Here is a 57,671-nt window from a genome sequence, read left to right as displayed (position 1 = left end):
GGTCCCCGCCGGCGGCAAGGCAGAGGTGTTCTTCCGTGTTTCGTCACCGGCCAGGGATGCCGGCGCCGCCCGCGTCGAAGCCGCGGAGTTCTCCAGCCGCCAGAACGAAGTCGCCGCCTACTGGGACAAGGTGGTCAATGCAGGGATGCGGGTGACCACTCCCGAACCGAGGGTGAACAACGCCTGGCGAGCGTGGCTGGCCTATAACTTCATCAACGTGGACAAGATCGGCGACGTCTATCAGCCGCATGACGGGGCCGGGTTCTACGAGGCCATCTTCGGCTACAGCGAGGTGCTCTACGCCCACGCTCTGGACCTGTGGGGCTTCCACGACGAAGCCCGCCGGTACCTCGAGAGCATGTTCGCCTTCCTCAAGCCGGACGGCCTGTTCGCGATCAACTACGGGTTGCCGGACCACGGCGGCCTGCTCTTCGCCTTGGCCGAGCACTACCGGCTCACCGCCGACAAGGAGTGGCTCCACAGCGTGGCCCCGCGCATGCTCAAGATGTGCGACTGGACCATCGCTCGCCGGCGGAACATCACGAACCAAGGAGCCGACAGGCAATCCGTCACCTATGGCCTGATCAAGTTCCGACCCTACTGCGACTACAACGTCGAGACCTACAACTACTACGCCAACGCATACTGCTGTGTCGGCCTCGAGCATGCTGCGGCCGTACTGGCCGACGCCGACCTCGCCGACGACGCCATTCGGATCGCAGACGCGGCGGCCGCCTACCGAAAGGACATTCTCGCATCGATGGACCGGGCAATCATCGAGCGCGACGGGATGAGATTGCTGCCGATGGAACCGGACACCCACCGGCTGCTGAAGGACAGTCATAACGAGTGTGGCGACTACTACGGCCTGGTGGCCTCGATGTTCCTCGAGAGTGAATTCCTGCCGCCGGACGACCCACGAGCCACTCTGGTCGTCAACGGTCTCGAGAAACGCAAGGGCCTGATCCTGGGCATGTGCGAGTTCAACGACGGTGTTGATCACGCCTACACATATGGATACTGGCTCAACTGCTTGCAGCGTGGCGAGGCAAACCGCGTGCTCCTGGGTCTCTACGGTTCCCTCGCCTATGGCATGGGCCGCGAGACATACTGTGGCGTGGAGGTGACGTATCTCAAGAGCGGCGAGCCGACCCCGACCATGCCGCACCTGTACTCCGGCACCCAGCAGCTGCGGATCCTGCGCATGATGCTGCTCCGTGAAGAAGGCGACGGGGTGCTCATCGGCCCCGCGATTCCGAAAGCCTGGTTGACGAACGGCAAGCGGATCGAGGTTCGCCACGCCGAGACCAAGTACGGGCCAGTCTCGTTCGTGATCGAATCCGCAGTCGACACCGGCCGCATCGACGTGGCGATCGCGCCGCCGACCCGCCGGATCCCGGCCCGGATCCAGCTTCACTTGAACCACCCGACCGGTAAGCCGATCACAGAAGCGACCGTCAATGGGCAGCCGGCCGTGAACGTGAGGGGCAGCCTGATCACGATCCGCCCAGAGAAGGAACCCCTGAAGATCCAGGTTGGCTATTAGGCCGGGATGCCGGCCACCCGAAGTCCCTGTGCGCATACGTCCGTGGAGGCGGGACTACCCGCCCTCCAGTCTTGGCGAGTACCGTGATGTATCCCATGAGCAGACTGCTGACGCTTGTGATCCTCCTCGAAGGTCATGCCATGGCGGGGGACGTCGCCCGCCGGAGCAATCCCGTTGCGGAACGCACCATAGCCATTGACGGGAGGTTCGACGATTGGATGAGCATAAGCCCTTTTCTATCCGATCCGGCTGGTGATGTTCCCACGGGCACGCAGGACTGGGTGGAAGTCCGGGTCGCCCACAGCGAAACGACGCTCTTCATCCTCGCCGAGCGGGCCCCCGGCAGCGTGAGTTTCTCCTCGGCTCTCGGCACCAACGGAACCACCGGCGGTTACGGCTATTGGATCATCCTGGACACAGACCTGAAGCGATCGACCGGCCTCAAGACTGCCAGCGGCCGAGCATTCAGCATCGGGGGAGAGTTCAACTTCGGCGGGGCCCTGGCCCTCAATCGGTGGGCGCCGGCCGGCGGCTTTCTGGGCCCGTTGGAGTATCAGCGCATCGAATCAGGGACCACAATGGAGCTCTCCGTGCCTCTGGCCACGCTGGGCAATCCGAACGCCTTCAACCTGATCCTGGTGACGGAAAGCCCCGGCGACTATGACCCGGACGGCGGGGATCAGGCGGACTACTTCCAGTACACCCTTCGAGACGTACCCCCGCCGCAGACCGGAGAAATCGCCGTCGGCTCAAACCCCGTCTCCCGCGAAACCATCAGACTCGATGGACAGCTGGCCGACTGGGCGGGGGTCACGCCTTTCCCCGTCGATGCGGCCGGAGACGTGACCGGCGGGCAGGACTACGTACAGGCCTGGATCGCCCACGACGAGCTCACCTTGTACTTCCGGCTTCAACGAACACCTCCGTCACCCTTTTTCGATGCCACTCCCGGCTACTGGGTGCTTTGCGATACCGACTGCACTTCATCCACCGGCCTGATCTCCGCAAGCGCTCGTGTCTTCTCCCTCGGGGCGGAATACAACCTGGCCGGCGTGAAGGAGTTCAACACCTGGGCCGCGGAAGGCTGCCACCTGGGCACCACTCGTCCTTACCGCTATGCCGTCTCGCCCGACGGCCTGGATCTCGAGATCGCCCTGCCCTGGTCGGCCGTGAAATGGGCCCGGCAGTTTCGGGTGATCTTCGTCGGCGAGGACTCGGGTGACTACTACCCGGACGGCGGCGACGAAGGAGCATGGTTCAAATACACGACGCTGACCTGCCATACGCCGTATGCGGACAGCGATGGCGACAGCGACGTCGATCAGGAGGATTTCGGGGTCTTCCAGACGTGCCTCGGGCCGGCCTCCTCGACGACGCCTCTACCGGACATGTGCGCCTGCTTCGATCGAAACGCAGACAACTCGATCGACCTGCTGGACTTCGCCCCCTTCCAGGTTTGCGTCAGTGGCCCCACCGTGCCCGCGGATCCGAGATGCGAGCAGCCTGACTTGCCGATCGGAGCTTTCTTCAACCACTTCGTGCAGCTCCCCGAAACCCCTGGGATCTTCCCTCAGCCTCTGCCCCCAGGAACCGATCCGGGCTTCGCCATTCGCGGAATCAAGGGCTGGAACTGGACGGCGGATCAGTACCTGAGAGCCGTGCCTTATCTGACCCAGGGAAAGATGAACTTCCTGATGAACTGCTATCTGTCCATCTTCGCTGTGCAGGGCGGCAACAATTGGTGGCTGCCCCTGCCTTCATCCGCGAAGGTCGCCTACCAACAGGTGATCTCCACCTGCCGACAGAATACCATCGAGTTCTGTTTCTGCATCCACCCCCAGTTGGGCTCGTCACGCCCGCTGGATCCGACCAGCGATTCCGATTTCGAGCAACTCTGGTCCCATTACGCCTGGGCCCAATCGGCCGGCGTACGCTGGTTCTGCGTTTCCCTCGACGACATCGGCGGGGTGCCCATCGTCGGGGCCCAGCACGCGGCACTGGTCAACAAGCTGCTTGCACGCCTGCGACTCGCCGACCCCGATGCCCGAATGATCTTCTGTCCAACCTACTACTGGGGCGATGGCTCGGTCGGCCACGACTACCTGACCGAGCTGGGCACCAACCTCAGCACCGACGTGTACCTGTTTTGGACCGGAGACGCCGTCGTGACGCCGAAACTCACCAGGGCCGCAGCCAACGACTACAAGGCGGTGGTCCGACATCGGCTGATTCTCTGGGACAACTACCCGGTCAACGATGGAAACCAGACGCTTCACCTCGGCCCGGTGATCGGACGCGACCCCGGACTCTGCCAAGTCCTCGACGGATACATGAGCAACCCCCTCTGCCCCCAGGATCAGGCAAATCGCATTCCGATGCTCACCTCCGCCGACTACGCCTTCAACCCCACGGCCTATGACCCCTACCGGTCTGTTGGCGAAGTCATCGCCCTCCTGGCCGCGACCCCGGCCGGGCGAGCAGCCCTAAAGGACCTCGTCGAAGCCTACCCGGGCATGGTCGGATTCAAGTGCGGCACCTTCAGCACGGGCTACAATCCAGTTCGGCAGAAGTACACACGTCTGGCCACGAACTTGCCCGTCGCCGGGGCTTACCTTCGGTACTTGCGCGATCTGTCCACACGCCTCGGTCAGGAGTTCCCGAACACCTTCCACGACGCGAAGGCAACGCTCGACCTGGACATTCAGTGGGTGGCTCAGGAGTATGCGGCGGACGGCGGCGAGACTGCTCCCGCGGCACGCGGACTACCGGAATCGCAGTGAATACAGATCCGCGTCCTTCATCACGAACCGCAATCGCACCGGCTCGCCGGCGAGCGAGCTGACATCCGACTTGCCTTTCCAGGTCATGACACGCTCTAGGTCATCGCCGATAATCTCGTCGGCGTCGGTCAGAGAGAATCCAGGCATCGCCTTGCCGGCCTCATTCTGGATTTCGACCCGGATACCACCGACCGCAGAAGTGGACGCGTTCAGGATCAGTTCCTTGCCGGTGAACGTCAGAGGTTTGGTCACCATCTCACCACCGCGGTATGAAGCACTGACCGAGGCAAAGCCATCGGTGCGCAGGGTCATACGTTCGATGCAGGCCGACGGCTGGCCGTAGTGCCGCTGGATGTAGATCGACATCTCGCCCAGGCCGGTGGGAACAACGCCAAGAGCCGGATAGTTGGCTCGCGCCACCCAGTTGCGCAGATCGCGGCCGGGACGAATGAAGCTCTCCAGGAAGGTCCGGTCGTACCACTTGCCACCGCGGCTGGTGAGCAGGACGGCATCGGACGTATCTTCCTTGAGACCGTCATAGTTGCGCTTGTTCTCCAGGTCGAGGCTCCTGACCTGCTGGTCGGTCAGCGCCCGGCGGCCAGGATTGAAGCGAGCAGCCACTGAGACATAGAGGTGGGGAGCCCGAGAATACGGATGCGTTTGATTGGTGTAGAGGTGCTCGGGCGGCGTGTCGCCATAGTCCATGTCTACCGGGGCGGTCCAGTGGAGAAAATCCTTGGAGGTCGTGCGGCTGATCCAGCGCCGCTCACGTCGCCAGGTGCGGTAATAGCACAGGTAGAGCTGCTCGGAAGGCGACCAGAAGGCCACGTTCTGGGAATCGAACTCGCCGCGGGTGATGAGCGCCTTCGGCGCAACCGGCTTCCAGTGGATGCCGTCGCCGGAGACGAAACCAAACAAACCCTCGGAACCCGTGCCGCCGACCGCCTTGAATCGTTCGGTCTCGGGCACACCCGGACGGCTATCGAGGAACGGGCAGAAATTGTGGGTCACGGTCTTCGGCTCAGTGAGGATGACGTTGTTGTGGCGTGTGCCGGCGACCTCAAACAGTCCCAGATCCGGCCGCGTCCAGGTGACACCGTCCCTGCTCTCGGCATAGCAGGCAACCTCCTGGGCTTCGGAACTGGCATCGGCCTGGCTGGTCGTGGGCCGTCCGCGGTAGTACATACGGTACAGGTCAACGTCCTTGATGACCGTCACATACCCGCTGACAATGCCCTCCCAAGGCCTGTCGAAGTGAAACACGACGCCGGCGGATTGAGGATGGTGAAGGCGAAGCTCAGTGCCTTCCAGCCTCTCGATCAGAAAACGATCCACGAACAGTTCCAGACGCGATCCGATGCTGCAGGTGCGGGGCACGGCGTTCGCCTCCATCGGTATCGCGGCACGGGCAGGGCGCACCGGCCGGGTGCCGCTCCGGCTTGCATCCAGGAAAGCCTGTGCACCGTTCCTGGCCAGGGTGCCGATTTCGTTTGAGGTCAGCGCTCGGCGCAGGACGAGCACATCATCGACCGAACCGGTGAATTGCTCGTTGACCACTCCACCCAAATCCTCCCCGATCCGCAGGTTGGTCCCCAGCAGGACCGGACCGGCGGGTACTTCGCCACGCCCGACCTCACTGCCGTCAAGATACAGAACGGTCTCGCCGTCCGAATAGGTCAGCGCAACGTGGTGATAGCGGCCGGCGTCGAACGAGCTCGTTCCAGACTGCACCTCCCCCCCATTGACCACGCCCCGCAGGCCGGCGACGGTCTTGCCGCTGGGATCGATGTCAACAATGAGTTCGCTGGTCCACGGCGGCCCGCTGCCTCGATAGTTGCTGAACAACCTGGCGAATCCGGGAGTCGCAGGCTTGACCATCGCGGCCAGCGTGAAGGACGTACCCAACTGGTTGGTGCTAGGCAGTTCGACGGTGGTCAGCTCGGTGACCGTCTCGGAAATCCGAAAGCCGGCTTCACCAAAGGCCGCCTGCTTCAGGCCGCTGTCTACCCCGGCGGAGCCGCGAACCCGGCCGTCCTGCGATCCGTCGACACACAGATGATCTATGACCGCCTGTCCTTCGTCGCCTTCGAAAGTGTACAGAATGCCATGGTCGGGCCGAGCGACCTGAAGGTCCTCTCCGGCGCAGAAGGAGTATAGCGATGCATTCTGGAGCACGAATCGCAGTTGTATCGCACCCTGCCCATCCGGCAGGTGGTTCGAACCCTTCCACGTGACCTCCTGATCGACACTGTCAGCGGTCAATGGATCGCACTCCCGGCGAGAGTAGCCGGCCAACGGCTGACCCTGGCCGTCGACAATCTCAACCTTCAGAGAACCACGCACGGCACGGTAGTTCACGCGCAGGGGGCCGCGGACACCGGCCAGCGGGTGCGTGGTCACCGTGCCGGCGGTCGCGCCGGCGTCGAGCGACGCGAAGCCATCCTTGCGCAGCACCGCCAGGCCAATCGCTCCTTTGCCGTCGGCGCCATGGGTGACGTCAAAGCCGCCATAATAGAGCCTGACCTTGTCACCCTCGACGAGCGGGTGGTTGGGTGTGAAAACCATGCCGCAATCCCAGGCCCCTTTGGGCCCGGTCGGCAAGATCGGCGTCCGCGGCTCTTCCTGGCGGGTCCAGTTCACGCCGTCGTGGCTGGTGACCATCTCCACGAAGATCGGACCGTCGTTATCGCCGTCGGTAATCGGAAAAACCCAAAGAAAGCCAAGGTACATCGACTCGTAGGCAAACGCACTCAGGCCATAGAAGTCGGTGTGTTGCCCGGGGCTCTTGACCCAGCGATCGTCAAACTCATCGGGCACGAGCACGAGCCGGGCAAGCGGCCAGGACTCGAACAAGTGGGTCTCGGAGAAACCCACGCATCGCCGGCGGTAACCGCGAACCTCGGTGAACTTCTTCGGATACCCGATGTAGCGCCTGTTAAACGGATCCCAGGTGAAATTGCCCACGTCGCCAGGATCGCGCAGGACGGGATACCGCGGCACATCCGTCCAGCGAATTCCATCCGGAGAGCAGGCTCCGAGGTACCCGCTGACCGTGTACTTCGGCGGCGTGCGGCCATACTCGTAGGTCACGAGCTTGTACTGCCGCAGCGGGTCGGGGTCGGCCGGCGTGTGAATGACCTGCGGCGAGTGATCCTCGTGGGAGCGCCTCAGGAACAGGTTGTTCCTGGTCGAGCCCCTGTAGTCCACCAGGCCAAGTTCGGGCTTCTCCCATTTCAGACCGTCGGAGCTGGTCGCATACAGCTTGCGGTATTCCCCCTCCGCCCAGGAATGATACCACATGCGGTAGCCGGGACCCTTCTGCGCAGGCAGAACCGTCCCGTAGAGATAGACGATCGAGCCTTCCCACGGTCGATCGGCGGTCAGGACCGGGTTGGCCGCGTGCTTCTCGAAGGCATGCCAGGTCTTCTGAAGACCGGACTTCTCGGCGACAAGCCAGTCATCGACGAACAACTGCCACGGACCGCTCAGGTCGTTCAGTGAGCGGGAGACCGGCTCTGCGAACGCGCCGCGCGCGCAGAGCAGCATCCCCGCAGCGAAACCGAGCCCGATTCGCCAAATACCTGTCGGATTCATCGCTTGAATCACCTCATCGATCGCAGTTCGGATCGGCGGGGATTCCGTCCCCGCTCATGCACGCCAGGAAGATCGCCAGATCGGCCGCGTCCACGTCGGCATCGTCATCCAGACGCGCCGGGGCGCACGCCGGGTCGGCCTGAGGATTGTCCGCGCCCGTCATACAGGTCTGGCACGCACCGAAGTCGGACTGGTCGACATCGCCATCGCCGTCGAAATCCGGGAAGTGCGAGAAATCATACAGCCGGGCGATACCTTGCGTGGCCACGGTCGCAATCTCGCTCGCCGAAAGGACTCGCTTGATGACAACGACGTCGTCGGCGTTGCCACGAAACTGAGTGGACTGGATCTGGCTCTGGCCCTGGCTCGATCCGCTGCCGCCGGCCTGTACGCTGAAGTTGTCAAGCAGAATGCTCTCGTCGGGCTGGAAGCCCCACGCATAGAACTGGCTGCCACGCAAATCATCTAGAGCAGGTGTGTACCAGCCGGGTTCGGTGACGTAACCGTACTGGAAATGCCGGCCGGTCAACCAACCCCTCGCACCCGCGCCCGAGCCGGTGAGTTGCGTTACGCTCACGTCTACCGTCTGTCTGCTGGGATACAGCGTCGAGCTGATCCGGAACCAGTTGCCAACCAGCTGATCGGCAGGAGCTTTGAACACGCTGACCCAGCCGGCACCGTCCTCGTAGTAGTTGAACCCGGCCGTAAGCGTCGATGTATCCGCGAAGTACAGGTAGAGCAGCACGGGCCAGCCGTACGCCCCGTTCACCGTGCCGCCCCATTCAGCTCGATAGACGAACGGGCTCATGCCCACCCAGTTGCCGCGACTGACCACCTTGAAATCGAATGACACGGTTACCGGACTGACCCCATCCGAGGCGAAACCCCACGGACGAATCAGCTGGCAGTCTGAACCGTCGCCCTGCCAGTTCAAGCCGTTCGGCGTGGACACGGCGTCGGAATTCGCGACCCCGACCGTGCCAGCCGCTGCTCCGAACCACTTGGCCACACTTTGCCAGCCGGCAGCCGATCCCAAGGCATCGCTGTCGAAAGTCTGATCCAAGATCGGAGCACCCTCGGTGTCCTGCCCGAAGTGAAGATTGCGCGTCAGCCACACCGACCCCGCCGGCACCGTGCCGGCGCCCACCGGATTACCGTCGAGATACAGACTCACGGCTCCGTCGTCGTAGGTCATGGCTAGATGGTGATACGCGCCGTCAGCGAAAACCCGTTGCTGGGATCGGATCGACGTTCCCTGGACCGTGCAGCGCAAACCCGGGATATCTGTCCCCGTCGGATCGAAATCGAAGATCAAATCCCTCGACGAGGCGGAGCCACTGCCGAGATAGGAGCTGAACAACCGGGCCAGACGATTGTCGGCCGGTTTGATCATGGCGGCCAATGTGAACTGCCGACCGAGGTCGAATGTGCGCTCGATCTCGATTGTGTCCACCGCTGATCCGTCGCCAGCAAAGGCCACTGAAGAGTTGCCGAACGCGGATCGGGCTCGATCGGTAACCACCAAGACCGCGCCTTGGAACACGGCAGCCTGCACGCCATCGGTACTGAGCTTGTCGGCGGCGGTGGCCCCGCTGTCACCCTCGAAGGTGTAGATGGCGGCCGGTCCGGCATCAGCGGCCTCGATCGCATCACCGGCTCGGAACGAATACAGCGATGCGTTCCTGAAGATGAACCGCAGACGAATCGGTTCAACGACCGGCAATATGCTCACCAGACCCCAGGTCACGGTTCGATCGACGCTGTCAGTCTGAATGAGATTGCAGCTCGCTTGGTTGTAGCCCGAGATCACCTGGCCGTTCTGATCCAGCACTTCGACCGCCAGCCAGCCGCCGGAGGCGTTGCAGTTGACCTGGAGTTGGCCGGAGGCACCGCTGAGCAGGCGCGTTGTGACGGTGCCGGTTGTACTGCCGGCATCGAGTGAGGCGAAGCCGTCCTTGCGGAGCGTCGCCAAGCCGATGGCCCCGGCTCCACCGCCGGCGGCGTGAGTGATGTTCCAGCCGCCGTAGTAGAGCTTGATCTCACCGTTCTCGACCAGTGGGTGGTTGGGCGTGAAGACCATGCCGCAGTCCCAGGTACCCTCCGGGCCGAGCGGAAGAACCGGCGTTCGCGGCGGCTCCTGACGAATCCAGACCACGCCGTCGTGGCTCGTGACCAGTTCGACGAAGATAGGGCCGTCGTTGTCGCCGTCGGCAATGCGGAACACCCACAGGAAACCGATGTACATCGACTCGTAGGCAAAGCCGCTCAGTCCGTAGAAATCCGTGTGCTGACCTCCTTCGGTCACCCAGCGATCGTCGTATTCGTCAGGCACAAGGCACAGCTGCGAGACCGGCCACTGCTCGAACACGGTGGTCGCGGAGCAGCCGACACACCGTCGCCGAAAACCGCGCACATCCGCGAACTTCTTGGGGAACCCCATGTATCGCCGGGTCAGCGGATCCCAGACGAAGTTGCCGACGTCGCCGGGATCCGGCAGTACCGGGTTGGCCGGCGCCGGGGTGAAGTGGATCCCGTCCGGCGACCAGGCCCCCCAGTAGCCGCTGACCGTGTGATCCGGGGGCGTGCGGCCATAGTCGAAGTTGATCATCTTGTAGCGGCGCGCGGCATCGGACTCCCAGGGCGTGTGGATGATCTGCGGGGTGTGGTCCTCGGTCGTGCGGTACAGAAAGATGTTGTTGGCGGTCGAGCCTTTGTAGTCGACCAGGCCGAGGTTCGGCTTCTGCCAGATGAGGCCGTCGGCACTGACCGCGTACAGCATCCGGTACATCCCGGCGTTGTAGTCGTAGCAGTGATACCACATGCGGTAGCCGGAACCGCTCTCGGCGGCAAGAACCGTACCATAGAGGTACACGTTATTCGACTCCCAGGGCCGGTCGGCCACCATGACCGGCACTGGGAGCTTCTGGAAAGCATGGTACGAGCGGGTGACGTTCTGCGTGCGGGCAACGAGGTGATCGTCAGCGAACAACTGCCACGACCCGCTCAGGTCGCCAAGCTGCCGGGCAGCGCGCGCTTCATCCGGCCACGAGATCAGCGACAAGCCCAGAGCCAGACCGAGCCATGCAACCGCCCTGTTGCCCATGTGCCGCACGAACGCCCCCCTGCAAGAGATACCCGAGAGTCCTCACCGGCTCCGCCGCCGGCTGACCAAAGCAAGGCCACTCAGGCCGAGCAGAGCCAGTGAAGCAGGCTCGGGCACGACCACTCTCAGATTGTCGATCAGGAGTTCGCCGCCGAACGAGGCGGACGCCGGGTTAAAGATCACCAGGCCGCGCAGAGCGTCCATGGCATCACCGTAATAGTCGGAAGCCACGCCGTACTGGAAGCTCGCACCCGTGACACTGCCGGTCGCACCGGCCGAGGGACCGGTCAGCAGGGTCACGGTCACGTCAGCCGTGCGAGCGGCCGGATGCACCGTGCCGGACCAGTGAATCCACTGCCCCCGGAGGTCGCCGACGACCGCACTGTCCAGCATCGTGATCGAACCAGCGTTCTCGTCATAGTAGCTGAAGGTGTTCTCGACGGTAAGGTTGGTGTTGACCGGCCAGCCGAAGCCACCAGAACTACCCGAGTCACCGCCCCACACGGAGGGATTGTACGCGAACGGGCTGACGGCGATGTTGTCGCCGTAGTTGTTCACTTTCATATCGAACGACACGGTGATATCCTGAACGCCGTCGGAGGAAAGCCCGCCGTAGTCGCGCCATACGAAGAAACCGGTCCCGTTCGGATCAGTCACACTGAGACTGTTCGACGGGGACACGGAATCCGCGCTGGTCACCGCCGCGACCGCGCCCGGAGTCGGGTCGAACCAACGCTGCCCGCCGCTCCAGCCGGCCGCCGAGCCGACCGCGTCGCTCTCGAAGCTCTGCGAGAAGGTCTGCCCGAAGGCCGCGCCAGCCACGACACCCATTACCCCGCACACCCACACCAGAGTCCGTGTTGCTCTCATGTCTCTCTCCCGCTTTCCGGACCGGCTCGACCGGTCCCTCCTCAACATGCGACAGCCATCTCTCCGCCGGCTACGCGCCGGCAAGCGGTGTCGCTCGACACCATGGATCAGTCTGCACAAGACGGGTCCGCCTGGATCGCCGGACCACTGAAGCACGCGCTGAACTTGTTCAGGTCGGCCCCGCCAATCGCATTGTCCTTGTTCCAGTCCAGACACTTGCACGCGTCAGCAACGCCACCCTCGGCACCAGTGAAACACGCCTGGAAAACGCCAAAGTCCACCTGGTCCACGTCGCTGTCACCATCGGCATCGGCAAACGGCCTCGGGCATCCGCCGAGAACCTCCGCGGTCACGTTATCGACCAATACTTCGCTGATTGCGGCACCGCTCGACTGGAAGATGTCGATGCCATGGTAGTTGGCGATGTCGGCATCGAGCGGATTCTCGCCGGGGGTGGTCTGGAAGCTGCCGACGATGTGCGCCGACAAAGGAGCCGGAGTCATCAGACGAGTGAGGGTCAGGTCGACCGTTCTGGCGCCGACATCGATAATCGCTTCATAGTGGAACCACTGGCCAATGATCTCGGCCGTGTCGGCAACGGGCATGAAGTTCTCCCAGTTCCCGTTGTTCAGGTAGTTCATCCCGATGCTGAGACCGTCGCCGGTGTCGGGATCGAATCGCATGGCAAACAGGTTGAGATTGAGCGCGCCATTCGGTTCCCAGCCGGAGACGATGAACGATAGCCCACTCACCGAGTGCTGCACGATCTTGAAGTCATAGGCCACACGCAGCTTGCCCGTCGCGGCACTGGGCAGCGGCTCCCATCGCCGAACGAGTGCGCTTCGCCCATCCCCTGCCGGCTCAAGCCAATGTAGACTCCTCGATCCGCCGTCATTCGGACTGGCTTCGGTATCGATGACCGTGACCGTCGAGTCACCGCAGGCCGACGAGGTGATGGTCGGATAGCCGGTCTCCCAGCCCCCAGCCGCACCCACCGTGTCGCTCTCGAAGCCCTGGTTCAGCGGCAATGCCGCGAGCCCGCCGCCCGCGACGACGCTGAGATCAAAGTCACCCGACGTGCCATTTTCGCCGGACACGCGGATAATGCACTTGGCCGAAGCGGTCAGCGATAGGACGAGTGAAGCACCGGCTGGGCCGCTGGTGCAGGTCAACTCGTTGCCCAGGGCCGCTGGGCAGCCCGAGTGGATCGAGAGGACCGGCGTGAACGCACTCTTTGGGCAAACGCTGATTGTGTAGGTGCCCGTCGTTGCCGGCGTGAACGCGTAGAAGACATCCGGACTGCTCCCGGAGCTGCCGCACGAGGCGTCGCCATCAACGGCGGCCATGAGCGTGGTGCCGGAAACCATCCCCTCAGCCATCACCGTCGCCGACTCGCAGGTATCGTTCAGAATCGGAGCGAAGCAGAAAATGTCCAGCCCGAAGAAACCCGACTGCCCATCGACGCCCGCCACCCGAATCAGGTAGCTCGTTGACTCGACGACCGGCACGGACAGGCACGGCTGGAACTGGTCACACAAACCGGTGGCACAGCCTTGGGCACAGCCGGAGGCCAACTGGTTGGCAGCTGTCCCCGGACAAGTGTCGGAATGCACCGAAACAACCGTGTCGAAACCAGAGCTGCAGCCTCTGATGATCAGATCACCGGTGCAGGTGGCCGTGTACCGGTACCAGACGTCCGGGCTGCCCGAAGTGTTGCCGCACGACGCGTCGCCATCCGGCGTTGCCCCCAGCGTCCGCCCGTAGATCTTCCCGTTACCGATCGTCAGGGCGTCGGCACACAGGTCGTTCACCGGCAGGGTCGGCGTTGCGGGAGGCCCAACTCGCACATCGTAGTTGTCGATCAGAACCTGATCGTCAGGCCCAAAGGTGGAACCGCCTGGGGTGAAGAACACCGAGCCACGAATCTCGTCCATCGCCTGGCCATAGTAGTCGTTGGCCACGTCCCACTGGAAATCCTTGCCAATCACTCCACCGGAAGTCCCCGCCGCCGGACCAGTCATGACTTCGACGACCACGTCCGCCTTGCGAGTCGCGGGATAAAGCGTTCCTTCCCAGCGGATCCACTGCCCGTTGAGGTCCGCTCGGTCCTTCGCGAACATGGTGATCGAGCCAGCGACCGCATCAATGTAGCTGAAGAGCCCGGTGGGCTCGTAGTTAGTGTTGACCGGCCAACCAAACGCATCGGCGTGCGGCGTGCCCGCTGCGCCCCACAACCCCTTGTTGAAGGCGAACGGACTGAACGCGATGTTGTCCGCGAAGTTGTTGACCTTGAAGTCGAAGGACACACTGATTGGATCGGTACCGTTGGACGACACCGTCTCGTACGCCCGCCAGGCCATCATGGTCGTGCCGCTGCCGGTGACCATCAGGCTGCGCGGAAAGGAGACGAAATCGGTGTCGGTGACCGCCACGGTCGCACCCGGAGTGGGGTCAAACCACCGCTGCCCACCGAACCAGCAGGCCGTCGAACCCACGTCATTGGTGTCGAAATTCTGCGGGAAAGCCGGACATTCCGATTCGCAGACTACGCTCGTATTCAGAGTAAACGCCCCGCTCGCCCCGCCCTTGCCGGCCACACGCACCCGGTATCGCGTCCCGTTGGTCACCGCGATGGTCACACACGACGCCGTCCCGCCGCAGGGCGTGCCCATGCAGTCGTCACTGCAGCCACCGGCCAGCTCGGTGGCGGCCGAAGCCGGGCAGCCGTCGGCGTGAATCGACACGACCGTATCGAAACCCGAGCCGCAGCTATCAATGGTCAGCTGTCCGTTGCAGGTCGCCGTGTAGGCATACCAGACGTCCGGGCTGCCGTTCGAGTTGCCGCAGGAGGCGGTGCCGTCGGGCGTGGCCCCGACAGTTGTGCCGGGCGTTGTGCCGCTGCTGAGAGTAAACGCGTTGCCGCAAGCGTCGTTGGTGCCCTGGCTGACGGCGGCATCGAAGAGGATCGGGTTACTTCCTGCAACGCTGTTGGCAAAGAACTGGATGTAGCCAATGCCCACATCGGAGCTGCGGGCGTTCAAGCCCATGGTCATGGACGCGCCATCGATGGTCGCCGTGAACTGACCCGAGCCGACGGTGTATTCAATCACCCAATGCTGCCAGACACCATAGGCGACCGGGACGCCAGTTGTCGCGTAGGCAGACCCGCCTTCGTAGTAACAGAGTTGGTCACCGATAATCGCGGTGTGGATGGGCGAATTGTCAGCTCCCACAGTCGTCCCCGAGGTGTTATACCAGACCATCTGATACCAGGCTTCCTGACCCTGTGCGGCCGGGGGCAGGAAGACCATGGTGTCGAGGCGAATGACCGTGCCGGTCCCGCTCCCGACGGGGTCCAGTCTATGCATGAGAGGGCTGTTGGCGCTGAACATCGCCAGGAACTGGCTGCCCTGGTAAGCCCCGGGAGGCGCAACTTCCTGCACCGTCCCGCCGCGGACCGTCCACGTGCCGATATTGGCCACCGGCGGCAAGCCCAAGGCATCAGGCACCTCATAGTCGTCAAAGAGGGAAGTGACCCCGTTCACCGTGACCTGCGTGGCCCACGAGGCTGGACCAAGACACAGGATTGCGCCCAGCACCACCCCCATGGAAACAAGGTATCGTCTCATCTTCCAACCTCCAGAACCGCAAGAGAGCCCGAAGCCACATGAGACGGCTCGGTGCTCCTCTAACCCGCCGCCGGCCGCTGGGCGCCCGTGGCCCGCGGCAGCGTCGATTCTCGTTCAACCAGCGTGGACCGGATGATCTCCCGCGGAGCAGCCTTGGGCCGCCCACCCATCGATTGGGCCAGCATCTCCGCGCATCGGCGGCCCAGTTCAACCAGCGAATAGGGCCCGATCGAGGTGATCGCCGGATAGGCGAAGGAGTACATCGGATGATGATGCAACGCGACGACCTGCACCCGCTCAGGGATGGGTATGCGACGCCGGGCGGCGGCCTGCAGAGCCAGCATCGCAAACTCCGGTTGAACCGCCAGGATGCCCAGAGGTGCGTCGCTTTGATCAAGCAGCAGGTCAATGGCCCGGGCATAGTCGGCCATATCGGGCATGAGGTGATAGTAGAACTCGGCGGCGCTGGGAATGTGAGCTCCCATAACCCTGGCCGCCTCCCGAACCCCTTCGACCAGGAAGACCTCAGCTCCAACAAGCTCCTGATGGCAGAGGGCCACCACCCGCCTGCTACGACACAACAGCTCGCCGGCCATCCGGCCGACGTTCACCATGTCCTCATAAACGCACGGCAGACTCACTCCCGGCTCGACGTAGCCGGGCACAACACAGGGCAACTCGTAGGTGGCAAACAGCCGCTTGAAAGCCGGGGGCATCCCCGCCAGAACATAACCTACCTCGCACGGCAACTCCGCATTCTGGCGGATCAGCTGCTCTACCGGACCAAAACCCGCAGACAAATCGACATACAGATAGTGAGGGGAACAACCCGGGAAAACCTGAAAAAGACCTTCCGAGATGGTGTTCACGGCCATCTCCGAACTGAGACGCACACGCGAGGGACTCAGCCAGAAAACCCGGGTCGGCGGCTCCTGGCGAAGCTGGGCCTCGGCCAGACGAATCGCGTCGTGACTGATCCGTAACCGCCGGCCGCCACCCCGATTGGCCCACCCTTCACTTTCGATCCGCTGCAGGGCTCGGTGAGCACTCACCACCCCCGCCCCGCTGGTCCGAGCCAGCTCACGGACCGACGGCAGTGCCTCGCCAACCTTCAGACCGCCACTCAGAACCTGCCGACGAAGCTGACGAACCACCCGCATGGCCACCGGGCCAACGTCCAGAACGTCATTGAGTCCTTCCTCTCGCCTCATCGAAGTCCTCGCACCGGCCTCGAACCGCCACCCGCCCAGCGATAGACCCGCCCACTCGCCCGCCGCATACACGCCTCCTCCCCTGAAAACCGGCCACCTTAGCCCAGGGCGCGTTCCGACTTGCTGTTCTACCAGCCATTACACCAGACCAGGGCCTCACTGTCAAGCCTCTCACCCCCGGCTTCCCAGAAAAAGCATATTCCTTGGAAAAGAAAGACCACATATCGGTCCTTCACCTTCTTGACAGGGCCGGAACAGGTCGATATTCTATCATAAGCGGCATAACATCCCAGCCGATGTCCATGTGGGGTAGAATCACCGCGGAGGATGCCACATGAGCGGGCGACATCTAGACAAGACCACGGCCTTAGCAGGATTCACGCTGATCGAGGTCCTCGTCGTCGTGGCGATCATCGCCCTGCTCATCGCCGTCCTCATTCCTTCCCTGAGCCGTGCTCGCGATCAAACCAAACAAGTCACCTGTGCATCCAACATGCACCAGCACCTCAACGCCTGCATCATGTACGGCCAGGACTACCGGGGAAACCTCCCGAGAAACGCAACCCAGTACGCCAACAACGGGGCTTCCTGGTGGATCGACACCGTCCTGGCATCCTACGATCCCAGCGGTCGCGGCGTCTACGATCTCCGGGCAATCATGAAGCGGTACATCGGAAACCAAATGGAGATCTTCAGCTGTCCCGCCAACGGAGGCCCGCGACTGGACGACCCGGCCAACATCGAGAAGGCTCTGTCTGCCGGCTACATGGGCGCCCAGGTCATGATGCTCTACAATTCGACCTGCGTGTTCCAGGGCACTTCGCTCGACAGACCATGGGCTCCAAAACAGGAATGGACCGCCGGAGGCTCACCCTCCTCGGTCCCCATCGTCCAGGACGAGTACACCGCCAGCGGCCCCGGCGTAACCAATCTCACCAAGTATGTCTTTAACCACGGCCGGTCGTCGGAGCGTACCAACAACGCGGATATCCCCGCCTACACCAACTACTACACCTCGGCCTCCCAGGCCGCCTGCACCGGCGTGAACTTGGGCTACCTCGATGGACACACCAACTGGATCAAGAACACCCAACGAGGCGGCACCGGGGAATGGGTGCTTGGCGTCCACTGGAGCGGGTCCGCCCTGCGAATCGGCGGGAGTTCCTCCACATCCGGCGTGCCACTGACCATCAAGGTCAAACGACTCACCCCGTGACTCCAGCTCCCGGCCCGATTCGCCGAAGCCTCCGGCCTCCCCGCGGTACTCTCACCGCCAACGGCCACTGACTGGCCGCCGCTGACCTCCGGCCCAGGCAACCCGTCCCCCCAGGCCTCGCCGACCTTCATCGGGTACAATCCTCATCTGCAGGCATGCAGGTCCAAAACCACCATCGGCAACCGAACGCCGAAAACCTGCGAGGCGGCCGCCCACCGTTCGCTGACACGCCAGTCGGGATGGGCGACGGCGAAACGGCGGCACGGTTCGTCCGAGCGAGGAGGAAAACGACCCTCATGACCCGTTGCACATCGACTGCTCTCGGAATGACCGTGTCGCTGCTGACCCAAGCCGCCAGCAGCGCGGTGTTTGCTGACACGCCGGCCCCGGCTTCGCTGTGGAACGGACTCACGCGACAATCGTTCTCGATCGCCAACCACGAGTGCTTCGTCACCGAGCCTCGGATAGCCGCGCCCGGCCGGCCGTGGATATGGCGGACGTCGTTCCCGGATTTTCACCCCGAGGTCGACCTGGAGTTGCTGCGAAGCGGCTGGCACGTCGGATTCATCGACTGCGTGAACATGCTGGGTTGCGATTCGTCACTGGACCTCATGGATCGGTTCTACGAGCAGGTCACCAGGCAGCGCGGCTTGAGTGTCCGGCCCGCCTTGGAAGGCGTGAGCCGCGGCGGTTTGCACGCCTATCGCTATGCGGCACGGCGACCCGAACGCATTGCCTGCATCTACGCGGACACGCCGGTGATGGATCTGAAGAGCTGGCCACGCCGGTGGCCGGGATCACGGAAAGAGTGGGAGGAGGCCCACCGCTACTACGGCTTCAAGTCGGAAAGCGAGGCCCTGGCTTTCAGCGGCAACCCGCTGGACCTCCTGCCGAGACTGGCCGCCGCGAAGATCCCCCTGCGTCATGTCATTTCCCTCAATGACCAAGTGGTACCCCCAGAGGAGAATACGCTGGAGGCGCGTCGACGGCTGCGAAAACTCGGGGGGGACGTGGAAGTCGTCGTCGTGCAGGAGGGAACGAAGGAGAGCAACGGACATCATTTCCCCCTGCCCGAGGCTTTCCAGTCGGCACGGTTCGTCATGCGACACAGCGCGGTGTCGCCCAAGGGCGTCGAGTACTTCACCCTGCGCGACGGCTTGAACAACTCGCACCTCAGGTTCGAGCGGGACGGAACCGGCCGGATCGCGTTTCTGGGCGGCTCGATCACCGCCATGTCGGGCTGGCGCGAGGAGACTATCCGCTATCTGCAGAAGCGGTTCCCGCGCACCCGGTTCGACTTCATCAGCGCCGGCGTCCCTTCACTCGGATCCGTGCCGCATGCCTTCCGCCTGGAACGCGATGCGCTCTCGCGCGGGCCAGTGGATCTGCTCCTCGTCGAGGCAGCCGTCAATGACACGACCAACGTCCCGGAGCCCGCTTTGATGCTGCGAGGAATGGAGGGAATCGTCCGCCACGCGCGCATCGCCAACCCACTCATGGACATCGTTCATGTACACTTCGTGATGCCCGAACACATGGCCGACTACGATCACGGCCGCCAGCCGGCATCCATCGCTCAACATGAACGGGTGGCCGAGGCCTACGGCAACCCCTCGCTCAACCTCGCTCGAGAGGTCACCGACCGCATCAACGCGCGCCAGTTCAGCTGGCCGGACGATTTCAAGGATCTCCACCCGGCACCGTTCGGCCACTGGGTTTACGCGAACAGCATCACCCGCCTACTGGATGCCGCCTACGGAAGACCGGCGACCAGTGCAAGGGAACACCTCCTCCCAGCAAAGCCGCTGGATCCGCAGAGCTTCTTCCGGGGACAGCTCGTCTCGCCCGAAAAGGCGAGAATCATCAGGGACTTCAAACTTGTCCCGGATTGGACGCCCGCGATCGCACGGGAAACACGCCCGGGTTATGTACACGTGCCCGCGCTGGACGCCACGGTGCCGGGAGCTGAGTTCGAGTTTGAATTCGACGGCACCGGCGCAGGCCTGATGATCGGCGCGGGACCCGACGCCGGCATCATAGAGGTCGCGGTGGACGGCGGCCCCGGCCGGCGGTATGACACCTTCACCTCCTGGAGCGAATCCCTTTACCTGCCCTGGGCCATGGTGTTCTCCGACGACCTCAAGCCCGGGCGTCATACCGCCCGCGTCCACCTGACTGCCGAGCACAACCCGAAGAGCTCAGGCACCGGCCTTCATGTCTTCCAGCTTCTGGTGAACGGACCATGACGAACTCCGAATTGCCGGAATCACCGACGGCGGGCAAGCCTGGAAACCCGTCGCCGCCACCGTTTCCCCGGGCGACCAGAACGCCGGAGTCAGCGCGTCGCTGCAGAAAACCACCGGGGTGGTCCGCGTCACCATCCAATCCCCGACAAGCCGGTCGGTCCATTGGAGAGTGAAGTTCCAGGGGAAACCGCTTCCGACGTAGACCCTCACGAGGACTCGTCCGAGACCTGCGAGGCACGTCCGCCCGCCGGCGACGATCCGGCGGCCTGGCGACCACCCCGCGCCATGCCGGCATGGCGGAGCATGAGGGTACCCAGGGCGCCCAGCAGGGCGACAACGGCGGCAAGCACAAACGCCGGGGACAGCGATCCGGTGGCGTCCGCCACCGCACCCGCAGCACTCGGGCCCACAGCCTGGCCGATGCCAAAAAAGAGCGTGACAAAACCTAGCCCGGCGGGCGCCAGCCTCGGGCCCAGCAAATCACCGCACGCGGCGGCCATGATCGCCGGGATGCTCCATGCCGAGAGCCCGAAAAGAACTGCCGAGAGGATGAAACCGGCCGGTGATGGCCACAACGCAAACAGGCCGAAGGCGACGGCGTGAATCAGATAAACGATGATCAGGGCCCCCTTGCGCCCGATGACATCCGAGACCCACCCCCAGACCAGTCCGCACAGCAGGCTCATCCAGCCCATCAGCATGAAAAGCCTGCCCGCGGAAGTCGAGGTGTATTCACCCTCGGTCGTCAGGTACTTGGTGAAGAAGGTCATGTAGATGATGTACGAGAACCCAAAGGCAACGTAGATCAAGCCCACGTGCCAGACCGTCCCGGAACGATAAACGCTGCTCCACTGGAGTCCCTGGTGCACGGAGGAAGCCGGCTCGCCGCATCCTGTCGATCCCAACGGTCGCAGCCCAACCTCCGCGGGCCGATTACGCAAGGCGACCAGCGATAGGATGGCCAACCCCAGCGTTGCCGCCGCGAACAGAAACCAGCAGACACGCCAGCCGCTCTGGCCGTAACTGGCCAGCATGCGGGGCACAAGCGGGCCCAGCACGATGATCGCAAACGAAGAGCCCGTCACCCCAATCCCGGCAGCAAGGCCACGGCGACGTTGGGCAAACCACGCTGCCAGAAGACCCATCACCGGCACATTGCTGGCCCCACTGCCCACCCCAGTAAGCGTCCGCCAGGCCATGGTCGCGGTGAAGCTGCCCGCCAAACCGGTCAGCAGCATGCCCAAGGCGGCCAGAGCCAAACCGCCCGCAATCACCTTCCGGGGACCGTACCGGCTGGCCAGGGCGCCACCTGCCACCGCCAGGGCCAGGTACCCCACGAGATTCGCGGTCGCCAGGCCGCCAGCCTGCGTGTTGTTCAGCCTCAGCTCGGCCTGCATCTCCGGTAGCACCAACGTGTACCCGAAACGGGCTAGGCCCAAGGAACCGAAAACGACCAGCGTCCCGACCACGAGGATGATCCAGGCGTAGTGGAAACGAGGGGGACGCGTCGGAGCCTCCATCGTCTGCCTCCGGAGCGTTGGCATCTTACGTTCTCACCAGGGAGCCGAAGGCCCCCGCCTCCGAACCGACTGAGAAAGGGCCGAGCATACCTCGACGTGACCTCCCGGCAAAAAACCTCCGATAGCGGACAGGCAAACCCAGACGCCAGGCCGGGCGCGGCCGTCACACCCCCCATCCGATCGGCGCCGTGCGGTCCGAACTGATGACCACGCTCTTGCGCTTGCAGTAGGCCAGCAACCCTTCCATGCCCAGCTCGACGCCGGTACCACTCATTCGGTGCGGGGGAACGGGTATCTGAGGGTAGCCGACGAGCATGGTATTGACCCAGACAATGCCCGTATCCATGGACTGGGCCACTCGCCCGGCACGCTCGATGCTCCCGGACCACACCGAACCGGACAGACCGTACGCGACGCCGTTGGCAATCTCGATCGCTTCATGTTCTTCAGAGAATTTCAAGAGGGTCATAACTGGCCCAAAGATCTCCTCTTGGGCCACGCGCATCGCGGGCTTCGCGTCGGCGAGAATCGTGGGCTGCAGCCAGAACCCCTGCGCCAGGTCTCCACCCAGCGCTAGCTTCCGGCCGCCCGCGACAACACGACAACCCTCGTTCGCGGCCAGCTGCAGGTACTGCAGCGCAACATCGTACTGGGCCCGCGTGATCATCGGCCCGATCTGGGTCGCGGGATCCTCCGGGTCGCCGACCCGGATCCTCCGCAACTTGTCCTCCAGCAGGCGCTCAAAACGACCCGCGATAGACTGCTCTACCAGCAGCCGAGAGCAGGAAACGCAGAGCTGCCCGCAGTTCACGAACGCACTGACCAGGGCGGCGTTGGCCGCCCGCTCCAGATCGGCGTCGGCAAAAACAATGATGGCGTTCTTGCCACCACATTCGAGATTGACCGGCTTCATCTGGTCCGCCGCCAGCTTCTGGATACCCTGGCCGACAGCGGTCGAACCCGTGAAGGAGACCTTCTTGATTCTGGGATTCGCGACCAGTTCGTTGCCAACTTTCGTCCCCGAACCGAGGACCACGTTGACGATGCCCGGAGGAATACCCGCCCGGGTGCAGAGCTTCGCGAACTCGACGGTCGCCAGGGGCGTCTCCACCGACGGCTTCAGCACGATCGCATTGCCGGCGGCCAGGGCCGGGGCGACTTTCATGGCGGCATTAACCAGTGGATAGTTCCAAGGGAGAATGCCGCCCACTACCCCGTAGGGCTCCCACGTAGTCAGATGAAACCCGCCCGGCGTGTTCTTGGTCTTGCCCTCGATCTTGTCGGCAGCCCCTGCATAGAAGCGAATGATGGCGGCAGCCAGCGGAAGCTCGCCACCGCGAAGCTGGGAAATGGGCTTGCCCGTGTCGAGCAACTCGAACTCCACCAGCCGCTCGGCCTCCGCCTCGACCAGGTCGGCCAGACGTAGCAGCAACCTGCCGCGATCCGCGGGCGACAGACCTTGCCAGCCGGCCGAGCGAAAGGCGTCGTCGCCGGCCTCCACGATCTGTCCCACGGCGGCCGCATCACAGCAGACCTGCCGGGCGATCACCCGCCCGGTCGCAGGATTGACCACATCCACGTGGCCGCCACCCCCGTCGGCGAGTTCTTCACCGCGGACAACCGGACCCACGCGTTTCAGGCTCATGACCTCGCTCCTTTCGGCAGAACCGGCGAGCAGGACGCGGCCCACCACGATGAAACGCCCGACCGGACCGTCCCCTCATCTTCGATGACGCGCTTGCCCACCCTAGCCTCGGGCAACAGGTCGTGCCAGCCCCACAGCAGCCGCTCAAACACGCAAACCGTACTTGCGTCGGCACCCACACGAGACCCCCCGGACACCAGACTAGGTCAGCCCTCCCGAGCCTTCGATCGGCCACAGGTCGACAACCCGGCCTCCATCGTGCACGTGAATCTGCCGGTGCAGGTTGCAGGTGGTACATGCGTGGCTGGGCACCAGCTCCACGGCGTCACCCACCCGCCAGCCCGGGGCATCATGAATGATGCAATGCTCCTCCGACATGAACGAAGGTATTCTCGCGCCCGGGCAACCCTTGACCTGCGGAGGACCGAACTCGTGACCCACACCCTTGACCCCGACGTCCAGAACGGCTACCCCCGGCCTCGGCCGGCTGATGACCCGGGCAATAACCGAAAGGGCCGGGCGAAACTCGGGCATGAGCCGCTGGTAAGTCCAGTCCATGGTCGCGTAGGTGCCCGCCTGGATCTCGTTGACTCCCTCGATAACCCCGGTGATCGCATAGGTGGAGGTCGAGCCGCCGCTGATGACCCGAACCGGCAAGCCCGATCGCTCCAGAAGAGCCCGCGTGTCCAGGGCACCCTGGAAGGCCTCGATCACGCGAACACGGCGATCCTCACGATCAGCCACGCTGACCAGATGACCCTCGTAGGCCTGAAGCCCCTCGAACCGGACGCCCGGCAAGTCAGCCAGCCGGCTAGCCAGGGCCACCGCCGGTTCGCCGGGTGGCAGCCCGCAACGCCCCATCCCGATGTCAATCTCGATGAGCACGCCCACCGTCGCACCGGCGGTCGAGACAGCCCGCGAAAGGGCAACCGCCTGGTCAATGTGGTCAACAGCCACTCGGAGATGGATGCGTCGGGCCAGATAGGCCAGCCGCTCCAGCTTGCGGTCGCCAACGACCTGATTCGCAATCAGCACGTCGTCGATCCCCGCGCCCGCCAGAACCTCGGCCTCGGCCAGCTTGGCAACCGTCATCCCAACGGCCGAGCCCGCGGCCAACTGGCGACGGGCGATCTGCGTGCACTTGTGGTTCTTGAAATGCGGACGAAGCTGCGCGGGCCGGCCACGGAAAAAAGCCGCCATACGCTCAATGTTCCCCATCATCGCCGGCCCGTCGACGAGCAAGGCTGGGGTATCCAGATCCTGAATCGCTGTACCCGTCCGCGGGACCGATGACACGATGCCTACCCTCCGCGTGCCCGCGCCTCGGCAGCCATGAACTGCATCCGTGGCACCTGCTCGCATAGCACACCGCCATCGATGATCAGATGCTGGCCAGTCATGTAACCGGACGCTCGGGAAGCAAGGAACACCGCCGCACCAACGCAATCCTCGACCTGGCCAAAACGGTGCTCGAGCGGAATGTGCTCCTTGTAGTACTCAAAGAACGCCGTCGGCAGGTGGAACTCACCGGCGATCTCGGTCTCGATGATCCCCGGGGCAATCGTGTTGACCGTGATACCGTGCGCGCCAAGCTCGATGGCCAGACTCTGCGTGAGCAGCTCAATCGCCCCCTTCGAGGCATTGTAGTGAGCCAGGCCGGCCTCGGCGACAAAGCCGTTCTTGCTGGAAAGGTTGATGATCCGGCCTTTGACGCCGGCCGCAATCATGCGTCCAGCGATCTGCTGAGTCAGGAGAAACACGGCATCAAGGTTCACCGCCATGACCCGGCGCCAGTGCTCCGGAGTGATCGCGTTGAACGACTCCAGGTAGGCCATGCCCGCGTTGTTGACGAGAATCTCAATCCGGCCGCATTCCCGCCAGACGCGCTCCGCCAAGGCCGGCAATTCATCGAGCGCGGCCAGATCCTGCTGGTAAGCCCATGCTCGCCGGCCAAGGGCCCGAATCGCCGCCACCACCTCGCCGGCCTCCCGCTCGGCCGAACGGTAAACGACGGCCACGTCGGCGCCGTGCTCGGCAAAACCGATCGCAATGCCCCGGCCGATTCCCCGGCTCCCCCCAGTAACCAGGGCAACTCGTCCAGTGAGGTCAAAACGCGCCTGAGCGCTCACAGAGGCACCTCTGCGAAATCGGAGACGTTGTCCACTTCCCGTCCCGAGCACCAGACTCTGCGAACCCGCAGAGACGAGTCCCAGGCCACGACGTCGGCAGCAAGCCCCGCCCGAAGCAGGCCTATCCGATCCTGAAGGCCCAGGCATGCCGCCGGATTCCCGGTTACAGTACGGATCGCCTGCTCCGGAGGCAAGCCGGTAAACCGGATCAGACTCCGCAGATGATCAGCCAGCAACAGAGCGCTGCCGCACAGCCAGCCGGCATCCGTCCGCCCAACGCCGCCTTGCTTGCTGAAGAGCCGTCCGTCGTCAGCAGTGTAGGACCCGTCCGGGCACCCCGCACGCGTGACCGCATCAGTGACCAGACAGATGGATTGAAGTCCGCGGCACCGCACCGTCAGGCGAACCATGACCGGATGCACGTGCGTGCCGTCGCAAATCAAGTGAATGAACCGCACCCGCTCATCGAGCAATGCGGCATGCTCGAGCGTCGGCTGCTGAACCCCGGAATCGCCGATCCGACCGGCGTTGTTGTCCCAGCAATGGCCCAACACGCTCGTACCGGCCTCAATGCACGCATCGACACGTTCCACGGGAGCGTCGGAGTGAGCCATCGACACAACCTTGCCGGATTCACACAGGCGACGGACCGCGGCCGCGTCACCCTCCAGGCCGGGAGCAACGTTGACCATCGTGATCACCGGCCCCATCTCCAGCAACCGCGAGACATTCTCCGGCGAAGGCGGAAGAGCGTATTCACGCAGGCTCGCCCCGGTCAAGTCCGGCTGCTGAAAGGGCCCTTCAAGATACAGACCCAGCACCCGAGCCGCCGGCCGGCCCTGGTCAATCATCGCCCGGCGAACGTTGCCCGCCACCCGCTGCATCGCGTCCCAGGGAAGCGTCCCGATACAGAACTGGCAACTGGTGATGCCCAGCCGAAGATAGGCCCGGGCCAACTCACCCGGATCGTCCCGGAGAATGCTGCGGTTGAAGCCGCCGAGCACCATCAGGTCGATCAGTCCGGGCGACAGAGCCTGGCCGCCGAGATCCTCAACCCGCAGGCGGCCGTGATAGCGCCCGGGGCAGACGGAGACGATCTTGCCGGACTCGATGGCGAGGTGCCCATCCAGCGAGGTTCCGTCCCCCATCCACAACACGGCGTTGTCCAGGATCTGGGCGGTCATGGCCCCTTCTCCGCTTGCCGCAAGGCCGTTGCCAGGCACATCCCGGCGCGTGGCAGGTCATGTCCCCCCCCCCCGCCAGGGGCGATCCGGACTCCTGCCCACGGCCCAAACCCGGATCGGTAGAAGCCTCCAATCCTCCTCCAAGAAGGCAGAAAGCCGCTGCCGGTGACCCGACGACAACGAGCCCAAGCGCCATGAGCGACCGGCGTGACGGAGCATGTTATCGATCCCGAACCACCGTGCCAAGCCGAACAAACGGAAAGTCCTGATCCTGACGGCAACACAGATCGAAACGCCGCCGGCTTCTTTCAGGCCTGCTGCCCCAACACCACCCGTCTCCCCCCGCGGGGGAAAAACGCGGTCACCAGCGCACAACGGCAACAGAGCACAGAACCAGCGGCGCCGCGGCAAGCAGCGCCCACCCGGTCAGGATCGGCCAGGACCGGCCGCGGGTCGGCAAGAGACTGAACACGCAGCCCACGACGATGCTGGCCATCAGCGAAGCCGGCGTGATCCACGTCCAGCTCAGGGCAGCCTCCCCCGTCAGCTGGTCCCAGTAGCCGACCAGCACACCGGCGGCCAGCCCGTAAACCGCTCCCGAAAATGTCCCGAAAGCCGTAGCGAACGGCACGAACATGGCCATGAAGAACAGACAGAAGAGTGGGGCAACAAACAGATTCGTCGTCTTGTTGGCCATCTCCACGAGGTTGCCCGAAACATGTCCCATCAGAAGACTCAGGCCAACTGTGATCAGGCCGACGACAACGCTGATGTAACGCATCATGCGGAGGTGTCGCTCAGCCGCGGACTTCTGCTCGCGAAAGCGGTCGACGAGATCCACCGTGACCACGGAACAGCAGGAGTTGAAGCCCGCCGATAGACTCGACATCGCCGCCGCCAGTAACCCGGCAATGACCAGACCCCCGAGACCGGCAGGCAGGACGTTGACGATGAAGTAGGGAAAAAGATAGTCGGCATTCGTGACCAGATTGTACTCCGCTGGCAGGGAGGCGGCGTGGCTGCGGAAAAAGGCCAGCAGGGCAAAGCCAAGAAAAGCCAACGCCAACGTCGTGAGCACGTCGGCGCAGTTGTTGACCAGAAACGCATGCCGCGCCGACCGCGCGTCCCGTGTCGACAGATAACGTTGGATCGCCATCTGGTCAGAGCCGGCCGTGCAGACCCACCACACCACCGTGGTGATGACCATGCCCAGCACGGTCGCACGCACGTGCGGGTCGAAACTGAAGAAGGGCTGCACATCCCAGTTCGACGCCCACTCGGCAGGCCACCAGGGCCGCACCCCGCCCATCTCGTACGTCACGTAGAACACCGACACCACCGCTCCGCCCAGGAGAACCAGCGTCTGCACCGCGCCGGCGACAACCGACGCCCGCAGCCCGCCCGTCGATGTGTACACGACCGTCACCAGGCTCATTCCTACACCCAGGTAAAAAGCTGTCTCGGGAGCCAGCCCCAGCATGGCCACCATGGCTCTCGTTGAAGCGAAAAGGATGAGGCCCATCCACACCAGCCGGGTGAACAGAAAGATGATCGAGCCCAGCAGACGAACTTCAATGCCCAGGGTGCTCTCCAGGATCTCGTAGGCGCTGGTGACCGGCAGCCGCATGATGTACGGGATCAACAGATAACCCGTGACAACATAGATGATCGGAATGGCCGCAATGTAAGCCAGAAACACCGGTCCGTGCTTGATGATCTCACCGGGAACCGCCAGGTAGGAAATCGTGCTGATCAGCGTGGCAAACAAGGAGAGACCGACAGCCGAAGCATTCAGCTTCCGCCCGCCGAGAAGGTAGTCTTCGCTGGTCTTGGTCTTCCGGGATGCCAGCCAGCCGATGGCCAGCATGCCGACCCCGTACGCCCCGATCACCAGCCAGTCCAGCAGGACAAGTCGGCGATGCGCAAGTCCCCCTCCCTCGCCTGCGGCGAGGGGCGCGGAGGGCGAAGCCTGGGCCGTGGCGGCCGGAGAGGAGTCACTCGCTGCGGCCGGCGCGCTCTGGGCCATCACCGGCGCCGCGAACAGCAGCACCAGGAATGCGACCCGCACCCGCCGTGAACCGGACGCGCCGAGCCAGGCTCGACAGACGGAGCCACCGGCAGACTCGCCGGTGAGGACGGACAAGAGGCTGGACGCAAGACCGGAAACAGGTGCAGAGACCAACCCCGGCCTTTCCTGCGCGTGGGCCCTAGCCGCCAGCATTGACATCCTCCGCAGAGCCGGATAGCTTCTTCAACAGATTCGAGTCCTCTTGGCCAACCAACTTGATCTGTCTGAGCGATCCCCGGCAACGCTATGGCAAGGGTGCGCGAGTGTCAAGACGGACCATGAGCGGATCTTCGCCAGCTTCAAGAGGGATGGGCTCGCGCGGATCCCCGAACTCCGAGGTGCTCCATGGTTGAGAACTGGACGCACACGCCGGTCGATGGCGAGCTCTCCCAGAAGCTGAAGGCCTTCCTGCCAAACCGGATGTTCGATGTCCACGCGCATCTGTACCAGGTCGCCGACCTGGCCGCCCAGGGCGGCGTGATGACCGAGGGGCCTTCCCAGCTCACCTGGGAAATCTGGCGCGAATGCCTGGACCGGCAGATTGGCCCCGGACGATGCTGCGGCGGCCTCTTCTTTCCCGATCCCATGGTGCGGCCGGAACGTGTGGATGCGGTCAACGATTTCCTCGTCGACCAGCTCAGAACCCATACGAACAGCCGCGGCCTCATCGTCATCCACCCCGACTACCCCCGCGATCGCGTCGAGCACTATCTGGAAGTCCAACAGATCGCCGGCTTCAAAGTCTATCACACGTTCAGCCAGAGCCAGCCTACGTTCGATGCCTCCATCGAGAGTTTCATGCCTGAGTGGGCATGGCAGACGGCGAACGAGCGCGGCCTCCTCGTCATGCTGCACATGGTGCGCCGACTCGCCCTGGCCGACTCGGCTAACCAGCAGTACCTGCGGGACAGATGCAGGCAGTATCCCGCGGCCCAGCTGGTCCTCGCCCACGCAGCGCGCGGCTTCCATGCACCCAATACGCGGTGCGGCCTGCCCGCGCTGAAGGGCCTGAATAACGTCTGGTTCGACACGTCTGCGATCTGTGAACCCGATGCACTGGTCGCCATCCTTGAGGCGTTCGGCCCCCGAAGACTGATGTGGGGCAGCGACTTCCCCGTGTCACAAACCCGCGGCAAGTGCGTGACGCTCGGCAACGGATTCGCCTGGCTGCAGCCGGAGACGGTGCAGTGGGATCGATGCACCGTCCACGGCTCGCCGACGCTGGTCGGACTCGAGTCGCTCCTCGCCCTCCGCCAGGCAGCCGAGAGCACCGGCCTGAACGTCGTCGACCTCCAGGACATCTTCCACGACAACGCAAGCCGCCTGCTGGCCATCAAACCCGCCTCGGGCACTGAAACACAGAGTCTCTATCGATATGCCCGCCGGCGAATCCCCGGCGGAACACAGCTGCTCAGCAAGCGCCCGGAAATGCTCGCACCCGATCAATGGCCGGCTTACTTCCGCGAGGCCCGCGGATGCGAGGTCTGGGATCTCGACGGGCGCCACTACTTCGACATGTCCACCAACGGGATCGGAAGCTGCCTGCTCGGCTTTCGCGATCCCGACGTGACTCGAGCCGTTAGGCGCCGCTTGATGCTCGGGGCCATGTCGACGCTGAACCCGCCGGAGGAAGTCGCCCTGGCCGACCGGCTCTGCACCCTCCACCCCTGGGCGGAACAGGTTCGCTTCGGCCGCTCCGGCGGCGAGGCCGTGGCGGTCGCCGTCCGCATCGCCCGGGCAACCACACGGCGATCAGCCGTGGCCATCTGCGGCTACCACGGCTGGCACGACTGGTACCTGGCGGCCAACCTCGGCGAGGCCGACGGCCTCCGGGGCCACCTGCTGCCCGGCCTCGACCCCGGGGGCGTACCGGCCGAACTGCGGGGAACAACCGTGGCTTTCCGCTTCAACAGCCGCGAGGACTTCCAGGGCGTCCTCGATCGCTGCGGCCACCGACTGGCCGCCGTGGTCATGGAACCGAGCCGATTCCACCCTCCAGACAGCGGCTTTCTGGAGCTGGTCCGGGACGGCACCCATCACTGCGGCGCCCTGCTCATCTTCGATGAGATCACCATCGGCTGGCGACTGTGCTTCGGAGGCGCTCATCTCAAGTTCGGGGTCCACCCGGACATGGCCGTCTTCGCCAAGGCATTGGGCAACGGCCACCCCATGGCCGCAATCATCGGTACCCCGAAAGCCATGGCCGGCGCCCACGAATCGTTCATCAGCAGTACCTACTGGACGGAAAGCATCGGCCCGGTCGCCACCCTCGCCACCCTCGACAAGCTCGCGGCTCAGGACGTGCCTGCCCACATCGCCCGGATCGGAACCGCCGTTGCCGAACACTGGCAGGTGCACGGCGCCCGCCACGGGCTGCCGATCGCAATGGATGGCGGGTTCCCCTGCCTCGCGCACTTCCGCTTCGACCATCCCCTGGAACCGGAATTGCGTACCCTCTACACCCAGTGGATGCTCGAGCGCGGCTTCCTGGCTGGCTGTACCCTCTATCCAACGTTGGCCCACGAGGACGAGGTGGTGGCCGCCTATGGGGCGGCGATCGACGAGGTGTTCGGGAGAATGGCCGAGGCACTCCGGGCAGACACCGTTCGGCGGCAACTGAAGGGCCCCGTAGCCCACAGCGGATTCAAGCGGCTGACCTGAACGCCTGCGAACGACTCGGCGAAGGAACAATGGCCCATGAGCAGAATGCAGATCCGCGTCTTGAGCGACGCCGAAATCGAATCGCTCCACGCCCGGACACTGGACGTCTTCGAGCGAATCGGGATTCGGATCACCCACGCCGAGACCCTGGGCAGGCTGGCTCGGAGAGGAGCTCGCGTCCATGAGGCGTCGGGCATCGCCCGTTTCGATCGCCGACTGATCGAGGAACTACTGGCCCTGGCTCCGGCGGTGGCCCGGGAAACCGGCCTGAACGGGCGGCCACTCGAGGTCGGTGGCAAAAACCGCTACTACCTCTCTCTTATCCTCGACCCCTTCATCATTCCATACTGCGGCGGCCCAAGACCCCCGGTCCTCGAAGACGTCCGCCGTCACACGATCATCGGCGAGTCGCTGGACCGGGTGGCCTCCATGATGCGGATGCAGTTCCCCGTCAACGATGTGCCCGAGCCGGACAGCTACTACAAAACCATGGAGGTCTTCCTTGCTCACGCCACCAAGCACATCGCCGCCTATCCCACCTCGGAGAAGAACTGCCAGGATTGGATGGACGTGGCCGCGGTCATCGCCGACGCAGCAGGACTCGACGCCCAAACCACTCCTCTGCTCAGCGTCGCGATGGCCGTCACCAGCCCCATGGTGATCCACGGCATGAACATCCAGATCATGAAGATGGCCATGGAGCGCTGCTATCCCATCATCTCAACGGTGTGTCCGATGGCGGGCATGACCTCGCCCTACTCGCGGGCCGGGACCCTCCTGGCAGCCAACGTGGAGGCGCTCGCGCCGGTCCTCATCACCCAGACCTACAAGCCGGGCCATCCCGTGCTCTACGGCATCGGCCCCTCGGTGGCGGACATGCGCACCGGGCGGGATCGCTACTACGGCGCCGAGAAGATGATCTTCAAGACCGCCGCGACCCAGCTGGGGCAGTTCTACCACCTTCCTGTCTCCGGAGAGGCCGGAGGAAGCCTCACCTGGCGACCGGACGTCCAGAACGGAGCCGAGAGCATGGCCTACCTGCTGGCATCCGTCACCGGCGGGCAGAACGTCATCGGCGGCCTGGGCAGCTTGCACAACGCCAACGGTATGAGCGCCGAACAGATCATCATGCAGTGCGGCCTGATCGACATGGCCGAGTACCTGGCAGGCGGCCTCGACCTGGATGAGGAGAAGCTTGGCCTTCGATCGCTTGCCGAGGCGCAGCCCGGCGGGAACTTCCTGACCGACGATCTGACCGTCCGGCTGCTGCGCAGCGGCGAGTTCTTCGAAAGCCCCTATTTCGACCTGACCGGCGGATACCGTGACAACGCCCCGGGCATGTACGAAATCGCCCACCAGACCGCCGAACAACTCGTGAGCAACTACCGACCGACCGTTCCCTCAAAGGTCGTCGAGACCGTCCAACGGTTCTTCGCCCACAAGTACCAAGACAAATCGCTGGCGGTGTAGCCCCGATAGGGAGCCCGCCCTGGAGCGGAGGGCGCTCGATCAGCAAGAACAGAACGGCTTGTCAACGCCGGCCAGCATCGCGGCGTACCCGTCCGGCGCTTCAGTACCGACCGTGACGCTCGACAAGATCACGCATCAGCGCGATGCGGTCTTCCACTGCACCCGGCGGTACCTGGTCCCCCGCGTTGGCTATCAGTCGAGGTCCCTGGCGTCTGAGCTCCAGCCAGTCGAGCACCGCCCGCTTGAAACCCTCGACACTCGCCCCGGGCAGCCACAGGTTCGGCGACACGCCACCGGAGAGAATGAAGTCCGGACCGGACTCCTCGCGGCACTGGGCAGGAGTCAGATCACCCGTCGGCTTGGGTGTCACCGCGTCGGCGGCATCGGCCCCGACATCACGAATCATCCTCAGCGCCCCGCGCAACCGCCCATCGATGTGCACGGCCACACGCTTGCCCGCCGCGTGCAGGCGTCGAATGGCCTCCAGGTAGTAATCCCGCGACCAGGCATCGAAAAAACGAGCTGGCTGCACGTCACCGGAGAAATTGTCGCCCATCAGGACGACTTCGGCGGGTGACGTCGTAATCAGGTCGATCAGCGCCAGGTTGTTCTCATTGATCCGGTCAACAACACTGTGCATCGTCGCGGGCCAGTCTTCCACCGCAAACATGGTCCCTTCAACGCCTTGCCAATAGTGCAGCAACTGCCCCATGGCGCTGTAGCCGGGGAGCAGGTAGACAACGCCTAGATCGCCCACCTCATTCACCCACGCCTGGTACCGATCCCACCGCGGCGTATAGGTGCGGTGGGCCAGGGCATACGCCAGAATCTCGAGATCATGCTCGGTCTTGACGCCCCAGCCACAAACCGCCCACGAATAGGTCTGCTCGTACCAGCGGCGGGTCCGCTCGATGCTGCCCAGCGGTGTGTCATACCTCCAGGTGATCTCGTGGCCGTCAGGGCTGCGGCTCACCGTGGCGGTGACATCCGGAGGGTACGCGATGCGGAAGAACGAGCCCAGATTGGGCAGGTAGAAACCCACCCCCGCACGCCGGTGGTAGTCGATCAGCTCAGTTTCCGGGTACTCGTAGGCCCGGCTCAGGTCCCACGGCTGGCGATTCCGGTGGTAGTACCAGTGGGACAGATCAAGCATGTACGGCACGACATCCGGCCTCCGCCCCTCGTACACGGCCCGTATGCGCTCCCGCAGCGTCATGGCCGCACCCGAGACCACCGAATGTCCGTCCGGTCGGCATGCGGACCGGCGTAATACACCACCAGGACGTCACCGCCGGGCAGCGCGGCCGTGGCCGGCAGACCGACCGAAAACGCACCCATCTCCGCCCATGAATCCTGCATCGATCCCTTCACCCGCGTCTGGGAACCCAGTCCGGTCTCATGAATCGTCAGCCCCGAACCGGCCGGCCAACTCCGCCCCCCGTCCTCGCTGCACAAGAGCTTGATCACGGGCGGACCGTCACGATGCACATATACCATCGCCACTCGCCCGTCACCCAGTTCCACCGGCGCCGCGGGCTGGCCGGACACCCCCGTATCCCACAGATCCGACCACGTCCGGCCATGATCAATCGACAGCCGGGCGTGGATGCTGAGGTAGACCGCCGCCTCGTTGTCGTAAGTCCAGAACAGATCGAGAATCCGCCCATCATTCAGCACCGCGGGACGCTGATCCCAGTAGAAGACCCGGTTGGCCGGGTCACCACTGGTGATCGCGTGCTCCGGCCAGGTCCTGCCCGAATCGCAGGAATACAGAAGCACCGAGCGATGCCGCCATACACCGCAGTCCTCGTATGGCTTGTTCAACTCGAACTGGCAGGCGAGATCGCCGTTGCCCAGACACAGAACCGGCCCGGTGATCGGCGTCGGCACGTGGAACGGAGCGGTGTCAACCAGGAGCGGCGATGACCAGCGACCACCCCCATCCTCGGACCACGACAGCAGAATCCGCGAATCGAGCAGTCCCTGGGTCTGCTCATTGAAGAAAGGACGCGACGGGTCCGAGTGATCAACCCAGCACAACACCGCCAGCAGACGATCCCCGCCCAGCGCGGTCAGATAGGCGGCCCGGAACAGCCCCGGACGACCTTCGATCCTCGGCGGTACACACAGCGCGCGGGGCTTACACCAGGATCGACCCTCGTCATCTGACCAGGTGAGCAGAACATGCTGGCCCACCGTCGCCAGCTTGGCCGGCGCCGCCCGAAACGTGCACAGCCAGCGCCCGGTCGGCAACACGCAGATGCCCGGAAAAGCGCAGCTCTGCCGGTCAGTGCCGGGCTCGGAAGCAACAACCGTACCTTCGTGACCGATGTGCATCCAACCTTCTTCCCACGCGCCGCCCGAGACGCGCCCAAGTGTCTCTCCAAACCCTGCGTACACCCATTCAATCAGATCCCGAATCCGTCACCGTAGCGCACCCTGATCAGCAACTCGGCTTCCGGGGCGTTCTTCGCCTTCATGCTGGCGCTGTCCTACTCGATGCAGTCCTTGAGCCGCAGGACCAAGGTGCCCACCACCAACGACTCCGCGAAAGGCCCCGAATAGACCAGGCCGGTCTGGTCATCTTCCGGCTTGCCCTCCTTGCAGGCCTTGACCCACTCCGTATGGCGGCCGACGGACCGCGGAATCGTCTTGGGCGGCGCTCTGAACTCCTCCCGCCCGCTGACCGGATGGAGGGTGAACGCACCAGACCATCCACCGCAGAGCACGGTGCCCTTCTCGCCTGCAAACAGGATGGTATCACCACCATGGTACCGAAAGCACCCCCAACATACGAGAGGCAACCAGGCACGGGCCCGGAACCTCAGTCCCGCCCTCCACCAGCGTGGTCTTCGTCGCCCCGCACCCGCTCGATCACCGACGGTAGACACCCGGCTCGGGCGAGACGAACGGCCACTTCATGTTCTCGAAACGCACCCAGCCGACACCCAGCCGCCGAACCATCGGGGCCCATTCGCCCTTCGCCGCGTTGAGTCCAAACCGCGACTCCGCCGACACCGTCCTCAGTGCCTCCGGCATGACCAGTCCATGCCGATAGACCAACTCCCGCATCGCCCCGCACTCCACCCGCGCAGCCAACAAGTACATCCCTGGCGTCAGAACCCGATCGGCGGCCAGTTCAACCGTCACCGACGCTTTCGCTCCCACCTTGATGTCCTTCACACCCGCGGCCACGACCTCTCCTACCTCGGGTAACTCGAACGAATCCCCCACCACCCCGTCGAACACACTCAGACGACAGGGCATCCGCAGGACCGAGACCCGCTGGCCGTCACGATGGTAGCGAAGCCGTATCAGACGCCCCTCCACAACCTGACTCAGCGGCAGCACGATCTCCCCCCACTTCTTGAACATGTCGACGCCCTGCAGGCCGGGCACGTCGACGTACGACTGCCCATCGCGCGAAACCGCGACATCCACCTTCCACGCGTGGTTGGCGTCACCCGAGAGATAGCTGATGCCCGTGATTCTCCGGACTTTCCCTTCGCCAAGGTCCACATACTGAAATGCCTCGGTGAAGTGGTCGGTCACGTAGGCCGTACCGGCGTCAGTGTAATCCTTCCCGTCGGTCAGTGAACCCTCCTCCACGACCTTGCCGTCGGCCACCGTCCAACTCCGAGCACCCAGGGCACAATCGACGCCGTAGACAGGATCCGGCACCCCCGCATGGTACATCGCACCATCCGTCTGGACCGTGTAGCTGATTCGGCAGGACGCGGCCGTATCCTGCTCATTCGCCAGCGCCAGCCGCCCGGTGACCTTCTGACCAGGTTCCACCCCGTCCACAGCCGTCAGACTCACCCCGATCGGCCTGATCTCGTCGTCCCCCGCCGCAGTGCTCGAGATCTCAGCCAGTGCGACCGCCAGCACCACCCCCACGGTTGCCCATGCGTGCCTTCTTACCATTCCGATGCGCCGCCTTTCCGGTCGCTCATCACCGCACGACGCAGGAGCACCCGCGAACCAGGCATGCCCCCGAAGACAACAACACCTCCCCGCTTTGCGTTTCCACCGCGAATCACGGCCCCGGTAGGCTATCCGCCGAGCCGGAGGCATTCAAACCGCTTGACGACCCACCCGCCGGCGGTCCGTGGTCAACTTGGCCTCGGATCCATCGGCATGATATGCTAGGAGATGTGAGTTTCACCTGGAACGAGCTCGAGTATCTGGGCAACGCCAGGGACGAATGGCGGTTTCCGATCCCGCCCACCTGCCGCAAGTGCTCCTACATCCTGCACGGCCTGAAACAACACCGCTGCCCCGAGTGTGGATCTCCTTTCGATTGGCGGGAAGTACGCGGACGGGCCGCCAAAACATGGACCCACATGCTCCGACTCCAGCATGCAAACAAGGACTCCAGGATGGGCCTGATGCTGGCCGGTGTCGGCTGGGCCGGGGCACTGCTCTTCCGGTTGCCGGGTGTCTCCGTACTCTCCCCCCTGGCCAACTTCGTCGCGTGCGCAGCCGGACTCCTGGCCATCGTGCTCGGCTGCCAGGTCCTCAACATCCGCCGCATCCCCGCGCCGATTCGCCCCCACATCAGCAACCCGCCGCCAAGCATCCGGCTGGGAGTGGCGGCCATGATCCTGGGCTTGTCCGTATTGCTGGGAGCGCTCCTGATCCCGTGACCGTGAGGATGATCCCGCGACCGTGACGAGCCGATGAGCCCGCAGCACCCCTGCAGCCTCCGCCAGCGGTCCCGCCACACCAGCCATGACACGCCATCAACGGTATCGGCCTGTGCAGAATCGGCAACCTGTCCGGCGTGTGCCCCGAATGCGGAACGTACACGACCGCTCCACCAAACGCCATGGAGTGACGCCGACAAGACTCGATCCCGCCCCATCCCTCCATTCTCCATTTCTCCTCGCCACGCCGCATCACGACGAGGTTGAGATTCGCTCCCAAAGCGATTATGAACTCCTCCATGGCCGAGGAACTGGACCCGACCGAGCAGGCGACATCGACCATCGTCGGGATCGACGAAGCCGGCTATGGCCCTTTGCTGGGGCCGCTGGTCGTGTCGGCCGCGGCGTTCGATGTGCCTGTGACCCTCATGCGGACCCTGAAGGATCGGGCAGCCGGCCCGGATCTCTGGGACCTGCTCCAAGCCAGCCTCACCGCCAGGCACCGCAAACGCGACCCACGACTGGCCGTGTCCGACAGCAAGAAACTGCACGGCAAGAGCGACACCCCGGCCGGCATCGCCCTGCTCGAACGGGCCGCACTCACATTCCTCATGCAACACGGGAAGGCGCCCGTGAGCCTCCGGGCCATGATCCAGCTGGTCTGCCCGCACGTGGTCGCAATGCTCGGCCGGTACCCCTGGTACGCGGCGGAGGATATCGCCCTGCCGGTCGAGGTGACGGAGGACGACCTGGGCGTCCAGCGAAGCTCGGTCCAGCGCGATCTCGCCGCCGCTGGCATCCGCTTCCGCGGAGCGTGGGTCGAGGTCTTGCCCGAGGGTGACTACAACGACATGGTCGGCCGGACACGGAACAAGGCCGTCGTCCTCTTTGCCCTGGCCACGCGGCTCATGCAGCGAATCGCGAACATCGTCGGTCCGCGCCCCCTGCGGATCTGGGTGGACCGTCAGGGCGGTCGCGTCGGCTACGCCCGGCCGCTCATGACCGCCTTCCAGGACGCGGAACTCGAAATCGTCGAAGAATCGCCCGAGCGAAGCAGCTATCGGCTCAACCATCGACCGGCACCGTGGATGATCCGCTTCGTGCAGAAAGGCGAAACACATCACATGCAAATCGCCCTGGCCAGCATCTTCAGCAAGTACGTCCGCGAACTGCTCATGATGTGTTTCAACCGCTACTGGGCGCGACAGGTCCCCGATCTCAAGCCCACGGCCGGTTACTACGAAGACGGCCGCCGGTTCCTCGCCGACGCCGAGCAGGCCATCCGGCGGCTGGGCATCGATCGATCGCTGCTGGTGCGGGCGATGTAGACGAGAGAGGATGGAGCCTTTGGGCCCGCCCACCCCCATCGACTTGAAGCCGTGCCCTCCAGACGCACAGGATTCTCCAGGGGCAGCCTCTCTCGCTTCTCACTTCTCCATGCCCAGGCGGCGCAGACACCGGGTTCCAGGGTTGACACGGCTGGTGGGCAGGGCTAGAGTGGCCCTTGAAGTCGCAGGTCGGTTCGGTCCGGCGCGCTCGAGGCTCGTACAGGAGGCGGGGCGACATGCCCATCGAGAACTGGTCAGATGACGTCCTGCTCGTCGAGTTGAGCGACGATCCGCAGTTCACCGACGACATGACCGCCCTTCTGGAGACGGTGGAGAAGCGCAGCGACCTCGACGTCGTACTCAGTTTCCAGGAAGTTAACTTCCTGAACTCATCGAACATCGCCAAGCTCCTCAAACTCCGCAAACTGCAGGTCAGCAGCAACCACCGCAAGCTCAAGCTCTGCGCCATCAACACCCACGTCTGGGGCGTGTTCCTGGTCACAGGCCTGGACAAGATCTTCGACGTCTACGACGACGTCGCCAGTGGCATGCTCAGCCTCCAGCTCAAGAACTGAGCCCTCCGCTGCTCCAAAAAGGACCCCCGCCGCCGAGTACCCACCCGCCATCGCGAGAGACGGAGCGCATTCCGCACCCCTCGTGTCTGCCACGCTGGTTGCCCGGCCCCTCTTTCGAGCAGCGCATCCGCGAATACCGGATGTGAAGGGACCGGGACCCGTCAACTCCCGGTGCTTGCTTCAGGTGTGGAGGCAAGAGCCTCGTTCTTCATCGGCCAGGGCTGGTCGGTCTCGATGCGGACGCGCATCAGCAACAACGTGGCGTCCAGCTGAGCGTCAACTTCCGGCCAGTCGTTCGGGTCGTCTCGGGCCCCCTCGTCGTCCTTCTCGTCCTTGGAATCAGGATCGTCGTCAGCCTTGTCCTCGATGTCCTCGTCCTCGCCGACGACCGGTTGGGTGGAGAGCACCCGGTCAAGTTCCTTCTCGGTCAGCTTGTCCTGACCAGTGCCTTTCAGGATGTCGCTCTTGAGGCGGGCGCTGGCGATCTTGTACATCTCCTTGGGCACCAGATCAACCTCCACGTCGGGATCCACACCCCAGGTCTCGGAGTCCTCGTCGCGGTGCAGACACCGCCCGTTGGGCAAGTAGTAGCGGGCGGTGGTCAGCTTGAGGAACGCCGAGCGGGTGGGGCTCACCGGAAGAACCTGCTGCACGCTGCCCTTGCCGAAGCTCCGCTCTCCAACCAGCAGAGCGCGATGATGAACCTGCAAGGCTCCGGCCACGATCTCGGAGGCACTGGCGCTGCTCTCGTTGACCAGCAGGATCAGCGGGAAGTCGGCATAGTGCTCGCCTTCGGGCTCGGAGGTCGACATCTGCATGTCCTGGCCCTTCCGGTCGCGAGTCGAAACGATCTGCTTGTCGCCATCGAGGAAGAGGTTGCTGACATCGACCGCGGCCTTCAACGTGCCCCCGGGATTGCCGCGGAGATCGAGGATCAGACCACGCATCTTCTGCGCGGTCAGCGACTTCAGGGCGGTCTTGAGTTCACCCGGCGTCTCATCCGTGAAGTTCGTCATGCGGAGGTAACCGATTCGGTTCTCAGGATCGATCATGTACTTCCAGGAACCGTCAGGATTGCGCTGCTGGCCCTTGACCGTGTAAATCACCACCTCGGCCCGCTTGAGCTTGACGTCAAAGCGCTCATCCTTGCCCCCTTCACCGGAGCGCTTGATCGTCAGGGTCACCAAGCTGTCCGGGGGCCCGGTGATCTCCTGCACCGCCCGGGTGATGCTCAGCGGAGCCGCCGGCTTGCCGTTGATGTGGGTGATCATGTCCCCCGGCCGAATGCCCGCCTGGTAGGCCGGTGTGTCCTCGAGCGGAGTCACGACCCGGATCGGCTCGCCGGGGCCCTTGCGGATCGAAATGCCCACCCCGTAGAACTTGCCCTGGGTGTGCTTGTTGAACTCCTCGGTGTCCGCCGGCCAGAGCATGTCACTGAACTGGTCGAGCGGCTTGAAGGAGCCGTGCACGAACTCGCGGATCACCACCGCCTGGGGAAACAGGCCGATCTCGTTGTTGATCTCCAGCACCCGGTCGAACACCTCGATGATGTCCGTCAAGGACATCTTCGAGCGATTCTGAGCCCGGGCCAGGTGCGGCTGGATGCGATCCCGGAACTCCTGAACCTCATCCGCGTCCTTGAGCTTGTCAAATACCTTGACCAGCTTCGGCTCTTCGGTCATCCGCTGCATCTGCTGCAGGGCATCCACCACCATCTGCTTGAAGTTCGGCTGCTCGCGATAGTCGGAGTGCACCCGCTTGAAGGCCTCCTTGGCCATCGACGGCACAATGTTGGCAACCGAGTTCTCCCAGTCGGAGTCCTTGGCATAGGCATACTCCAGACGGATGTGCTCCTGACACCGCTCGATGGCGTCGCGGTAGCGTATCTCCAGCGGGAAGATCTCCTTCAAATACAGGTAGATCGTGGCCGCATTCTGCCATTTGTGGTCCTTCTCGTACTCCTCCGCGGCCAGAATGGCACCCTCGATCAGTTCCTTGACAAAGGCGGCCCTGCGGAAGGCCTCCTTGTCGTCGGCGTTGGTGAACGCCCGGTGGCAGGTGGCCACCGCCCGCCGCCACTTCTTGTCCCTCATGTCCTCCTTGGTCCACACCACGTACTGCTCATAGTCCTTGAGCCGCCGCTCACGTCGCTCACTCTGAAGCTTGGTGAAGGCCGTGATCCAGTCTTGAACACGCTTTAGACAAACGTCGGAAACCCCATCGGAGACCAACTGGTTCATCAGCCGGCCAGCCTCATCCCACTGACCCGACCCCACCATCGACAAGCCCTGCAGCCACTGCTTACGCTGAGCCTCGCTCCCCGCCCAGTTGACCACCGCCGGTGATTCGACGGCTGCCCACCCCACTTCGGCAGTCAGCAAGACACACGCCACCCCAGCCGCCGGGACCGATAATCCCCAGCTTGCCAGAACCAGCAAGGCGTACATGCAACCCACGGCTTGGCTCTTTCGCAACAGGTACATCGAGACTCCCTTGGACTCAGCGCCAGGAACGAGGAGTGGTGTTTCCGCTCACCTGTAATACAGACTCTTCGGCCATACGTCGCACGATTCTAAGCGTTTCCTGCTTCCTTAGACGAACGAAACCCGCCGGCGGACCTGCCACAACCACTCGGAAGCCGCAGAACCGGCCACACGCACGCGCCGCCTTTTACCCCGCTCGCGTGCCTAACGGTAACATATTGCCTCATGCAATCCAAGAACGCCGCCCCAACCTCCAGCAGACACCCGACCGGCGAAGACCGGCTCCCTTCGGCACCCACTAAATGTAGTACCATCAAGCTGGGTCAGCCCCACATCTTGTGTGTGTGGCTTCCCTCGAGATTGGGCTTGAAATCTGCGGCCGTTTTTGGTAAGGTCATTCCTCACAGCCGGATATGGCCGGCTGGGGGGTCTTGTGGGGTTCCGCACCTTTGGCGCTGGCAGGCGGACGGAACCCGTGCGCAAGAGGCCCGCGAGGCCGGCCCACAATGGGCAGGCCGTTAGGCAGGATACCGCTCCATGGCACAAACACTCTCTGTCAACTCCCGCATCGAAGCGCGGAAGCGCGCACCTGCGGCCATTCGAACGTACGAAGCGGCGATCGGTTTCCTCAATACGGCCACCGACTACGAGAAGATGAGTCGGGTGGGCTACAACGCCGCCACGTTCAATCTCTCGCGGATGAACCGGCTGCTGACCAGCCTGGGTAACCCGCACAAGAAGCTGCGAAGCGTACACATTGCCGGGACCAAGGGCAAGGGCTCGACGGCGGCCATGTTGTCCTCGATGCTGGCCAACGCGGGACTGAAGGTCGGCCTTTACACCTCGCCGCATCTCGTCGATCTCCGCGAGCGGATTCAGATCAACGGCGAGATGATCCCCGAATCCGAGATGACTCGGCTGATCGCTCGGATCGCCCCGATCGTCCGCAAGCAGACCAAGGACGAGCCCACCTTCTTCGAGATCATGACCGCAGTGGCATTTCAGTACTTCATCGACCAGGAGGTCGACATCGCGGTGATCGAGGCGGGACTTGGGGGGCGACTCGACTCGACCAACGTGCTGAAGCCTGAGGTCTGCGGGATCACCAGCATCAGCTACGACCACATGTCCCAACTTGGCGGGACGCTCGAAGCGATCGCCGAAGAGAAGGCCGGGATCTTCAAGCCCGGTGTACCGGTGGTCAGCAGCCCACAGCCCAAGGGCGTTCGCATGGTGCTGGCCAAGGCCGCCGAGAAGGTCAAGGCCCCCCTGCTGTTCACCGGCAAGGAGATCGAGTTCAGCTATCGGTTCGAGTCGTCGCGGGCCCTTGGCCCCCACACTCGGGTGAGCCTGTCCACCGGCAACAGCCGGTTCGAACATCTGGCCGTGCCCATGCCCGGCGATCACCAGGCCATCAACTGCGGGCTGGCCCTGAGCCTCATGGCCATCCTCAAGGAACGCGGTTTCCAGATCGACGACCAGAAGGCGATTCAGGGCCTGGCCAAGACCCGCCTGCCCGGCCGGATGGAGATCATTCATGAGCAGCCGCGCATTCTCATCGACGGCGCCCACAACGCGGCCAGCGTCGAGGCCCTGATGCGAGCCATCGGCCAGAACATCACTTACGATTCGATGGTGGTCATCTTCGGCTGCCGCGCCGACAAGGACGTCAACGGGATGCTCAACCACATCCAACTGGGCGCTGACAAGGTCATTTTCACCACGACCGGATCGCCGCGTTCGTGCGATCCGGCCGAACTCGCCGCCGAGTACATGGAGCGGAGCGGCAAGATGGCCCAGGTGGCCGAGCGGCTCGAGGACGCCCTCGAGATCGCCGAGCGGGCGGTCACTCGCGAGGACCTGATCTGCATCACCGGCTCCTTCTACCTGGCCGGCCTCGCCAAGCGCGTCGCTGAGAAGCGATACCGCAAGGGCAAGGAGTGATCGCGGCCCGGCAACCAGGCTGATACGGCGAGCCACGAAGCCGACCGCCAAGACTGACGACCTGCGGTGCCCAGGGCGGGCGTATCCGCACGAGCTTGGATCATGGGCTTCCGCGGGGGCACCTCCGCGCTTCGGTGTCGGGCTGCCATTCGCCACCGTTGTTCCTCTCGACATCGTGGTCGCTCATCTTCTCCTGGAACGGCGGTGCCCGGCGTGGAGAGGGCCAGACGACAGCACGGCAACGCACATCGAGGTTCTATCTCCCCGGCCCGATCCTAGTGCTCTGAAACCAGGAACCGTTCTGCCGCCGCGCGGGGATCGGGATCGCCGATCACCGCAGAGCACACGCAGACGCACTTGCCCCCAGCGGCTCTCAACTGATCCACGTTGCCGAGGTTGATCCCGCCGATGGCCACAACCGGCATGGTGGTTTGGCGCACGGCCAGCTCGAGCAACGGCGGGCCGGGGACATGATCCTGGGGCTTGGTCGTAGACGGGAACATCGGGCCGACGGCCAGGTAGTCCGGACCTTCGGCAAGGGCGGCACGCAACTGCTCGGGGGTGTGCGTGCTCTTGCCGACCAGGCGGCGCGGCCCGACGATCCGCCGGGCATCGGCCACGGACATGTCCGCCTGGCCGACGTGGACGCCGTCGGCATCGGAGAGAGCGGCCACATCCGGACGGTCATTCACGATGAAGATCGTCCCGTGCTCGCGGCAGAACGAAGCCAGGCGCCGTGCGCGCTGCACGAGCTCGCCGCTCTCAAGATCCTTCTCGCGAAGCTGCAGGCAGCCGGCGCCGGAGGCGACCACGGCGGCGGCGGTATCGAACCAGTCCGTCCGGCAGAGCGATGCCGTCACGATCACGTAGAGCCGCACTCTGGCGAACCGACCGGATCGCTCGCCGCGAAGGAGCATCTGCTGCTCGAGGGAATACGATCGGTAGCGCAGGGTCTCGATCGCGGCTGCCAGGTCGGTGTCCACCGTCTTGACGTATTCCTCGATTGTCCGCAGGGCTTCGGGCAGGCGCTTGGCGGCGGCGACGCAGACACTTCGGGCGTCACCGCGTTCGCGCTCGGCCGCGGTGGTGATCTCAGTTCCGACATCGCCGGGTGTGTCACGGGCGACGAGCAGCTCCTCGGCCGGGAATCGCTTCAGAATCGCGGCCAGCTCATGCCGGAAACGCTTGAGACTCTCACAACCGGCCGGATCGTCAAGCACGAACCGGGCATAATCCTCCATGACCCGCAGGGCCTCGCGGGCTCGGTTGAAGTTGGCGTCGATGATCCGGGCAATGGGAGGAAGCATATGGAACTATCAGCTTTCAGCGGTCGGCTTTCAGCCGGAAACCGAAAGCCGGCTTGTTGCCGCCTGATCCGTAGAATCCTCCAACCTGACGAGCGCGCGGCGATCAGGTCTCGTCGGCGTCGAGCAGGTGACCCATCTTCTCACGCTTGGTCCGCAAGTAGGCGCGGTTGGTATCGTTGGGCGGTACGCGGATCGGTATCTGCTCGACGACGTTGAGGCCATAGACCGACAGGCGGTTGATCTTCTTGGGGTTGTTGGTCAACACGCGAATATTGCGCAGGCCGAGGTCGCGGATGATCTGAGCCCCGATGCCATAATCGCGCTTGTCGGCCGGAAAACCCAGTTCCTCGTTGGCCTCGACGGTATCGAAGCCGTTCTCCTGCAGATGGTAGGCTCGGAGCTTGTTATGCAACCCGATACCTCGACCCTCCTGACGGAGGTAAACAATCGCGCCCTTGCCGGCGGCCTGGATCATGGTCATGGCGTCGCGAAGCTGTTCGCCGCAGTCGCAGCGCTGCGAGCCGAATACGTCGCCAGTGAAGCATTCGGAGTGCACCCGCACGAGGACGGGATCGTGATGCTGGATCATCTGCCCCTTGTCGTCCGGTTCGCCGACGCTTCCGCAACACAGGGCGAGGTGCAGTTCGGGATCGACCAGCGACTTGTAGGCATGGAGCTTGAAGCGGCCGTACCGGGTGGGCATCTGCACCACCTCGACCCGCTGGATGAGCGACTCGCGCTGCTGGCGGTATTCGATCAGGTCGGCGTTGGTGCACATCCGGATGCCGTGCCGCTCGCAGAAACGGATCAGGTCGGGCACCCGGGCCATGGTCCCGTCGTCGTTCATGATCTCGATCAGGGCTCCGACCGGTCGCATTCCGGCCAAGCGAAGCAGATCGACGGTTCCCTCGGTCTGGCCGGCGCGGACCAGCACCCCTCCGTCGCGAGCCATCAAGGGGTTGACGTGTCCCGGTCGGGCGAAGTCATCGGCGACGGCCTCCGGGCAGGCCAGGCGCCGAATGGTGGTGCACCGGTCCTTGGCGGACACGCCGGTGGTCACGCCGAAACGACCCTGGGCATCGGTGGTCACCGTGAAGGCGGTCTGGAGGGCCGCGGTGTTCTCGGCCGCTTGTGGCTGTAACTCGAGTTCTCGACATCGGTTGCGCGGCAGAGCCACGCACAGCACCCCCCGGGCGTGGATCAACATGAAATTGACCATTTCCGGGGTGATGCACTCGGCGGCGCAAACCAGGTCGCCCTCGTTCTCGCGGTGCTCGTCGTCGACGAGGACGATAAACCGCCCGGCCTTCAGCTCGGCCAGGGCTTCAGCGATGGTGCAAAACGGCTTCCCCATGACGTTCCTTTCCGCTGCCCACCCGTCCGGAGCGCCTCTATTGTACGCGAGGCGGCAACTGAACGTAAGCAGCGGTGGTACCGGAACCGGCCGCAGGTCACCGGGCGGCGGGATTCCCCCGATCATTGTTTTGACCAAACGAACCCATTGGGGACCTGTCGCTTGGGGCCGATCTCGCCGCCTGCGAAACGAAGCCATGGGCGTCAGCGATCTTGGCGCCGCCCGGGCTGTGTTGTGGGCTGATGAATAACACGGCGGGTGTCCCGGAAAAGGCCCTCAGCCGAGGATCGATGGGAGTTCCCCTTGCTCTTCCGCAAGCGCGGCGGGAGGAGGGTGCCGGTCTTGGCGGAGAGAAGAATGGAGGAACCGGTCGACGAGTGGGAGCGTCGGAGGTCAGCTACCGGTGGCCGACCGATGGTCCCTGGGGGCGCGGGACCACGCGGCAGGCGACGAGGGAGAGCTCGTCGTCGTAGGAGGCAACGCGGGTGACGCGAGCGAACTGGCGGTCTCGATCGGGGGTGCGGAGTTCGATTTCCTCGTCGGGTGAGGGCTCGTTGGCCCGAGAAGCGATGAAGGACAAGTCGGCCGGCGAGCGATCGCTCAACCAGCCGGCGGCATACCAGTCGCTTCCGATCCGTCGCCAGCGAATCCGGCCAACTGCATCCCGGCGAACGGTTTTGCGGCGATCACGATGGTCGGATCTTCGCTCGCGCATAGCCAGTCCTTTCTGTCAGGATGAGCCGTGAGGACAGTTCTTTGCCTCGGCGGAGGTGTACTCGGCCGCGATCAGCCTCAGCAGGCCGGACAACGGGGCCACGCGGGTCACGGTCACCGGCCGATGCCAGCCGCGAACGTCCTGGCGCCGGCAGGGCACGATGCTATCTCCCGGGGCGGGCAAATCGTTTGCCTCGACGACCAGGGCCACCCCATGGGCCGACCAGTCCACCAGCCAGCCGTGATGCGGTCGACGGTCGCCGGTTCGAGACCACCACACCGCCCGATAGTCTGCGATCCGAGCCGACCGCCGCCGGCTGTCTTCGATTCTGGTGCCGTGCCGGCGGTCCCGTTTCATGTCTGTTCTCCCCTTCGAACCGCGTCCCTAGCTGCTCGGCGATTGGACCAGCGGAGTCAGCGAGGCTGAGGCGGTCTCGCCCGGCGACAGCAGGCGGACAGCCGCATCGACCACATCCGGGTGAAACTGTCCCCCCCGCTCACGCAGGAGTTCGCGGATCGCATCCTGCGGCGACCTGGCACGTTGATAGGATCGCCAGGAAGTCATGGCGTCATAGGCATCGGCGGCCGCGAGGATCCGAGAGCCGAGGGTAACCTCGTCCTTCCGCAGACCCCGATATCGACCGTTTCCGTCGTAGCGGCAGTGATGATGGCGAATGTGCTCGGTGGTGCCGTCTCCCATTCCCAGGCAACCGCAGATGTCCGCCCCGATCATGGAATGCTGTTCACACAGGGCCCATTCCTCGCCAGAGAGCGCCGAGGGTTTGGCCAGAATGTCCTCAGGAATGATGAACTTGCCGAGGTCATGGGACAGGCCGGCCAGACGCAAGGCGTCCGAACCCTTGGTGCTGAAACCCATTTCAACGCCGATCTGTCGAGCCAGGGTGGCCACCCGCGTGGAATGCGCGAGGAGATGGTCGCGCTGGGTCGGCCCCAGCGCGTCCCCGGCCTTGGCGACCATGGTCTGAATCTGCTGCTGGAGGTCGCCGGCGGTCAGCACCTCATCGTCGTCGAGCAATCGCTCGAGCACCACCATGGCCCAACTGCAGACCCGGTCGCGGCCGCGTGACTTGGCCATGTACAGTGCTTGATCCGCCCGGCCGACCAGTTCCTCGCGGCTGAAGCTGGCCGGGGCTTCCGCGACCCCGACACTCACGGTCATCGGCACCGGGGTTCCCGACCAGGTCAGCCGAAGCTGACGAATCGTGCGACGAAGCTGGTCGGCCCACAGCCAGCAGGTTCCCAGCGACGTCCGGGGCATGACCACGAGGAACTCCTCTCCTCCCCACCGGCAGAGGATGTCATCCGGGCGGGCGCTGGCCCGCAACACGCCGCCGATTTCGCGGAGCACCATGTCGCCGCACAGGTGGCCGTAGGTATCGTTCACCGCCTTGAATCGATCCAGGTCGAGCATGACGCCGCAGACGGTTCCCCGGCGGTCAAAGTGGTGGCGTCGCCCGTTGAGGACGCGATGCAGGTAGAGCCGGTTGGACAGGCCGGTGAGCAGATCGCTCTCCGCCAGCCTGGCCAGCCGTTTGACGCGGCGTTCGATCTGGCGCTGACGGTGTGCTCGCCTGCGCTTGTGGTCCAGAGCCACCTGGATGCGCCGCCAGAGGGTATCTCCCTGAATGGCCTCGGACTTGGGGACGAAATCGGTGCTTCCCGAGCGCATGCTCTGGACCACGACCTGCTGCCCGAGGGAGCTCGACACCACGATCACCGGACATTCGCATCCGCGCTCCGCGATCAAGGGCAGAAGCTGATCGGCCCGGTGATCGGGGAGGTTGAAGTCCAGCACCAGGCAATCGAAGGATCGCTTGGCGATCAGACGGAGCAGGTCCTCCCCGGAGGAGACCACGGACAGCTCGACCTCCTGACCGGTCCCGGTCAGGCTCAGCTCGAGCAGCCGCTGGTGATCCGGATTATCCTCGGCAATGAGTACTCTTGGCTTCCACATCCTGAGCCAGGTCCACCCTCAATTCGGCGAGCCTTGTGACCCTCACATCACTATCGGCTCGGGTCGGCGCCCACTTGTGATGCCGGAAGGGCTATACAAAGCCGGCAGGTCAGTCCGGGGTTGGGACATCAGGAAACGGGGAGGATGATCGGCGTATGGGCCGAGCGTCCCTCCGGCCGGACGTTCCGAAAAAGGTCAGCCGGGCACCTCCCGCTTCAGGCTCGTGCCGCGATCAGCCGAAGGTATGGGTATGCTCAGTTCGAATCGGCAACCGTTCGGAATACTGGCCCTTCTGATGGTCGGAACTTCGCTGCTGACCCTGATCACCACGGCCTACGTCCTATACACGGAGGGAGTCCGCTGGCATCGCAACTGGCTTGCCGACGTGGTCCACAACCAGGTGAGCTTCATCGAAGTCATCGTTCAAGCCGAGCGGTCGCGTGCGGACAGGCTGTCAGACCGGGACTGGACGGCGGCCACGCTGGAGCAGATCCGGCAGGCCCAGATCCGGTCCGAGGGCTTCGGCACGACGGGGGAGTGGGCCGTCGCCAGGCGGGAGGGGGAGGTTATCCGCTTTCTCGTTCAGCAACGGCGTCAGCTGGACTCGCCCCGGGCCGACCCGGTCCGGGCGGTCCCGGGACACGGACCGCTATCCGAAGCCATGCAGCGCGCCGTGGATGGCGGGTCCGGCTGGCTCATCGGCCGGGACTACCGGGGGATCCAGGCCCTGGCCGCCTATGCGCCTATTAGAGGTACAGACTGGTTTCTGGTTGCCAAGATGGACATGAGCGAAGTCCGACGCCCCTTTATCCGAATCGGCCTCCTTGCCGGGCTGACGACCTTGGGAACTCGTCTTTCTGGCTTTACTTCTGTTCACGCGCATCAGTTCGCCGATCGTCCAGCACATGGAAGAAAGCACCGGGCGAATGCAGGCCATCCTGGAGGCGGCGGGCGACGGCATTCTCGGATTTGACCAGGAGGGCCGCTTCACTTTCGTCAATCCGGCCGCCGTCCAGATGCTGGGCTGGCCGGCGGAGGAACTGATCGGCAAGCCCGGACATGCCACTGTCCACCATTCGCGCAGCGACGGCACCCCCTACCCCGTGGAGGACTGCGAGGTATGCACGACCATCCGGGATGGTGTGGTTCGAAAGGAGCTGGAAGGGGCCTACTGGAGACGAAATGGAACATGGTTCCCAGTGGAGCGGACGGTCACTGCCTTACGCAGCGGCCAGCGCATCACCGGCCAGGGGAGATCGGGTGACCCGGGCTTGGGCTTCGCTTGGTCCCCGGCGGGGGGCGCTACGGACGAGTGGATAGAACCTCTAGAATCTATGAACTGGCTCCATGTGTTGATGGATGGGCGGGCAATCGGGCGTTGACCATGTCCTCGCCGGCCTGGGCTCGGGATTTGACTTGCCGGCCGGTGCGTGGATGATAAAGGGGCGTCGTGTTCGGGGTTGAACGGTTTTCAGGGAGAGCCCGTCCCGTCGGGCGCGGGACCGGTGTCGTGCCGGTTCGCTGACAGGCTGGAGGCCTGTGCCGCGCCACAGGGGGAGAGGGACTCGAAGGTTGAGCAGGATGGCCAAGCAAGCACAGACGGCGATTTCGCCCACGCGAGTCGAGGACTATCCGGAATGGTATCAGCAGGTGATCAAGGCGGCCGACCTGGCCGAAGCGTCCCCGGTTCGCGGGTGCATGGTCATCAAGCCTTGGGGCTACACCCTGTGGGAGAACATGCAGCGGGTGCTGGACGGTATGTTCAAGGACACCGGGCACCGTAACGCCTATTTCCCGCTGTTCATCCCGATGAGCTTCCTCGAGAAGGAGGCGGCCCACGTCGAGGGATTCGCCAAGGAATGTGCCGTGGTCACCCATCATCGGCTCGAGGCCGGCCGGGACGGCAAGCTGGTGCCGGCGGGTGAACTCGAGGAACCGCTGGTCGTCCGCCCGACGTCGGAGACGATTATCGGGGCGATGTTCGCCAAGTGGGTGCAGAGCTACCGCGACCTGCCCCTGCTCATCAATCAGTGGGCCAACGTCGTTCGCTGGGAAATGCGCACACGCCTGTTTCTTCGGACGACCGAGTTTCTCTGGCAGGAAGGTCACACCGCCCACGCTACCAGAGAAGAGGCTATGGCGGAGACCCTGAGGATGCTCGACGTCTACGCCGAGTTCGCCGAGGGCCACATGGCCATCCCGGTGATCAAGGGCGAGAAGACCGAGAGCGAGCGGTTCCCCGGAGCCGACATCACCTACTGCATCGAGGCGATGATGCAGGACTACAAAGCCCTGCAGGCGGGCACGTCGCATTTTCTGGGCCAGAATTTCGCCAGGGCTTCGGACATCAAGTTCCTGGATGACCAGGGCGAGCTGGTCCATGCCTGGACAACCTCGTGGGGCGTGTCCACCCGGTTGATCGGAGCGATGATCATGACCCACAGCGACGACGACGGCTTGGTCCTGCCGCCGAGACTCGCCCCCGCCCACGTGGTCATCCTGCCGGTGATCCACAAGGAGGAGACCAAGGCCGAGGTGCTGGGCTACTGCGCCAGGCTGGCCGAGGAACTGCGGGGAATCGCCTACGAGGGTCGTCCGGTACAAGTCGAGATCGACACCCGCGAGTTGCGCGGCGGGGAGAAGACCTGGTCCTGGGTCAAGAAAGGCATTCCCATCCGCTTGGAGATCGGGCCACGCGACATCGCCGAGGACTCTGTCTTCGTCGGCCGCCGGGACAAGACGCCCAAGGAGCGGGTCGGCCAGAAACGGGCCAAGTTTGTGGCCACCGTCACGGGCCAACTCGACGAGATCCAGCAGGTTTTGCTCGATCGAGCCCGCACGCTGAGGGACCAACACACCCGGCGGATCGACTCAAAGGACGAGTTCTACGCCTACTTCACCCCGAAAAACGCCGAAAAGCCCGAGCCACATGGCGGATTCGCCCTGTGCCACTGGAACGGCGATCGGGCCGTCGAGGAGCAGGTCAAGAGCGACCTGAACGTGACCATTCGCTGCATCCCGCTCAGCGCCGAGCCCGAGGAGGGCAAATGCGTGATCAGCGGGCAGCCCAGCCACCGGCGGGTGATCTTCGGAAAATCGTACTGACCGCGGGAACGGACGGCGGCCATCGGCGTCTATTCTCCTGAGGGACCATTCTGCCCTTCGGGAGGACGCCACGTCTGCTCATCGTCGCTGGCCGGCCGCTCTGACCGTGTTGATCGGACTCGCCCTGCTCCACCCCGGGCCGCAGCCGGCTCACGCGCTCATCACGATCATCTCCACCGACACGCCCTGGCACGGGATCCTTGTCCCGCTGGGCTGCGACCAGGTGGCGAATCTGCCCGGCCGGCGGGGCGGCTGGGAAGGCCCGCCGTTCGGCGGCGGCGAGTTCCACTTCTCGTTCCACTGTCAGGACACGGACGAGTCTAACAAGGCACTGAAGACCTTCGCTGCGATCCATGCGCCGCGCCTGGAACTGGTCGTGCACGATGGCCCGGGCACCGATCTGATCCATGCCCTGGACAGGGGCTTGAACAACAAGGGTGTCGTGAACTGGACCTTCGTCGTCTGGCAACCGGTGAGCTTCCATCAGTTGTTCAGCAATCCCAAGGTCTACTTCGATGCCGACCAGGAGTTGTATCGCCGGCCGGTGCCCGCGCCTCGAATCGAGGTCTACGTCGACGGCGGCAGACCGATCGTATGGAGCAAGGTCCAGGTTCCCTCTCGGGTCAAGGTAATTGATGAACGCGCGGAAGCAGCGCCGGTCAAGCCGGTTGGTGGCGGACTCCTGCAAGTGGACGTATACGACATGGCCAGCGGACAGCCGGTCGCCGATACCGTCCTGATCTTGAGCAAGTGGAACCAGGAATCGCGAAGACACGAAGAGGTCAACCTCCAGGTGCTGCGCTGATACTGGGGCGTCTTCTGCCGAATCCGGCATCGGCTTGTCGTCACGCAGGCAGTCCCTCCCTCAGAATCAACTGCCCACCGACTCTTCAAGGCCGTGATAGCCGCCCTCGCGGCCATCCGCTATACTGACGACCGCCTTGGCCGGAGGCATGCGTCCGAGGGGTCCGATCTCGCCGGGCAGCCGAGAGGATCGGCGTGATGATCTATCTCAATCTGGTGAACAATATTTCCTTGCTCGTCGCCCTGAGCGTGATGCACAGTCTGATCATCCGCCGCTGGAAACAGGAAACGACCGCCTACCAGGTTGCATCCGGCCTGCTGTTTGGCGGGGCGTCCATCGTGGGCATGTGGGCCGCTCTCACCCTGACCCAGGGGATCATCTTCGACGGCCGGTCGATCATGATCAGTATCGCCGGCCTGTTTGGTGGTCCGATCTCGGCAGGCATCGCGGCGGTCATGGCGGCCGCGTACCGTACCTCGCTTGGGGGCAGCGGGGTGGTCATGGGGGTCAGCGTCGCCATCGAGTCCGCTCTACTGGGGGTTGCATGGCACTACCTGCGCCGCCGCCACGCATGGGCTGCCCACCCGCTTTGTCTTTTGGGCTTCGGGATTCTGGTCCACATCGTGATGCTTGCCCTGACCAGCACCTTGCCAGCCGATCAGGCGGCGAGCGTGTTCCTTCAGATCGCCATTCCGGTCATCACCATCTACCCGGTGGCCACGGTGCTGGTGTGCATGCTGTTCCTCGACCAGGAGGCTCGCCTGCGGGCGGACAAGGCCCTGCGGGAGAGCGAGGAACGCTACCGTCTGCTGTTCGAACGAGCCAACGACGCCATCTTCCTGGTTGAGAAGTCCACCGGCCGCTACCTCGACGCCAACCGGGCGGCGGAGGAGCTGATCGGCCGCTCCCGCACCCAGTTGCGGGAGTTGACCACGTCCGACCTGGCCCCGGAAGGCGCGGAGGACCGCCTGAAACGGGCATCGTCGGCGACACCCGCCTGCGAGCTGGGAGAGATCACTTGTGTCCGACCCGACGGCAGCACCCGGTTTGCCTTGCTGAACGCGGTCTCCCTGAACGACCGAACGGTGTTTGGCATGGCCCGGGACATCACCGAGCGCATCCTGGCGGAGCGCGAACTGGCCAAATACCGCGACCATCTTGAGGAACTGGTCAAGGCGCGGACCCAGGAACTGATTGCGGTGCGGGACCAGGCTCGGCGCGTCGAGCGGCTGGCCTCGCTGGGCACGCTCTCGGCCGGCATCGCCCACGAAATCAACAACCCGGTGGGCGGGATCCTGCTCACCGCCCAGTCCGCCCTGGCCGCGGGCAGAGTGCCTCACCACCTCGTGCCCGTGCTCGACGACATTGTCAAGAACGCGGAGCGCTGCAAGACCATCGTTCAGAATTTCCGACGGTTCGCCCGGGCGGAGGAAACGGCCAAGACCCCCTGCAGTCTCAACAGCATTCTGCGCAATACCATCGCTCTGACACGCGAATACGCGGCCAAGAACCAGTGCGACATCAACATCCTTCTGGAAGAACCCGATCCCATTCTGCGGCTGAACTCCACCGCCATGGAGCAGGTCGGCGTCAACCTGATCCGGAATGCCATCGAGGCCGGTGCCAGCCGCATCACCATCCGGACCCTCATCGGAACGGATACCGCGAGCTTCGCAATCGAGGACAACGGCAGAGGCATTTCCGACGAAGACCTGCCACGACTCTTCGATCCGTTTTACACCACCCGGCAGTCGCAAGGGGGCATGGGGCTGGGCCTCAGCGTCGTGCATGGCATCATCCAGGACCACAACGGCACGATTCTGGTCACCAGCGAGCCGGGAAAAGGCACCGAATTCACCGTCACCATCCCTCTCGACAGCCAGGCGAAGGAGTCCCGATGACCCATGGCCAGGCGATGCAGAACGCCCTGCGGCGAGCCATGCTCGTGGCCGCGATCCTCGCCGCGGCAGCAAGCCCCGGATGCCAAAAGGAACTCATGCCCACACCCAACCTCTGTGCCGCGTCACAGGCGGATCCCCTCGGCCATGTGCCCCCGGAGCTGCGAAACAACCAGGTTGACGTGGTGTATGGCACCGATCGCCGTCCGATCCGCGAGTCGGCGGGTGGCCTGGGATACGGCTATCAAAGATCCAAGTCGCTGGCGTTTGGCATCTGCACGATCCAGATCGGCCGTGATCTGCCGTGGGAAGAACTGGTTCGGCAGAGCCGCGCAAAGACCCGCTCACTTCGCCTGCCGCTGTCGGTGGCCGAGATTCGTGAGACCGGGCGGTTTCCCGCGACGCCCGTGCCGGTGATCCAGGACCGGGGTCGGTTCGTAGAGGACCCCGCCACCGTCCACGCCCAGCACCAGAACAGCCGGCGGCTGAGCGAGCTGCTTTCCGAGCAACTGAGGCGGACGCCGCGACATGAGGCCTTCCTCTACATTCACGGCTACAACAACGAGTTCCAGGATGGGGCCTTTGTCGCGGCGGGATTCTGGCACTTCATGGGCCGCGCCGGTGTTCCGATCATTTACACCTGGCCCGCCGGCTCGCCCTTCAGCATCCTGCGCGGCTATGCTCACGATCGCGAGTCGGGGGAGTTTACCATCTACCATCTCAAGCAGTTCCTGCGAGCCATCGTGTCCTGCCCGGAACTGGAGAAGCTGCACGTCATCGCCCACAGCCGGGGAACCGACGTCTTCATGACCGCTCTGCGCGAACTCCACATCGAGTACGCGGCCGCCGGCAGGGAGACTCGGTCCGAGCTCAAGCTCGGCAACGTCATCCTGGCAGCGGCGGACCTGGACTGGGACGTGGCTCAGGAACGAATCGCCGCCGAGCACGTGACCCTGGTTCCGGAGCGAATCACCGTCTACGTCTCCCAGTGGGATCGGGCCATCCGCATCGCCGACTGGATCTTCGGCAGCACCCAGCGCCTCGGGCAGCTGCGCGGCAGCGACTTGACGCCCGAGGAGTGCCAGGCCCTGGACTCCCTGTCTCAAGCCCAGGTGATCGACGTCAGGGTGATCTCGAACTGGACCGGGCACGACTACTTCCACGCCAACCCCGCGGTCAGCTCAGACATCGTCCTTCTGCTCCGCGACAACCGCGGCGCGGGTGCGGAAAACGGGCGACCTCTAATCAAGCGGCTCGACAACTTCTGGGAAATCCAGGACGGCTATCCCGGCGACACCCACCTGCAATCCGCCCACCCTTAGGAAGTACCGCCCGTCTCGCCCGGACGAGTCGCCCGGTCTAATCACTACCCCCATCGTTGCATATCCACTCGGGAACCCCTACAATACCCCACGATCAAGCCGTGTATCCCTTCCCGCCTCCGTCACGGATCGTCGTCCTTCGCGGAAGCCGTGGGATACCGACACGGCCGGGAGGACCTATGGCTGGCGCAGCACGACTACTCATCCACTCGATCCGCGATGTCACCGTGGTCAATATCGAGGACGCCTCCATCCTCGATCTTGCCCAGGTTGAGAGCCTCGGCCAGCAGTTGTACGAGCTGGTCGATGACCGCAACTGCCGCAAGCTGATCCTCGACTTCACCAAGGTCAAGTTCCTCTCCTCCTCCGCTCTGGGCGTCCTGGTCAACCTTCAGAGAAAGACCAGCGAAATCAAGGGCACCCTGGTCATCTGCGCCCTTCGCGGCGAATTGATGAAAGTCTTCGAGATCACCAAGCTGAAGAAACTGTTCACGTTCTGCGACGACGAGACGGCCGCCCTGGCCGTCTTCAACGTGGTCATCGGCTGACCGCCGGCACCTTCCCCGGCGAGATCATCCCTCGCCTCTTCCGGTGGGACCCGCTCCCCTTCTCCGGTCAACCCCCACCGGTCTTTCCTGGCAAGACCATGCTTCGGCGTTCCCGGCGAGACCATCCCCGGCTGCACCGGTTGAGGCGTCGGCTTGTGCAGGCCAACGGGCCGCGGGGCGTTCGGGCGGGCTTGCATAGCATGCCAACCCGTGGTAGCATTACCGCTAACGCGCGTTGGCTGAAGGAGAGGAGTGGATGCCGACCCATCCCGCGGAGCGGATCACGGCCGAGCAGATCGCCCGACAACTGGGCATCTCCCGAACCACGGTTTCGCTGGTTCTCAACGGCCGGGCGACTTCGCATCGCATCTCGGCGGAAACGGCTGAGCGGGTCCTGGCGGCCGCCAAGGCAGCTCACTACCGCCCCAATATCATCGCCCGTCAACTGGCCGGCAAGCGCAGTTGCGTGGTCGGCGTGCTGGTCAGCACGGTGGCTGTGCCGGATCCTCGCCTGCTTCAGCTGATGGAGACCATGGCCGCCGCCCGAGGCATCCGATTCATCGTCGGCCACGCGGTGGGCACACGCGAGCGGGTGGTGGATTACCTGGACGACTTCCGGGCCCGGGGCGTCGACGGCCTCATCAGCATCTTCCACAACCACCCCGAGTACAGGAAGATCGTGGAGCCGGAGCTGCTGAGCTTCAAGAACGTGGTCTTCTACGAACGGCCGGGCGACTGTCCCGCAGCGAAGGCGGAGGGTCCCTGCTACGTGGAGGCGGATTTCCCGGCGGT

General features: G+C 64.1%; 39 protein-coding genes (1 of these 39 running past the window's edge). 18 read left to right on the top strand and 21 right to left on the bottom strand.

Going from position 1 to position 57,671, the window contains the following annotated elements:
* Positions 1-1,546, top strand: the 3' portion of a protein-coding gene (locus KA354_16070) for a hypothetical protein (protein ID MBP7936159.1). It extends 1,211 nt beyond the left edge of the window; 1,546 of the gene's 2,757 nt are visible here — the last part of the coding sequence; its start codon lies beyond the left edge, outside the window; its stop codon occupies positions 1,544-1,546.
* A 95-nt stretch (positions 1,547-1,641) separates the two neighbouring features.
* Positions 1,642-4,326, top strand: coding sequence for a beta-N-acetylglucosaminidase domain-containing protein (locus KA354_16065; GenBank protein ID MBP7936158.1), 2,685 nt, complete (start codon positions 1,642-1,644; stop codon positions 4,324-4,326).
* Here KA354_16065 and KA354_16060 read toward each other — a convergent pair.
* The 5 genes from KA354_16060 to KA354_16040 form a co-directional block, all read right to left on the bottom strand.
* Complete coding sequence (locus KA354_16060) at positions 4,309-7,920, bottom strand: hypothetical protein (protein ID MBP7936157.1); 3,612 nt, start codon at positions 7,918-7,920, stop codon at positions 4,309-4,311. The genes KA354_16065 and KA354_16060 overlap by 18 nt on opposite strands.
* A 13-nt stretch (positions 7,921-7,933) precedes the next feature.
* On the bottom strand, positions 7,934-11,023 hold the full coding sequence (locus KA354_16055) for a hypothetical protein (GenBank protein ID MBP7936156.1): 3,090 nt from the start codon (positions 11,021-11,023) through the stop codon (positions 7,934-7,936).
* A 42-nt stretch (positions 11,024-11,065) separates the two neighbouring features.
* The gene (locus KA354_16050) at positions 11,066-11,893 is read right to left on the bottom strand and encodes a PEP-CTERM sorting domain-containing protein (protein ID MBP7936155.1); all 828 of its coding nucleotides are present in this window, start codon (positions 11,891-11,893) and stop codon (positions 11,066-11,068) included.
* A gap of 107 nt (positions 11,894-12,000) precedes the next feature.
* Positions 12,001-15,522, bottom strand: a complete 3,522-nt coding sequence (locus KA354_16045; protein MBP7936154.1) for a hypothetical protein — start codon at positions 15,520-15,522, stop codon at positions 12,001-12,003.
* Positions 15,523-15,581: 59 nt separating this feature from the next.
* Positions 15,582-16,733, bottom strand: coding sequence for a substrate-binding domain-containing protein (locus KA354_16040; GenBank protein MBP7936153.1), 1,152 nt, complete (start codon positions 16,731-16,733; stop codon positions 15,582-15,584).
* Positions 16,734-17,067: 334 nt separating this feature from the next.
* Here KA354_16040 and KA354_16035 point away from each other — a divergent pair, with 334 nt between their 5' ends.
* Entirely contained in the window at positions 17,068-17,949 is an 882-nt protein-coding gene (locus KA354_16035; GenBank protein MBP7936152.1) for a type II secretion system protein, read from the top strand.
* Positions 17,950-18,245: 296 nt separating this feature from the next.
* Positions 18,246-20,195, top strand: a complete 1,950-nt coding sequence (locus KA354_16030; protein MBP7936151.1) for a hypothetical protein — start codon at positions 18,246-18,248, stop codon at positions 20,193-20,195.
* Here the strand turns inward: KA354_16030 and KA354_16025 are convergent.
* The 6 genes from KA354_16025 to KA354_16000 form a co-directional block, all read right to left on the bottom strand.
* Positions 20,148-20,405 (bottom strand): hypothetical protein, encoded by a 258-nt coding sequence (locus tag KA354_16025; GenBank protein ID MBP7936150.1) that lies wholly within the window; start codon positions 20,403-20,405, stop codon positions 20,148-20,150. The genes KA354_16030 and KA354_16025 overlap by 48 nt on opposite strands.
* Positions 20,402-21,715 (bottom strand): YbfB/YjiJ family MFS transporter, encoded by a 1,314-nt coding sequence (locus KA354_16020; protein MBP7936149.1) that lies wholly within the window; start codon positions 21,713-21,715, stop codon positions 20,402-20,404. Before KA354_16020 ends, KA354_16025 begins: the two co-directional genes overlap by 4 nt.
* A 163-nt stretch (positions 21,716-21,878) precedes the next feature.
* The gene (locus KA354_16015) at positions 21,879-23,360 is read right to left on the bottom strand and encodes an aldehyde dehydrogenase (protein MBP7936148.1); all 1,482 of its coding nucleotides are present in this window, start codon (positions 23,358-23,360) and stop codon (positions 21,879-21,881) included.
* Positions 23,361-23,561: 201 nt separating this feature from the next.
* Positions 23,562-24,722 carry a DSD1 family PLP-dependent enzyme gene (locus KA354_16010; protein MBP7936147.1) on the bottom strand — a complete coding sequence of 387 codons (1,161 nt, stop codon included), beginning with the start codon at positions 24,720-24,722 and terminating at the stop codon, positions 23,562-23,564.
* The gene (locus KA354_16005) at positions 24,662-25,636 is read right to left on the bottom strand and encodes an SDR family oxidoreductase (protein MBP7936146.1); all 975 of its coding nucleotides are present in this window, start codon (positions 25,634-25,636) and stop codon (positions 24,662-24,664) included. The genes KA354_16010 and KA354_16005 overlap by 61 nt, the downstream gene beginning before the upstream one ends.
* A gap of 1,398 nt (positions 25,637-27,034) precedes the next feature.
* On the bottom strand, positions 27,035-28,855 hold the full coding sequence (locus tag KA354_16000) for a sodium/solute symporter (protein ID MBP7936145.1): 1,821 nt from the start codon (positions 28,853-28,855) through the stop codon (positions 27,035-27,037).
* Positions 28,856-29,221: 366 nt separating this feature from the next.
* Here KA354_16000 and KA354_15995 point away from each other — a divergent pair, with 366 nt between their 5' ends.
* Together KA354_15995 and KA354_15990 are read left to right on the top strand one after the other, a co-directional pair.
* Positions 29,222-31,402: an aminotransferase class III-fold pyridoxal phosphate-dependent enzyme gene (locus KA354_15995; GenBank protein ID MBP7936144.1), complete on the top strand. Its 2,181-nt coding sequence runs from the start codon at positions 29,222-29,224 to the stop codon at positions 31,400-31,402.
* Positions 31,403-31,438: 36 nt separating this feature from the next.
* On the top strand, positions 31,439-32,872 hold the full coding sequence (locus tag KA354_15990) for a trimethylamine methyltransferase family protein (protein MBP7936143.1): 1,434 nt from the start codon (positions 31,439-31,441) through the stop codon (positions 32,870-32,872).
* Positions 32,873-32,972: 100 nt separating this feature from the next.
* On the opposite strand, the gene KA354_15985 is transcribed toward KA354_15990, so the two are convergent.
* The 4 genes from KA354_15985 to KA354_15970 all read right to left on the bottom strand — a co-directional run bounded on the left by KA354_15985 (position 32,973) and on the right by KA354_15970 (position 36,799).
* Positions 32,973-34,034 (bottom strand): hypothetical protein, encoded by a 1,062-nt coding sequence (locus tag KA354_15985; protein MBP7936142.1) that lies wholly within the window; start codon positions 34,032-34,034, stop codon positions 32,973-32,975.
* A 50-nt stretch (positions 34,035-34,084) separates the two neighbouring features.
* Complete coding sequence (locus KA354_15980) at positions 34,085-35,209, bottom strand: exo-alpha-sialidase (protein MBP7936141.1); 1,125 nt, start codon at positions 35,207-35,209, stop codon at positions 34,085-34,087.
* Between the two features lie 155 nt (positions 35,210-35,364).
* Positions 35,365-35,601 (bottom strand): hypothetical protein, encoded by a 237-nt coding sequence (locus tag KA354_15975; protein ID MBP7936140.1) that lies wholly within the window; start codon positions 35,599-35,601, stop codon positions 35,365-35,367.
* A 145-nt stretch (positions 35,602-35,746) separates the two neighbouring features.
* On the bottom strand, positions 35,747-36,799 hold the full coding sequence (locus tag KA354_15970; GenBank protein MBP7936139.1) for a hypothetical protein: 1,053 nt from the start codon (positions 36,797-36,799) through the stop codon (positions 35,747-35,749).
* Positions 36,800-37,029: 230 nt separating this feature from the next.
* Here KA354_15970 and KA354_15965 point away from each other — a divergent pair, with 230 nt between their 5' ends.
* From KA354_15965 to KA354_15955, 3 genes are all read left to right on the top strand, one after another.
* On the top strand, positions 37,030-37,521 hold the full coding sequence (locus tag KA354_15965; protein ID MBP7936138.1) for a hypothetical protein: 492 nt from the start codon (positions 37,030-37,032) through the stop codon (positions 37,519-37,521).
* A gap of 299 nt (positions 37,522-37,820) precedes the next feature.
* Positions 37,821-38,849: a hypothetical protein gene (locus KA354_15960; protein ID MBP7936137.1), complete on the top strand. Its 1,029-nt coding sequence runs from the start codon at positions 37,821-37,823 to the stop codon at positions 38,847-38,849.
* 236 nt (positions 38,850-39,085) lie between these two features.
* A complete protein-coding gene (locus tag KA354_15955) occupies positions 39,086-39,424 on the top strand; it encodes an STAS domain-containing protein (protein MBP7936136.1) in 339 nt (112 codons plus the stop codon).
* 161 nt (positions 39,425-39,585) lie between these two features.
* Here KA354_15955 and KA354_15950 read toward each other — a convergent pair whose 3' ends face one another.
* Positions 39,586-41,907 (bottom strand): S41 family peptidase, encoded by a 2,322-nt coding sequence (locus KA354_15950; GenBank protein MBP7936135.1) that lies wholly within the window; start codon positions 41,905-41,907, stop codon positions 39,586-39,588.
* Positions 41,908-42,444: 537 nt separating this feature from the next.
* On the opposite strand from KA354_15950, the gene KA354_15945 reads away from it, so the two are divergent.
* Positions 42,445-43,851 (top strand): bifunctional folylpolyglutamate synthase/dihydrofolate synthase, encoded by a 1,407-nt coding sequence (locus KA354_15945; protein ID MBP7936134.1) that lies wholly within the window; start codon positions 42,445-42,447, stop codon positions 43,849-43,851.
* A 275-nt stretch (positions 43,852-44,126) separates the two neighbouring features.
* Here KA354_15945 and KA354_15940 read toward each other — a convergent pair whose 3' ends face one another.
* From KA354_15940 to KA354_15920, 5 genes are all read right to left on the bottom strand, one after another.
* Entirely contained in the window at positions 44,127-45,158 is a 1,032-nt protein-coding gene (locus KA354_15940; GenBank protein ID MBP7936133.1) for a thiamine phosphate synthase, read from the bottom strand.
* Positions 45,159-45,261: 103 nt separating this feature from the next.
* On the bottom strand, positions 45,262-46,512 hold the full coding sequence (locus KA354_15935) for a bifunctional 3,4-dihydroxy-2-butanone-4-phosphate synthase/GTP cyclohydrolase II (GenBank protein ID MBP7936132.1): 1,251 nt from the start codon (positions 46,510-46,512) through the stop codon (positions 45,262-45,264).
* Between the two features lie 397 nt (positions 46,513-46,909).
* Positions 46,910-47,227, bottom strand: coding sequence for a hypothetical protein (locus KA354_15930; GenBank protein MBP7936131.1), 318 nt, complete (start codon positions 47,225-47,227; stop codon positions 46,910-46,912).
* A 15-nt stretch (positions 47,228-47,242) separates the two neighbouring features.
* Positions 47,243-47,584 carry a hypothetical protein gene (locus KA354_15925; protein MBP7936130.1) on the bottom strand — a complete coding sequence of 114 codons (342 nt, stop codon included), beginning with the start codon at positions 47,582-47,584 and terminating at the stop codon, positions 47,243-47,245.
* Positions 47,585-47,611: 27 nt separating this feature from the next.
* Entirely contained in the window at positions 47,612-49,201 is a 1,590-nt protein-coding gene (locus KA354_15920) for a diguanylate cyclase (GenBank protein MBP7936129.1), read from the bottom strand.
* A 250-nt stretch (positions 49,202-49,451) separates the two neighbouring features.
* On the opposite strand from KA354_15920, the gene KA354_15915 reads away from it, so the two are divergent.
* The 8 genes from KA354_15915 to KA354_15880 form a co-directional block, all read left to right on the top strand.
* Positions 49,452-50,174, top strand: a complete 723-nt coding sequence (locus KA354_15915) for a hypothetical protein (protein MBP7936128.1) — start codon at positions 49,452-49,454, stop codon at positions 50,172-50,174.
* On the top strand, positions 50,128-50,583 hold the full coding sequence (locus KA354_15910) for a PAS domain-containing protein (protein ID MBP7936127.1): 456 nt from the start codon (positions 50,128-50,130) through the stop codon (positions 50,581-50,583). Before KA354_15915 ends, KA354_15910 begins: the two co-directional genes overlap by 47 nt.
* A gap of 199 nt (positions 50,584-50,782) precedes the next feature.
* Positions 50,783-52,306 carry a proline--tRNA ligase gene (locus KA354_15905; GenBank protein ID MBP7936126.1) on the top strand — a complete coding sequence of 508 codons (1,524 nt, stop codon included), beginning with the start codon at positions 50,783-50,785 and terminating at the stop codon, positions 52,304-52,306.
* 106 nt (positions 52,307-52,412) lie between these two features.
* Positions 52,413-53,111, top strand: a complete 699-nt coding sequence (locus tag KA354_15900) for a hypothetical protein (GenBank protein ID MBP7936125.1) — start codon at positions 52,413-52,415, stop codon at positions 53,109-53,111.
* A 197-nt stretch (positions 53,112-53,308) separates the two neighbouring features.
* Complete coding sequence (locus tag KA354_15895; GenBank protein MBP7936124.1) at positions 53,309-55,012, top strand: PAS domain S-box protein; 1,704 nt, start codon at positions 53,309-53,311, stop codon at positions 55,010-55,012.
* The gene (locus KA354_15890; GenBank protein ID MBP7936123.1) at positions 55,009-56,331 is read left to right on the top strand and encodes an alpha/beta hydrolase; all 1,323 of its coding nucleotides are present in this window, start codon (positions 55,009-55,011) and stop codon (positions 56,329-56,331) included. Before KA354_15895 ends, KA354_15890 begins: the two co-directional genes overlap by 4 nt.
* A 179-nt stretch (positions 56,332-56,510) precedes the next feature.
* A complete protein-coding gene (locus KA354_15885; GenBank protein ID MBP7936122.1) occupies positions 56,511-56,879 on the top strand; it encodes an STAS domain-containing protein in 369 nt (122 codons plus the stop codon).
* A gap of 256 nt (positions 56,880-57,135) precedes the next feature.
* Positions 57,136-57,671, top strand: a 536-nt coding sequence (locus KA354_15880; protein ID MBP7936121.1) for a LacI family DNA-binding transcriptional regulator, incomplete at its 3' end; no start/stop codon positions are given.

It is taken from the genome of Phycisphaerae bacterium, assembly GCA_018003015.1.
Taxonomy (GTDB): Bacteria; Planctomycetota; Phycisphaerae; order UBA1845; family PWPN01; genus JAGNEZ01.
The sequence above is the reverse complement of the archived record's forward strand: the minus strand, read 5'-3'. Positions and strand labels throughout refer to the sequence as shown.

What these genes read in the sequence shown, in the direction of transcription:
- KA354_16065 (MBP7936158.1), top strand. Translation starts at nt 1,642, where the DNA reads ATGAGCAGACTGCTGACGCTTGTGATCCTCCTCGAAGGTCATGCCATG.
- KA354_16060 (MBP7936157.1), bottom strand. Translation starts at nt 7,920, where the DNA reads ATGAATCCGACAGGTATTTGGCGAATCGGGCTCGGTTTCGCTGCGGGG.
- KA354_16055 (MBP7936156.1), bottom strand. Translation starts at nt 11,023, where the DNA reads ATGGGCAACAGGGCGGTTGCATGGCTCGGTCTGGCTCTGGGCTTGTCG.
- KA354_16050 (MBP7936155.1), bottom strand. Translation starts at nt 11,893, where the DNA reads ATGAGAGCAACACGGACTCTGGTGTGGGTGTGCGGGGTAATGGGTGTC.
- KA354_16045 (MBP7936154.1), bottom strand. Translation starts at nt 15,522, where the DNA reads ATGAGACGATACCTTGTTTCCATGGGGGTGGTGCTGGGCGCAATCCTG.
- KA354_16040 (MBP7936153.1), bottom strand. Translation starts at nt 16,733, where the DNA reads ATGAGGCGAGAGGAAGGACTCAATGACGTTCTGGACGTTGGCCCGGTG.
- KA354_16035 (MBP7936152.1), top strand. Translation starts at nt 17,068, where the DNA reads ATGAGCGGGCGACATCTAGACAAGACCACGGCCTTAGCAGGATTCACG.
- KA354_16030 (MBP7936151.1), top strand. Translation starts at nt 18,246, where the DNA reads ATGACCCGTTGCACATCGACTGCTCTCGGAATGACCGTGTCGCTGCTG.
- KA354_16020 (MBP7936149.1), bottom strand. Translation starts at nt 21,715, where the DNA reads ATGGAGGCTCCGACGCGTCCCCCTCGTTTCCACTACGCCTGGATCATC.
- KA354_16015 (MBP7936148.1), bottom strand. Translation starts at nt 23,360, where the DNA reads ATGAGCCTGAAACGCGTGGGTCCGGTTGTCCGCGGTGAAGAACTCGCC.
- KA354_16010 (MBP7936147.1), bottom strand. Translation starts at nt 24,722, where the DNA reads ATGCGAGCAGGTGCCACGGATGCAGTTCATGGCTGCCGAGGCGCGGGC.
- KA354_16005 (MBP7936146.1), bottom strand. Translation starts at nt 25,636, where the DNA reads ATGCCTGGGCCTTCAGGATCGGATAGGCCTGCTTCGGGCGGGGCTTGC.
- KA354_15995 (MBP7936144.1), top strand. Translation starts at nt 29,222, where the DNA reads ATGACCGAGGGGCCTTCCCAGCTCACCTGGGAAATCTGGCGCGAATGC.
- KA354_15990 (MBP7936143.1), top strand. Translation starts at nt 31,439, where the DNA reads ATGAGCAGAATGCAGATCCGCGTCTTGAGCGACGCCGAAATCGAATCG.
- KA354_15980 (MBP7936141.1), bottom strand. Translation starts at nt 35,209, where the DNA reads ATGCACATCGGTCACGAAGGTACGGTTGTTGCTTCCGAGCCCGGCACT.
- KA354_15970 (MBP7936139.1), bottom strand. Translation starts at nt 36,799, where the DNA reads ATGGTAAGAAGGCACGCATGGGCAACCGTGGGGGTGGTGCTGGCGGTC.
- KA354_15960 (MBP7936137.1), top strand. Translation starts at nt 37,821, where the DNA reads ATGGCCGAGGAACTGGACCCGACCGAGCAGGCGACATCGACCATCGTC.
- KA354_15955 (MBP7936136.1), top strand. Translation starts at nt 39,086, where the DNA reads ATGCCCATCGAGAACTGGTCAGATGACGTCCTGCTCGTCGAGTTGAGC.
- KA354_15950 (MBP7936135.1), bottom strand. Translation starts at nt 41,907, where the DNA reads ATGTACCTGTTGCGAAAGAGCCAAGCCGTGGGTTGCATGTACGCCTTG.
- KA354_15945 (MBP7936134.1), top strand. Translation starts at nt 42,445, where the DNA reads ATGGCACAAACACTCTCTGTCAACTCCCGCATCGAAGCGCGGAAGCGC.
- KA354_15940 (MBP7936133.1), bottom strand. Translation starts at nt 45,158, where the DNA reads ATGCTTCCTCCCATTGCCCGGATCATCGACGCCAACTTCAACCGAGCC.
- KA354_15935 (MBP7936132.1), bottom strand. Translation starts at nt 46,512, where the DNA reads ATGGGGAAGCCGTTTTGCACCATCGCTGAAGCCCTGGCCGAGCTGAAG.
- KA354_15930 (MBP7936131.1), bottom strand. Translation starts at nt 47,227, where the DNA reads ATGCGCGAGCGAAGATCCGACCATCGTGATCGCCGCAAAACCGTTCGC.
- KA354_15925 (MBP7936130.1), bottom strand. Translation starts at nt 47,584, where the DNA reads ATGAAACGGGACCGCCGGCACGGCACCAGAATCGAAGACAGCCGGCGG.
- KA354_15920 (MBP7936129.1), bottom strand. Translation starts at nt 49,201, where the DNA reads ATGTGGAAGCCAAGAGTACTCATTGCCGAGGATAATCCGGATCACCAG.
- KA354_15915 (MBP7936128.1), top strand. Translation starts at nt 49,452, where the DNA reads ATGCTCAGTTCGAATCGGCAACCGTTCGGAATACTGGCCCTTCTGATG.
- KA354_15910 (MBP7936127.1), top strand. Translation starts at nt 50,128, where the DNA reads ATGCAGGCCATCCTGGAGGCGGCGGGCGACGGCATTCTCGGATTTGAC.
- KA354_15905 (MBP7936126.1), top strand. Translation starts at nt 50,783, where the DNA reads ATGGCCAAGCAAGCACAGACGGCGATTTCGCCCACGCGAGTCGAGGAC.
- KA354_15895 (MBP7936124.1), top strand. Translation starts at nt 53,309, where the DNA reads ATGATCTATCTCAATCTGGTGAACAATATTTCCTTGCTCGTCGCCCTG.
- KA354_15890 (MBP7936123.1), top strand. Translation starts at nt 55,009, where the DNA reads ATGACCCATGGCCAGGCGATGCAGAACGCCCTGCGGCGAGCCATGCTC.
- KA354_15885 (MBP7936122.1), top strand. Translation starts at nt 56,511, where the DNA reads ATGGCTGGCGCAGCACGACTACTCATCCACTCGATCCGCGATGTCACC.